We start from the raw sequence: 57,671 nt of genomic DNA on the forward strand, positions 1-57,671 counted from the left end.
CACTATTGAGGGTACGCAGTAATTTGCCCTCGCGACTCCAGAGTTTGATGGTGTTGTCATCACTCCCAGAAGCGATGGTCTGGCCATCGGGGTCAAACGCCAAGCTGCTGACCGGCTTTTGATGACCTTCCAGGGTATGCAGTAATTTTCCCTCGCGACTCCAGAGTCTGATGATCCCGTCCCAACTCCCAGAAGCGATGGTCTGGCCATCGGGGGAAAACGTCACACTGCTGACCCAATTTTGATGACCTACTAAACGGTTTTTTTCTTGAATATTTTCTCCCATTGCTTGCGGATAAACGGCTTGTTGTAATATCCCCACGGAGAAGATTCGCGTTTCCAGAGGAATTTTTTCAGCCCCTTGTTTCACCTTGACCCCAGCTTTTATGGCCTCAATTAAAGCATCGAGAGAATCTTGGTTTAAAAGATAATAAGCTTTAGACGATTGACTTAACGCCAGAATTTCCTGATGTTGGGCTTTTTCCGTTTCTTGTTGAGCCTTAAACGCAGACTGAATTGCCCATACGGTCAATCCTGCCAGTCCCACTACCCCAACAATCAACCCAGCAACCGCTCTTTTTAATAATTTTAATCGGGCTTGTTTTTCTTTTTCTCGTTCCGCTTTGGCTTCTTGCAATTGTGCCCGCAGAGAACTCCCCTCTTGTTGCCGAATTACTTCTACTAGGTAATCATGCACCAGTTGATAACGATTCTGGACTTTTTCCGGCAACAACATCACCAAACCCGACAAGACCAAAATCTCTAAAACTACATCTAACTGCTGATGAAGATTAATCGGGGATAAATTTGCTAATAAATCGGTTAAATTGGCCTGAATTTCCGATCTTGTTTTCAGGGGACGAGTATTGTTGTGTTCATCAGTCAGCAGGGATAGCACATATTGAGCCAGTTGGCGATTTTCCTCACTGCCACAATCATCAATAACATCTTGTAAATATTGCTCAACTAACTTAGCTTTCGGCTGTTCCCCTAGTTTGCCATATTCCTCTATGGTCTTAATCTGTTTCTCTTGCAATTCCGCCCCGACAATTTGCATCTCAATGGGTCGCACTTCCCCCAATTTCGCCAAATCTTCCACTAACTGTTTAATTAATTCATCCTCTAATTTAAACTGCGAGTTATGAGTCAGATTTTGCATCACCTCTTTGGCTTCATCACCGCCAAAATTGCCAATATAATAGAGAATCTCTTTATCCAGCACATCATTATTAATGGTACTGAAATCTAACCGGCGAGTTCCTTGCAAAATCAAATAGATATAATCTTCTCGCAAAGAAAAAACAACTTTTACATAAGCTTGCTTCAAGCATTCGCTAATCAACTCAAAAAACCGTTGTCTTTTTGCTTCATCTGTCACCACAAAGAAAAATTCTTCAAATTGGTCAAAAATCAGCACGGTAAATTGATAATTTTGGTCATTGTTTTTTAGCTGTGCGCGAATTTGATCTAAAACGGTATTTGCAGATCCTCCCAAACCCCCCTTATTAAGGGGGGCTTTATTTTCTTCTTCCCCCCTTAATAAGGGGGGACTCAGGGGGGTTCCTGCCTGTGGTGCTAAATCAGACCCCCCCAAACCCCCCTTACTAAGGGGGGCTTTTTCGGCTCCGGTTTCCCCCCTTAACAAGGGGGGACTCAGGGGGGTTCCTGCCTGGGGCGCTAAATCAGACCCCCCCAAACCCCCCTTATTAAGGGGGGCTTTATTTTCTTCTTCCCCCCTGAATAAGGGGGGACTCAGGGGGGATCCTGCCTGTGGTGCTAAATCAGACCCCCCCAAACCCCCCTTATTAAGGGGGGCTTTTTCGGCTCCGGTTTCCCCCCTGAATAAGGGGGGACTAAGGGGGGTTCCTGCCTGTGGTGCTAAATCAGACCCCCCCAAACCCCCCTTATTAAGGGGGGCTTTTTCGGCTCCGGTTTCCCCCCTGAATAAGGGGGGACTAAGGGGGGTTCCCAACCTTTCTAATAACTCCTCGTCCCAATTGGTATAAACCCGAAGATACACCACTACAATATCGCGATTATCAATCAACTTTCTCCGTTGCAAAGCGGGAACTAACCCCGCTTCCACTAGAGAACTTTTCCCCACTCCTGACTCACCATAAATGATGATTAACTTATTCTGTTTACTGCATAGTTTATCAACTAATTTTTCTATATCCCCTTGACGACCAAAAACCGAACTATCCTCGGTTTTACTTACTTTCAGTCGTCCAGCCCCTACAAATGCCGTCAACCCATATTGTTGTTTCCGTATTTGAATTTCAATTTTGATTTTATAGGCTTCTAAGTAATGGCCATGCTGAAAATATAAATCCCTTAACTCTTGTAATAGCTGGATAAAATAATCGGGCTGTCCATCAATTTCCAGGTTTAATGCTTCTTGACAATTTTGCCATGATTCATCATGGTTTGTTAACTGTTCTTGTCCTTGGGCTAACAGTAAATATATCGGGGCAAGCACCGGGGAATTGGGGGCAAGCACCGCGATCGCATTGGGGGCAAGCACGGGGGCATTGCCCCTACTTAATGCTAAATTGGCATTGTCGCAAGCAAGTTGCCATTTTTGTTCTGTTAAAGCTACCTGGGCTAAAAACCCATAAGCTTGGGCTAATTCTCGAAATTGATGGTATTTTTGATGTAGATCGATCGCTTTTCCTGCTAACTCTTTTAACCCTGACCATTGCTTTAATTTTAGCAATAATTCTCCCAAATTATTGATAAATTTTGCCGTTAAATCCGGTCTATCCTGGGTTGCTAAAATATCTATAAAGCTTGTTAAATGGTTTTTCGCTTGTTGTTGCGCTTCTGGGTCGGCTTTTTCCCCATAAGCTAACCCTAAATGAAACTCTAATACCGCTTGCTGAAGTGGCGAAACTTCGTTATCTTTATCTTGGTCTTGACAACATAACCACGATTCCTGAGTTGCTTGATAATACTTTAATGCCTCATCAATCTGATGCCGCTGATATTCATCTCTGCCCCTAATTAAATCCAAACATCCTTGGATATAAGGAGACATATTTTCCCCAAACCGGGCAAAGTCTGCTTTAGTTGCCTCAATTTCTTGCTGATAACTTTGACCTAATATTTCCGCATTAGAAATAAACTGACTGCCGCCACTTTGCAAAAAAATCTCAAAAAATTGCTCACTTTTCTGTTTTACAAATAATTGCAGCGCGTCCGGGGTAATGGGTAAGTAAATTGTGACGCCAAAGGTCTTAAAATCCATTGCCAATTCGGTAAACTGACCCAAGACAATATCATTGACCCATAAGACTAAGGGAAATTTAAAATCAGCGCGAAATCTCTCCCTCTGGTTGTTGGTGATTCTTAAAAGTTCGGGTAAATTTTCGACGGTTTCCAGTCCCACCACCATCATCGCTGATGGACTTTCTGATTGAATTTTCTGGGAAATTTTTTCATAAATATTTTTATCCCCCGGTGCTAAATCCAACCGGGTAATTTCACATTCACTCTGCAACTGTTGAATTAATTCTTCTCGCCCTTTGGCATAGTTACAGTGGGCAAAGGTTAAGGTAAATTCCCCTTGTCCAGCCGCGATCGACCATACCAGGTCTTCAATGGTATCGTAATTCATTATGCATGCAAGACTATTTTGAGAACAATTATATAAGAACAATTCCAAAAATGCTTGCGACAATTACGAGATTACAGCAATTTTCTCCGCGAGTAAACCACAAATACCTGTAGGGGCGAAGCATTCCGGCAGTAGGGGCGAATGGCCATTCGCCCCTACAATGCTGAAAATATTAATGTACGGGCGAAGCATTCCGGCAGTCAAATTAATAGTTTCAGCACCGAACTTCTGCCGGAATGCTTCGCCCCTACGGAATGCTTCGCCCTAGCGTGGTTCGGTAATCAGAAAACCGCTGTAATTTGGATTTATGTCAGGGCGAAGCATGACCGCAGTCAAATTAATCGTTTCAGCAATAAGTTATCTGCGGTCATGCTTCGCCCCTACAATATTTTCAGCAGTAGGGGCTTTTCCGTGGCGGTGGTTGCCCCTATCTGCGGTCATGCGAAAGCCCCTACGGTAGAACCGAATTCAGCAGAACCCAAGAGACTGCCCGGTTTGGTGCCTCTGCGGTCAAATTCAGCCGCGATCGCATTCAGGATTTGATTTGTTCTTGGACTGAAAGGCGATGCCGCAAAGCGGATCCCGAAACTTGACTCCTGTTGCGATTTGACACCAAATCCGGTTCTCCCGTAGGGGCGATTGGCGAATCGCCCCTGCGATCGTTCCCTCAAACGCTTGTGGATTCCCGCCTTCGCGGGAATGACAGATGGGTTGATAAACGGGTTTTGACAACCGGATTGGGCATTAAACGTGAAGCTTTGTAAAAATTTTCCCTCAACCCCTACCCAAAATGAACGAAATCGTTATAACTTAGTATAACTATTTAGCGATGAATATAAAAAAACATGGTTACATCTCCACCGCAACCCAAGATCGAAGAACTCAAGCCCGGAGTTAAAGCCCCGACGAAAGAAACTTTGCTGACGCCTCGGTTTTATATCACTGACTTCGAGGCGGTGGCTAATATGGATATTTCCAGTCAGGAAGAAGAACTCAAGGCCATGATCGCCGAAATGAAAGCGGATTACAACCGGAATCATTTCGTTCATTCTAAAGAATTTAAGAAATCTTGGGAGCATATTGACGAAACAACGCGCAATATTTTTATTGACTTTCTAGAACGGTCTTGCACCTCGGAGTTTTCTGGATTTATCTTATTTAAAGAATTGTCTCGTCGCCTCAAAGACCGCAGCCCGATCTTATCAGAAATCTTTGCGCTGATGGCCAGAGATGAAGCCCGTCATGCGGGATTTTTGAATAAGTCTATGTCGGATTTTGGCATCTCTTTAGATTTAGGCTATTTAACCAAAAACCGCACCTATACTTTCTTTAAACCTGAGTGGATTATCTATGCGGTTTACCTCTCAGAAAAAATTGGCTACTGGCGCTATATCACGGTCTATCGTCACTTAGAAAAACATCCAGAAAATAACTATTATCCTTTGTTTAATATGTTTGAAAGCTGGTGTCAAGATGAAAACCGCCACGGCGATATTTTCAAGGCATTACTGCGATCGCAGCCCAAAATGTGGGATCATTGGACTGGTCGCTGGTGGGCGCGTTTCTTCCTCTTAACCGTCTTTGCCACCCACACCTTAACCGTGCAAGAACGGTCAGATTTTTATGACTCAATTGGCATCAACGCGACCGAATACGATCGCCACGTCATTAGAAAAACCAACGAAACCTCTGGACGTGCTTTCCCGGTGATGTTGAATGTGGAACACCCCGAATTTTTCCCTGGTTTATATCGGTGTTCCGATCGCAACATGAAGATGAAAGAAATTGACGCCAGTAACGCGCCAAAATTCGTTAAATCCTTGCGGAAATTGCCCTTACAAATTGGCATTTTTGCTGATTTAGTCAAACTCTATTTTATTCCAGCAATTGACGCGGAAGCCACTAGAGGCACCGTTGCTTAAAATGCCGAAATAAATTATCCCAATTTCAAATAAGGAGAAACGCGATAAAAAGCGTTTCTCCTTTTTGTTATTAGTACCCAACATAACAAATCAGCGAACATTGTATAGAACTTACGCATGAACCCTATTCGTAGGGTGTGTTAGCGAAGCGTAACGCACCAATACGCGATATATAGATTCGTTGCGTAAGTTCTAATTGTAGTTATTTTTACTCAGCCCTGCACATCCAGCCCCGATCGCGTAAGTTATAATCATAAGATGCCCCAAAAAGTCAGATCGTAAAAATGTCATGCCCTGGAAAAGCCGGAATATATCTAGCTTATGTTTCTGACCATAAAGCAAAAAGCTCAAAAATGATGGAGTAAATCTGATGCTAACGATGACAAATCGCCCACAGCGCTTTCAAAGCTTTGAGGAATATCTATCAGCTAATAATGATTCAGAAACTTTTTGTGAACTATTTAACGGAGAATTGATCGAAATGCCCCCCGAATCAGGTTTTAATGTGCAAATTGCTACTTTTTTATTACTGAAATTTGCCGAAATTGTCGGTTATCGTCGAGTCCGGGTTCAAGGATTAGAATTAGAGGTGAGGGGGGAACCGAAAAATCGCTATCCTGATTTAACCATTATTAGAGAAGAACATATTCAACAATTATCAACTCGGAATACAATTCGCCTGTCAATGGCACCGCCTTTATTAGTAGTTGAAGTGGTCAGCCCCGGAGAGTTACAACGGGATAGAGATTATGTTGCCAAAAGAATTCAATATCAAGATTGTGGCATTCCTGAATATTGGATTGTTGACCCGCAAACTCAGACGATTTTGGTGTTGGTGCTGGAGGGAAATACTTATATAGAATTTGGCAGTTTTTCCGGGGATGATTTAGTGGTTTCTCCAGGATTTAGAGAGCTTAATTTAACGGTTGCCCAAGTGTTTGGGGCAAGTTAGGTTTTAAAATTTAAGTTTTAAACGGCGATCGCTTTGATAGAATAAAAGCAAGAAGTCTAATATTCAAGTTGCGATCGACGTTTCGCTCAAAATATGGTGGATATTAATCAATCTATTCTATACCGCGAATTTATTCCTTTAGCGGAAAATACCGGGTTAATTATCCCATTAAGCAAATGGATATTAGAGTCGGTTTGTCAACAAATTCGGCAATGGGAAAAATTGGGGTTAACTCCAGTAGCAATTTCGATTAATCTATCCAGTAAACAGTTTCAGCAAGCAAATTTAGCTGAGAATAGCTGAGAATATTTTAACTACTTTAAAAAAATATCAGGTCAGCATGGTTGCGAATTAATTCAAGACTATTTGATTAGTCGCCTGCTGCCTGCAACTGAATTTACGAATTGGTTTCTGAATTTTTCGGCAGCGAGTATCTGATAATTAATAGACTTAATTAATAGACTATACAATGATGAAAATCAGAATAATAAATAATTAATTAAATTAATTTTCAGTAAATTAATAGTATAAAAGCAAAAAAACCTGAAAACAGGCTTGATATAGACAGATTTTGTAAACAATTTGACCCGGAAATAGAAATAATCAAGAAGATAATACCTTAGTCAAGTCAGTCTGCCGCGCTTGGCATTATAAATTAAGCGATTAATAATGTCCTGATGTTCTTCACTCAAAGCATTTTGTAACAGGGCATTACCAGTCTGGAGGCGATCGCAGTGAGTCAATTTACCAGAACAGAGGCTTTGATCAGAGATTTCTTCTAAGCTAGTGGGGGCTTGATTGTTAAAATATGTCATCATCGGTTTTTGATCGCAACTCTACTATTTCCAGTATGAATCAAGATCGGCGAAGTTCCGGTGATTTCATGGGGCAGTCACAAGTGATCTATTGCCAGAAAATTTGCGATCGCGATCGCTGACACTTGGTTAAATTCCCTTCAAAATTCATTTATGCAAAACTCACCCATGAGCGATCGATGCTGGTTTTTGTAACATTTCTTAAAAATTTTACCTAAAAAAACCCCAATTTTCGTTTATCAGATAAATAAAATACCCCTGTAGGGGCGAAGCATGACCGCAGTAAATTTATGCTTTTAAACGATAAAATATATCCGGTCATGCTTCGCCCTTCCGCCGAATAATTGTCAACTGTAGGGGCGAAGCATGACCGCAGTAAATTTATGCTTTTAAGCGATAAAATATATACGGTCATGCTTCGCCCTCCGTGCATGACCGCAGTAAATTTATGCTTTTAAGCGATAAAGTATATACGGTTATGCTTCGCCCTCCCGCCTGTAGCCCAGATATTCGACGCGGGCAAGCCCTAACTTAGGAAAAGTGGTTTAGCCCATAGAAAATTGCTGTAGGTTTAAAGGTCATAGATCAGGGCTTCAATGGCACTAGGATTTTCTTCGCAGTAGCGATCGAATGGGGTTTTTTGCTTTTGCTCGCGACGGTGACAAGCAGCAGCTTGCAGTTCTTCCACAATATCCCAAGCCACGGCACTTTCACGAGAAGTCACACCTTTTTCTTGGCTAATTGCCCGGGCTTCTGCGATCGCGGCTTGAATATTGGCCTCTAGTCTTCTGGTTCTTTCTTGCTCAAAATTCCGTTCTAAGGGTTCATTGATCAGATTAACGCCGACTTCCTGGGGTTTTGTTGCGAGGACCTGAATCATAACCGACTTTTCTCCTAATAAAAAATAGCTCGGAGTGCGCGGATGAGTCCCATCAGGGAACACCTGTTTACTTCTTGGTTTTATTGTAGCTTACTGAAAAAAAATTCGGGAAATTTTTATAGTAATTTAATATTATACAATTTACAAAAATTCATCCAACAGCCCCTAACATTCTTCGGTTGGGCAAAAAAATTTACCCAACCTACCATATATGATGGTGAAATTTTGCCCACCCTACAATATAAATACTATTGTAGGTTGGGTTGAGGCCACGAAACCCAACATTATCTCTATTTTCTATTACTTTGAGTTGGGTTTCACTTTCGTTCAACCCAACCTACTAGGGCAGAGGTTATGATTATAAATGCGATTCCATCTTGGGATTAAATTCCAGTAGCTTAAACTTTGTGATATCGCAAACGGTAATCGAACAACCATCGTTAAATTTTACGGCAGTCAAATAATACCAGAACTGCTCGTGATGATTTTCCCAGTAGAATTCTTGCTCGATCGCTTCTCCCGTCTCAACGACCTCTACCAGCGAATCAAATAGGGTAGGAGTAAGTTGATTGAGCAAATGTTTCAGGGCAGACTGATTCATAAGCTTTGTTCGTTTTTGACCTAATAACTTAGCAAAGACCGAATTCACCACCAAACAGCGAAAATCGTTAATTTCTTCAGTTAGCGCATCCCTGACCGCTTCTATGGCAGCAATTCCATCTTTGGAACTGTTCAACAAACTGGCAAGTAAAGCGCGAGATTGGTAGAGAATTTATGCGGTTTTTTTATGGTGTTCGATTTCTTCTTTCAACTGTTTTTTTTGTTCTTGAATAGTTAGTTGAGTTTTAATTCTAGCCAGGATTTCTTCTGGTTCAAAAGGTTTCGTGATATAATCTGAACAACCTAAGTTAAAAGCTTTTACTTTATCTATCGGTTCGTCTAGCGCACTTAAGAAAATGATCGGAATTTCTGAGGTGACTTCATCAGCTTTTAGAGCCTTGCAAACTTCATAGCCATTCATATCGGGGATTTTAATATCCAGTAAAATGATATCGGTTGGATTGTGGCGGATGGAATTTAATGCCATCTTACCGTTGCTGAAACTGCGAACTTTATAACCATGTTTACTTAACAATTTTGTTAAATATTGTTGGATTGATATCATGTCTTCAACAATTAATATATTGCATCGGGAGGGGGGGGGGAGGAGTAACTTTTATCATCGTTATTTTCTGATATTTGTGATTTATATAAAGTGAATTTATTACCGTAATTTTCTATCCCTCGTCGCAGGTTAGTTTTGGTAATTTTGTGCCCAAAGATGTCGGAAAGATGCTGCCATAAAATGTAGGCTAAATCTTTCACATGACCGACGGTAAGATATAAGCTTTGGGCAAGGTTGCTATAGGTTTCTTTGTCCCAAGCTGCTTTGATGATTTCTTTTTCTGGGGGAGTCAGTTGTTTCCCTGTTTTGGATTCCAGGATCGCTTCGATAAATTTCAGTGCTTCTTCGCTAGTCATGGTTGACTTGGTAGTCTGATTCGTTTTTGGACTGGGCATTTGCATCTTATCAATCAACCATGTTTGCGATCAATAAGCTGGGATCATCAAAATTCATCAGCTAGGCGATCGCGCCCTTGTCCCAGGCAGCAAGTAAAATTCATGCGGATCTGGAATAGCTCCGCAAAAACACGGGATCCAGTTTGGGCTACCTGGCCGAATTGTGCGACTCAAGTTTTTTTGTCCTTCTGGGGTATCAGTGGACTGTCCCGCGATATGCACCTTAGAAGCGAGATCGCCTATCAGCTTGCGTTTGAACCCCTGATTTGCCGTGGCTGATGGGACGATCCGACTTTTCCGACTTTACAAATCCGACTTTCCCGACTGACAGAGGTTGAGGAGGGAAGGCATGATAGAGACATCAAAGAGCTAAAGAGATCGTGATACCAAACACAAGCTGCTTGAAGAGCTTTTAAAGCCCTGTGCCGGACACATACCGCGTTAAAAGTGGTAGATGTTCAGTCAAAAAAACAAAGAGTAAACCTAAAAAAAAGGAGGAAAAATCATGCGTGGTTATCGTTAATATGTAATTTAATATAACTCAAAGAATTCATCAGCATTCACTGAATGGCATTTTGCTGATGAAGTCTAAATTCGATAGTTTTATTTAATGTATTGAAAGAGGATATCGAGCATGACGATCCCGATATTTGTCTCTGGGATCTTCTCGTCAGGTATGAGAAAGAAAAAGTCTAGGGTGTGTCGATAAGCATTTCTCTTCTCACGGAAAACAATCTCTCCTGAGTTTAATCCCCTAAATTTATAGGGGTACGCGATTTTTGCTCGAAGTACATAATTAAATCCTCCCCGCCTACGATGTTTGATTGAGGTGGGGAGGATTTAATTATGACATTATCCAAACGGGGAATAGCTATGAATAATAATGAGTACCCAAGAGAAACTGTGAGGTGCGGGAGTTTATCCGACTTTTCCGACTTCATCTATCCGACTTTTCCGACTGACAGGGATAGGGTTTATAGGAAAAAAAACGAAGTGAAATAATCTCTAAAACGAGACTTTTCCCCTTTGTAGAATAACAACCAAGAGAGCGATCGCGCCTCATCTAAAATCAAAACCATTTTAACCGGAAAGCGATCGCCCTACTTATCCCAGAGAGCGATCGCCTTTCCTTTGGCGCAAGAGTCCTACTCCTCTACTCCCAAAGTCAAGGATGCGATCGCCTTACTTATCCCAGAGGGCGATCGCTTTTTTGTGGAGAGACAGGCAACGATCGCTTTGGGGAATTTGGCAGGGAGATCGCTTAAAAAGACCAAGGATTAATAATTACAACACCTGTCCCGGCAAAGTCTTTTTCATTGCGAGTGACAAGTGATAGAGAGTTATGAATTGCGATCGCGGCTAAAGTCCAATTCTTCGCTGACTTCAGCTAGTGGGGATTGACGGAAAAATTCTGAGAGTTTACTTGATTGATCTGGGTGGCTGTTGCGATCGGGTGCAGTCAGGCTTTGGGCAAGCAGTTGGATAATATACAGTTTATCATTGAGCGAAAGCTGTAACAGTTGTTGTTCTAGTTCTGGAATAGCCATGATGGAGTTTCACTGGAGGATAATTTTATTTTATTTTATTTTATTTAACTTTTTCCATTGTACCATAAATCTCTACGATGCCGTAAGCCAGAAAGCGATCGCCTTACTTGTTCCAGAGAGCGATCGCCTATTTAATTCTTCTGCTTGGAACCAATAACCGATCTACGGTCATGCTTCGCCCGAAAGGTTAAATCCTTCTAATCAAGAGATAGATTCAAACTAAATCCGGGTAATACATTTTCCCCGGATAATTCGGTGGGAAGATTTCGCAATTCTACATCTTTTCCTGGGCGATAAATTTCCACTTGTTGCTGCTGGGGGTTAATCAACCATGCCAATTGCACCCCGGCATCCATATATTCTTGCATTTTCGCACGCAACATTTGCAAATTATCGGTTGCTGACCTTAATTCAATCACAAAATCCGGGGCAATAGGAGGAAATTTGCGTCTTTGTTCCGGGGTTAATGCTGAGTATCTTTCCCGGCGAATCCAAGCGGCATCCGGGGAGCGATCGCCCCCATTTGGTAACTTAAATACAGTGGAAGAACTGAAAGTATAACCCAGGTTTGTTTGCCGATTCCAAATTCCCAAATCGATAATTAAATCTGCTTCTCGATTTCCGCTATCGCCTCCTACTGGTGGCATAATAATTAGTTCTCCTCTGGCAGTACGTTCAAAGTTCAAATCGCGGTTATTTTGACATAACTGGTAGAACTGTTCGTCACTCAGGTGAACGGTATCTAAATTTAATGTTAAGCTACTCATAACCTTACCCCTAGCCTGAATAATTATGGATATTATATTACAGCGGTTGTCAGGGGCGAAGCATTCCGGCAGTCTATTTAATATTTTCAGCAGTAGGGGCGAATGGCCATTCGCCCCTACACTGCCGGAATGCTTCGCCCTAAGAATATTTTAAGCAGTAAGAGCAAATTATGACTGTAGTAAGGGCGAAGGAAGCATGACCGTAGTAAGGGCGAAGCATTCCGGTAATTAATTTAATATTTTAAGCATCGTAGGGGCGAATGGCCATTCGCCCTTGTACGGGCGAATGGCCATTCGCCCCTACGGAATGCTTCGCCCCTACAATGTATGCTAGATCATATCATGTTACAAGGGGAAAAATGGAAAATTATCAATTATAATATTAATGATAAAATTTTAATGCCAAGTGGTGACAGGGGCTTGGGTTTCAACGAGTAATTTGCCTTGAGAAATAACATAAAGTACCGTAGATCGATCGCGCATTGCCTGAAACCGATTTTGGGCATTTAATACAATTAAATTAGCGGGTTTACCCACGGCAATGCCATACTGATTTTCTACTTGCAAAGTTTTCGCCCCATGAGCCGTAATCATGTCATAACAAGCATCAATTTCTGCCAGTCCGGTCATCAGGCAAACATGAATCGCCATATTCGCTACATCTAGCATATTTCCGGTGCCTAAAATATACCAAGGATCTTGAATACAATCATGTCCCAAGGAGACATTTAATCCCGCTTGCCACAGTTCTTTTACCCGTGTGACACCCCGCCGTTTGGGATAGGTATCGGTGCGACCTTGTAGGGTAATATTAATTAAAGGATTAGATACAAAATTGAGGCGCGATCGCTCCAACATTCCCAATAGCTTATAGGCATACGCATTATTATAAGAACCAAACGCCGTTGTATGACTGGCGGTGACTTTTTCCCCGAAACCCGTTTTAATCGCCCAAGCATTTACCACTTCCAAAAAACGCGACTGATCATCATCAATTTCATCACAGTGAATATCGATGAGTTTCTGATATTTTTCCGCTAAGGCAAAAATCTGCTGAATCGAATTTACCCCATCTTCTCTGGTTAATTCATAATGAGGAATTCCCCCCACTACATCAGCCCCCATTGCCAGGGCTTTTTCTAATAAAATGGCGTTTTCTGGCTGACTATAAATCCCATCTTGGGGAAATGCCACTACTTGCAAAGTAATCCAATCTTTGACTGTTTCTCTAACTTCTAATAAAGCTTGCAATGCGGTTAAACTGGGTTCGGAAACATCCGCATGACTGCGGACAAATAAGACTCCTTGGGCTGCTTGTTGCTTTAAAGCAGCGATCGCCCGTTTTTTGACATCGGCTAAAGTTAAATTTTGCTTGCGTTCTCCCCAAATTTGAATGCCTTCAAACAAAGTGCCGCTTTGATTAAATCGCGGTTCTCCCGCATTTAAAGCAGAGTCTAAGTGAATATGAGACTCGACAAATGGCGGACTGATTAAATTGCCGTTTAATTGAATTTCTTGCTTGACCTGCTGGGGCAATTGGTTTTTAATGGCAGTAATGCGGCTATTTTCAATTAAAATATCCACCAGTTGACCATTGATTAATCGGCCTTGACGAAGGATTAAAGCATCTGATATCATATCTTAAGTTATTTTAGGTTGCGATAATAATGGGATAATACCAAATTTTTCAAAATTTCCCAAAAGATTAGCGATCGCCTCCAATCCACCTTGAAAGAGTGCTTTAGGATTTGTTGCCGGATTACAGGATTACAGTAGACAATTCTGGCTTTCACTATAAAAAGCCTCCCCTTTTTTAAGGGGGGTTGGGGGGAGCGATATCGGTATGAAAGCATTCTTGTCTAGGGTTTTTTAAGTCATAAATATAATAACCGCGTAGGGGCGAAGCATTCCGATATAAAATTTTGGCTTTTAATTAATAAAATTATCTGCGGTCATGGGAAAGCCCCTACAAGCGATGAATTACAAATTGCCAATTCTACTAACTGGCCAATATCTTTTTGTTGCTTTACCAATAATATCCTCTTCTGGGACAAAACCCCAATAGTGACTATCGTAGGAATTATTCCGGTTATCGCCTAGGACAAAATAAGAATTTTCCGGTACGACTGCCTGCCCATAGTCGTAATTAGGGGATTCCTCAATGTAGTCTTCCTGTAAAATTTGATCGTTGATATAAACTTTTCCATCTTTGACTTCAACCTTGTCTCCGGGCAAGCCAATTACTCGTTTAATGAAAGGATCCTTAAAGTTTTCCTGCCTTAATGCTGCGGTAGGATTAAACACAATAATATCTCCCCGTTGCGGCTTTTTAAATCGATAGCTCCCTTTATTTATCAAAATGCGATCGTTGATTTCCAAGGTGGGCAGCATTGAGCCAGACGGTATATCACGAGCCTCAAAACCGGAGTTGAAAGATGACCCAGGCAATTGCAGCAATAAGACCACCAAAGTAATCCGTAAAATTAATTGGGGGGATTTGGGTCTGGTCGTCTTGGCAGACATATAAGCGTGGTAAACGCATGAACTCGGTAATACTATAGAACCGAGTAAATATCCAATTAAACCATATTTAATTGATAGGATACTCACGATGATTAGCAGGATAAAAAATAAACTTGCCCATTCCCATTCTCCCAGATAAGCATGACCTAATCCGGGAATAACTCTAGATAAAAATACCGCTAACCAGGGGTCTTTTTCACTTTTGCGGATTCTTTCAAAATCCGGGTGATTCGCTTTTATGGCGCAGCGATGAGCATCAAACAGATTGAAAATAACCAGGAGGAAAAACATGATGCCAAATTGAACTCCCGGCGGCTCTGCTAATCGGCCAGCTAATCCGAATAATATTATAAAAAATAATAAACATAAGGAGGAAATAATCAGGATTACGCCTCTGATTTTATGACCTGCATAGATTTGACCAATTCCAGGGAATAGGCTGGATAAGATGACTGCCAGCCAAGGTTCTTTGCCGGTGATAGATGATTGTTTTGTCATGGTTTTTCCTCAATAAATTCTCAGCCAATATTAACTACAGTTCATCAGCCGGTGATGGGCTTTCTATCTTCTCGTCTGATGCCCATAAATCTGCTGTCAAATCGTCGAAATTTGCTCCCGGATTACAAGGATCGCCTAAGAGGTCTAATAACCGTTGACGATGGTTGACCGCTTCAATTAAACTGGGCTGAATTTCAATGGCCACCCCATAGGATCTAATGGCGTCTTGATAGCGGTGTAATTTTTCAAAGACTTTGCCCCGTTCTACCCAAGCAGCGGTGTAATTGGGCTTAAGAGAAATGACTTTATCAAAGGCATTAATTGCCTGAGAATAAGCTCGCATTTTATCTAAGGTTTTGCCCCGTCTAAACCAGGGTTCATAATGGTTTTGCCAGATATTAATCGCTTGGTCATAAGCGGCTAAAGCATCAATATGACGCTGCATTTTGTTTAAAAATTCTCCGCGTTTTAACCACGCATCTAAGTTATCGGGCTTAATTTTAATCACCGTTTCATTGGCAATAATGGCATCATCATAAAGTTGCAACCGTTCTAACATATCCCGCCGTTTTAACCAGGCTTGATAGACTAATGGGTTGGATTCTGGGAGTAAGTTAATTACTTTATCAAAGGCGGCGATCGCATCTTTATATTGATGCAAAGATTCCAGGGCTAACCCCCGTTGATACCAAGCTTGGACTAATTTAGCATCAATTTGTAGGGCATTACTGTAAGCAATAATCGCTTCTTTATATTTGGTTAAACCATGTAATGCCATGCCCCGTCCTAACCAAGGCATTGCCCAAGTAGGATTAAATTTTGTGGCTTGATCGAAACAAGTTAAAGCATCAACATATTGACCCCCATCAGTTAATGCTAACCCGCGATTCATCCAAGCTTCGGGCCATTGGGGTTGCAATTCTAAAGCGCGATCAAAACAAGAAACTGCCGCTTTTGACCATTGATGTTTTAAAGCCATGCCTTTATAAAACCAAGCATCTGGATTGGTGGGCACGAGGTTGAGCACTCGGTCATAAGAAACCACCGCATCGGTATAACGTCCCAACTCGGCTAAACATACACCTCGGTTAAACCAAGCGGGGGCATTTTCTGGTTCTAATTCAATTACTTGGTCATAAGAAGCAATCGCGTTAGTGTGGTCTTGATATTTTTGTTGGGCAATCCCTAAATTAAACCAAGCGACGGCATTTTTCGGTTCTAATTTTAAGTGTTCTTGAAATGCCGCGATCGCCTCTCCATTTACCTCTAATTTCAGCAAAACCATCCCCAGATAATACCAAGCTGGGGCAAGTTGGGGATTATATTTCAGAGTTTGGCGATAGGCTTTTACTGCCCCTGGATATTGTTGCAATTCATCTAAACACCGGGCGCGATAATACCAGGCTTCGTGTTGCCGAGAATTGATTTCAATCCCTTGATCTAAAGACGCCAATGCTTCTTCATAACGGTGTAAGTTATACAGACAGCAACCCCGCCATGTCCAAGCCCAATTGTCTTCAGATTTAATGGCAATTACTTCATCAAAACAGGCCATTGCTTCTCGATAAGATTGCAGGGCAATTAAGGTTAGACCCCGCTTGATCCAAGCCGACCGAAATTTGGGCTTTCTTTCGATCGCCCGGTCATAGAATGCGATCGCACTTTGATATTTTTTTTGGGCATACATCTCATTACCGCGATCATAATCTGAGAAACCACCCAATAAATTGCTAATCCAATCCCAAAGAATTGTCGTGAGTTTTGGTTTTGTTGCCCGTCGCTTCGGTTTCGTCCGGGGAACCGCAGCGGTTACGGGTATCTGTGGATCCGCATCCGGCAATGGCATCGATGCAAATTCTGCCCCTGACGGCGGTTGGTCAGAAGTCGAATAAGGACTTGGGTTGGGACTTGGATACGGACTTGGATACGGACTTGGATACGGACTTGGATACGGACTTGGGTTGGGCGATCGCAAATTATCAGATTCAGTCATCTTAGATTCACTCATAGTATTAGTGAGTATTAGTGAAGCCAGCAATAAACCAGCAATAAAAACTATTGTCATCCTACTATAACTGCGAAAATCTGCGATCGCACAGAAACCGGGTTTCTCTCCTAAATCTTTGCAGTGGAGGCAAAAATTATCGCCGAAACCCGGTTTCTTGAGTCAATTTAAACAAATGCCCATAAGTATGAAGGGGAATTAATTGATAATTGGGATTTTGGTCTAAGACTTGATAAAGTTCGGCGGAAGGGCGAAAAACAAATAAATTCTGGGAATTAATCTCTTCGGTGAAAGAAGGTGAATCAAGCAGGGAAATATCTTGGTTTTGGATTAACAGAATTTTGGCCTCTGGTTTGAGTTTATAACTCAGAGAAGTTATGCGGCTGACTCGTTCTTGGGGACTTATGACTAATGGGTTTTCAATTTGATTAATAATTTGAGCCACTTCTGGGTTATAATAGCTACTATATTTATGCCACCATGTTTCCGCTTCAGCGCTAATGGTTGCGGAAATAATGCCTAACGTTATTAATGCGATAAAAATGCCTTGCCAGAGTTTTTGTTTTATATGACTAATAGAGATAAGCGGGTTATTTTTTTCCAGATTCAGGTGATAAGCTATGGCATAAGCAACGGCTAACTCAATGCCCACATAAGAGGGAATTAAATAACGGGCAATTCCCGATCGCTGTCCTCCAGAAATAATATCTGGCAACATCAATGGTAAAGCGGTGGAACCAATCAAGGTTAAAATAAATAACCAAACGGGTTTATCCGTATATCTAAAAACAAAATAAAGGGCATATCCCACTAAGATTAAAATCAGCGGCATTACATAAACCCAGGGTTTGTCAAAACTCAACACCCAATCTTGTCCCGCTTCTACGTCAAAAAGTCGCTGTTTGACGCTAATTTGTACATCAAAAAATACGGCGTTCAGGTTAATTAACCAGCGTTGCAGTAAAGTGGGCAGAGAAATATCTCGACCGACCCAGCCGCCAATTTTATTAGAATTTAAAAGATAAATTACTATCCAAGGAATCAGGGTGAGTATTCCTGCTATTAAGGCCAACAAATAGTGAATCGATTGAAAAAAATCTCGTCTGCGGTGGCAGAAAAACACATAGATGCCATGTCCGATTAAAACTAAAATTGAAATTAAATGCGAATAGAGATTTAGCGAGACTGTAACGGCATAAATTGCCCAATAAAAACCGGGTTTTTGCGATAAAAAAAAACCAGGTTTCTGCGGAAAATTATGATGAAATGCAGATATTTTGGTAAGAAACCCGGTTTCTGATATTTTGGCAAGAAACCCGGTTTCTGATACTTTTTTATTCTTCCCTGTTCCCTGTTCCCTGTTGCCTGTTGCCTGTTCCCTCTTTTCTCTTTCCTCTTTCCTCTCTCCTCTTCCCTGTTCCCTGGATATTGCTTTCAGCAAAGCAATACTAGAAAGTAAAATAGTCACGGTAAATAAACTATATTGTCTGGCTTCTTGGGCATAAATAATATGTAGGGGAGAAACGGCAACTAAACAAAGGGCGATCGCGCCTACTATTCTGGATTGAAATAACTCTAAACAAAGCCAGTACATACTAGGAAATACCAGTAAACTAATCGCAGCGGCTACCCCTCTGGTGACAGCCACAGAACTGCCAAACCACTGCATCGCTAATCGGGTAATTAAATAATAAATTGGTGTATGTTCCGCATTATGGGCTAAAGCATTAATAGTATCGCCCCAACCTCTTTCGGGATTCAGTCTTTGAAATTTATGTAATTCGTCAATGGTGATAATTTTTCCCGCTGGGGCAGTTTCGGCAAATTCTACTTTTTCATAGCCTGCCACTCTTAAGCTGGTGTGAACTTCATCAATCCAGTAAATTTTTTTGTCTATATTATAGAAGCGAAAAAATATCGCGATCGCCAAGATAACCGCCACTAAGAAATAGAACCATCTATAATAAGGATGACGTTGATTAATCACCGGAAACTCCTGATATAGTTTTCAGTAATTATACCATTAACCTTCTACTCCTCGTAGGGTGGGCAAGATTTGCCCACCCTACCTGGTGATATTACTTATCTAGGATATTAGGGGTTGTAGGGGCGAAGCATTCATGGCAGTTAATTCTCCGTTTTGACAGTTAACTTTTTACCATGAATGCTTCGCCCTTATACCTAAAAGGGCAAAGCATTCGCGCCTTTATATTAGGGTTCAAGCATCAAGATATCTGCGCGAATGCTTCGCCCCTACACCTACATGGGAATATTCTTCAAACATTCTCCACTGAGAACAACTAAACCATTAGCCTCAAAGACAGAACAACGGTCTAAATATTGCTCGATCGCCGGGTAAATTCCGGCAGATAATTGCGCGATCGCCTTTGTAGTTTCTTCATATTGATTCAGCCAAGAATTTGGGGCAAGATAACCGGGAGTAAAAGCACCCCGTTCTACTAACCAAAAATCAATATTATATTTTTCAATTAACCCTTGAACATCCGCTAAATTAGAACTATACTGAGATTGAATTAAATCTAACGTCCGTTGGCGAAATTGCTGATAATAGCCCCAATGATAGGGGACGGCATATTCTCGTCCGGTTAAAATAGACCGTTGGGCAAAAGAGGGCAAATTATTCGCTTCTTCGGATAAGGAAGCAATTAGACTATCTTTCGGTTGTTGTTGGAAAAACTGATAAATTTCCGGGTTTTCTCCCACCTGATAATAAGTCCAGGGGAAATTACTCATGGTTAACTGGGGATAAAAAATTAACCCAGTAAATAAAATCATCATTACTGGTAATAAAAATAGTCTTTTCCCGGGTTGGCTAATTGCCCAAGACCATAAGCTATCGAGAATTAAGGTGAGGGCGATCGCGGCTGATATTGCCAGAACTATTCTGAGGGTATGTTGGGTATAACGGCTGGGTAAATGTAACTTAAATAATAACAGATGCGCCGCAAAAAATAAAGTAAATGAGGCTAAAATTAATTGAGGCAATATTATTACCTTATGTTTAATTTTTTGACTCAAGGGAAAGTAGGCGTAAAATCGGATTAAGACGGGCAAAAGAAAACCAAATGCCATAAAAACTGGAGTCAAAATAGTGGCTAGTCCCATGCCACTCCGTCCATGAAACCAAAAATTCCAACTATCCTCAATAAAAAATTGACTTCTGCCTTTAAGCAAGAACTCTGGTAATATTTGCGCTTGAGAACGGGCAATGGTAGGGCCAAAATCAGAAGCAGATAGGCTATAATAAAGTAAGATAAAAAATGCTAACCCTAAGCAGATAACATGAAAGCGATCGACAAGAAACCGGGTTTCTTTTATGCTTTTAACAAATAACTCCTGATATCCACGAAAAAAACCCGGTTTCTGAGGATTTCCGAATTCGCGATCAGCAGAAAACTTAAGAAACCGGGTTTCTTTTATGCCTTTCACAAATAACTGCTGATACCCACGAAAGAAACCCGGTTTCTGGGTTGGTTTCTGAATTTGCCCGCACCTGAAAATAAAAATCACCGCCGCAATTAATACCCCTTGGGGATAAAACAAACCCAATAATAACAGCGAGATACCAGTTCCCAGTAAATGGTGACGAACCAAATAATATAACAGCGGTAAAAACAAGGGATAAATAAAAGCTTTAGGAGTGGCAGAAATCAACCCATCTTGCATCCATAAACTTTGGTTGAGTAATAAAGTAGAAAAAAAACCAGCCAAGGGAACTGGGAAAATTTCTAAACAAAGACAAAACCCATAAGCTGTGGAGATAAAACCCAAAAACATGGGCAATATTTTATGTAAAAATATCGGATAAATGCCCACCATTGCCATCAGTTGATAAAGAAAGGTGTAGCCTGCGGGGGCAACAGATTGGAAATAATCGGCAATCAAATCATGGGGGAATAATTCTGGATCCAAAAATCGTTGCATCCAAAATATATGCTGTCGGGCATCATCTTGGATAACATACTCGGAACTAAACGCTTGTTTCCAGGCTAAAAACCCATAAACTGCCGAAATCGTTAGACTCAGAGTAAACCAAAAAATTAGCGGTGATTTTGAGGTTTGACTAATCGGGGCAGTGAAAAACTTTTTATTTTTGCTAGTTAATGTCATAAATGTTTTAATAAGACCTATGCAACTATAACGGTTAACGGCTGACTGTCAACGGTCATTGATAAAACAACCAAGATAAAACAACCAACAACCAACCAACAGGGAACAGGGAACAGGCAACAGAGGAGCTTCAGGAGCTTCAGGAGCTTCAGGAGAGAGTGAATAGTGAATAGTGAATAGTGAATAGTGAATAGTGATATTTAGTTTCACTTTTCACTTTTCACTTTTCACTTTTCACTTTCCCCGTTCCACGCCACTTGCTAGACTTGGGGAGACCCCAAGATCGCAGTGGCTCCTGATAACTGTTCCCCTTTCCCCAACCAACAAAGAATCCCTACCCAACAACCAACTAACAACAAATAACTATGACCAACTCAATTCACCAAGAACCAGCCCTTCAACCATTAGATCGGTACAATCAAGCCCTGATGTCCCAAGTCCATCCTGCTGATTGGGTTAACCCCCAACCTGCTAACTGTTACGATTTAGTCGTGATTGGGGCGGGGACTGCCGGACTGGTGGTAGCTGCGGGGGCTGCGGGGTTGGGATTGGGCTTAAAAGTTGCCCTGATTGAAAAAAGCCTCATGGGGGGAGATTGCCTGAATGTGGGCTGTGTTCCTTCTAAATCTGTGATTCGGTCGGCGCGAGTGGCGGCGGATATGCGAGATACCGCCGCTTTTGGCATTCAACCCCCCGATTCAATTAACATCGATTTTGCAGTGGTGATGCAGCGGATGCGGGAAATTCGCGCCGGAATTAGCCATCACGATTCAGCGGAACGGTTTAAAAATTTGGGGGTTGATGTATTTTTGGGCAATGCCGCGTTTGTGAATAAAGAGGCGATCGCTGTCTCAAAAACTATCTCAGACTTATCGCCACAACCGGATTCTTTTCTCCGCTTTAAAAAAGCCGTCATTGCCACAGGTGCCAGGGCCTCTCGTCCTCAAATTCCAGGATTAGCAGAAGCGGGATATTTAACCAATGAAACTGTCTTTTCCCTGACAGAATGCCCCAAACGTTTAGCCGTGATTGGGGGAGGGCCGATTGGTTGCGAATTAGCCCAAGCATTTCATCGCCTTGGTAGCCAAGTTATTTTATTTCATAAACATGGACATTTGCTCGATCGCGAAGATGAGGATGCAGCGGAAATCATCCAACAACAATTATTCCGAGAAAATCTAAATTTAATCTTAAATTGCAACTTGGAAAAAGTGGAACTCAGCGATACTGGTAAAGTGATTTATTACCGACAAAATTCTCAGGAAAATAGGGATATAATTCAAACTGTAATTGTGGATGAAATTTTAGTGGGGGCAGGAAGAACTCCGAATATTGATGGCTTAAATTTAGACGCGGTTGGGGTAGAATACGATAACCATCGCGGTGTAGTAGTCAATGACTATTTACAAACCACTAATCCTCGGATTTATGCCGCTGGAGATATTTGTATGAACTGGAAATTTACTCATGCGGCAGATGCGGCAGCGCGAATCGTAATTAAAAATACTTTATTTTCTCCTTTTGGTCTGGGACAGAGTAAACTGAGTAATCTGGTCATGCCTTGGGTGACATATACCGACCCAGAAATTGCCCATGCGGGACTTTATGAACGAGAAGCCCAAGCCAAAGGATTAGAAACAAATACCATTAAAATTCCTTTTTCAACGGTTGATCGCGCCTTAACGGACGGTGAAACTGAAGGTTTTGTTAAAATTCTCCAGAAAAAAGGTTCTGACCAGATTTTAGGTGCTACAATTGTCGCTCGTCATGCTGGAGAAATGATTAGTGAAATTACCCTCGCGATCACCACCAAACAGGGATTAAATGCTCTTTCTGGAGTGATTCATCCCTATCCCACCCAAGCAGACGCGATTAAAAAAGCCGCTGATGCTTATCGCCGAACCTTACTCACTCCCCGGACAAAATCCTTGCTTAAACTATTAAGTAAGTTTAGTTAGAAGTTTAGTTATAATTTTAGCTAGAAAATAACAACAAGTCACCAACTATGTCCTATTTAGAAACCACTGCCCAATTCTACGCCGAAGCTGCGGAAACCCCTCAAGTTGGACTCTGCTGTGTCAGCACTCCCCCCCTGCAATTACCCGGATTAAACATCCCGGAAATCATGCAACAGATGAACTATGGCTGTGGGTCAACAGTGCATCCCACCGAATTATTTGGTCAGCCAACAGTTCTTTATATCGGCGTTGGTGGGGGGATCGAAGCCCTTCAGTTTGCTTATTTTTGTCGTCAACCGGGCAGCGTCATTGCCGTAGACCCGGTGGCAGAAATGCGCCAAGCAGCCAGCCGAAATTTACAGCTTGCTGCCCAGAAAAATGATTGGTTTAATCCCGATTTTGTGAATATTCTGGCTGGAGATGCATTTGCCCTCCCTGTACCGGATGCTTCTGTGGATATAGTCGCCCAAAATTGTCTATTTAATATCTTTGAAGCCGCCGATTTACAACAAGCTTTATCGGAGGCTTACCGCGTATTAAAGCCCGGTGGAAAATTGATTATGAGTGACCCGATCGCCTCCCGCCCCATTCCCGTACATCTACAAAAAGATGAACGATTAAGAGCACTTTGTCTATCCGGAGCACTAACTTATAAAGAATATATTCAGCACTTAATCGACGTAGGTTTTGGTCAGATTGAAATTCGCGCCCGTCGTCCTTATCGGCTGCTAGATACTCACAATTACGAACTCGATAAACCGTTATTATTAGAAAGTCTTGATTCCGTCTCTTTCAAAGTACCCATTCCCGAAGATGGGGCTTGTGTATTTACGGGCAAAACTGCCATTTATGCCGGCAGTGAATCACTTTTAGATGATCGCGCCGGACATTTGTTGCAGCGAGGAATTCCCTTGGCGGTATGTGATAAAACAGCGGCAAAATTTTCCCTGCAATTTCCTCAAGATGTGATGATTACCGACTCAACCTGGCATTATCAGGGCGGTGGATGCTGTTAAAAAAACCGAGGGTAAATCCACAAATATTCCACAAAGATAATGTTAAAAAATCTAAGTTTCCAGGGTATCTCCCCAACCTCCCTTAAAAAGGGGGGCTTGCCCTCGGTTGGAGGAATATCTTTACTGATATTCCTAACCATCAGTGCGATCGCCTGGTTTTTATTCACCTCTGCGGCATTGGCTGAAAATGCGGAAAATGCTAAAAATGCAGTTATTTTATCAGAATTTAACCCCAAACAATGGCTGCTGAATGCCTTACAATGGGTGGAAAGTTTAGGACTCGTTGGCGGTCTGGCTTTTATGGCTATTTATATAATAGCGACAGTGGCATTTTTGCCCGGTTCAATCCTCACTTTAGGGGCGGGAGTAGTCTTTGGCATTCTGTTGGGTTCTGTTTATGTATTTATTGGGGCAAACCTAGGGGCGATCGCGGCTTTTCTGGTTGGCCGATATTTGGCTAGAAATTGGGTTAGTCAAAAAATTGCCGGAAATGAAAAATTTGCCGCGATCGACCAAGCGATAGCCCAAGAAGGGTTTAAAATTGTTTTGTTAACCCGTCTTTCCCCAGTTTTTCCCTTTAATTTACTCAACTATGCCTTTGGGATTACAGGCGTTTCTTTGCCAGACTACATACTTGGTTCTATTGGCATGATTCCGGGGACAATTATGTATGTGTATCTTGGTGAAATAGCCGGGGATATTGCCAAAATTGGCAGCGAAAATCAGCCCACCAATAGCACAATTCAATGGGCGATTAGAATCATTGGTTTAATCGCCACTGTTGCCGTCACCGTTTACATTACTCGCATGGCCCGTCAAGCACTAGCAGAAAAAGTCAGCCAGTAAAAATAGCCAGTAAAAATTAGGGGCGATTCGCCCCTAAACAATTGTCTCTTACAGCAATTTTCTCCGCGAGTAAACCAGAAATATCTGTAGGGGCGAAACATTCCGGCAGACAAATTATTGCGGAAAATATTGCAACGGCGAAGCATTCCGGCAGATAAATTATTGCTTAGAATATTAAATGGACTGCCGGAATGCGCGGGCTACTAAGGAATGCGAAAGCCCCTACCGGAATGCGAAAGCCCCTACCGGAATGCGAAAGCCCTACCGTGGTTCAGTAGGGGCGAAACCGTTGTAAGATTTGGGAAATTGATATCTTTAACGAGACGGAATCATGGGTTCTTGGGCAATTTTTTCTAAGCCAATATTTTCTAACAATTGATTCCATTGGTTTTCCAAGTTCCGATCATTAGGATTATTTTGCCGCAAATCCGCCAAAGTGGTTAAAGCGTCTTGCCAAATTCCCGCTGCGGCATAGATATCAACTTTTTCACTGTCTGAAGCCGTGGCTAAATTATTTGAGATATCTTCAGTTAAAGAAACTCGTTGCACCCAGCCATCGACAAAAGGATCTAGAGAAGGATTTTTCGGATCGCAGAACAAAGAAAATTGCCAGTAGTAATTTTTCCCCGGTTCTAATTTTGGTGAAGTAACTTTATCAGGAATACTCAGTTCCAGTAACCCGGACATTTCCTTAATGCTAAAGATACTTTTGTAAATCTCTCTTTCATTTTCATCATATAAAACAAAGAGAGCTTCCTGAGCTTTGGTCGCTGGCAAATAGAAAAAGAAGGTGGGATACAACGAAGTAGTTAATGTCACTTGATTTTCGGGAACCAATACCGTCAGGGATTGATTCGGCGGTAAACAAGCGCCGCGAACTCCCGCAGATTCTCGGCGACCTGGATTTTCTCCTACAGGTGGAATCACCGCTTGAAGTTCTCGACCCGAAGTCATTTCTTGGGCTTGGACTAAGGGCAAAGACAAGGCAGGATGCAAGCACAGCAAGGAGAGGAAAAAAGTTTTCAGCAAAGTGGTTTTATTCAGTTTCCAGTTCATAGTAAATCAGTAAAAAGTTTGTGAAGGTTTGTGAAGGTTTGTGAAAGTTTGTAAAAGTTTAACGAGAATTGCTCCCCGGTATAAGCGATGCGGAAATTTCAAGGAATTTAAAGGGTAATTTATAACCAGGGAGTCGGTATTACTCAGGGTAGTTTTTTAATGGGACGAGAGTCTGGGTGTAACCACCTCAAGCATCTCGTCAAATTCAGGGCGATCGAGGGAAGAGCAGATTTTATACAAAAATATATAAAAAATATAAAAAATATAAAAACTGTTTTGGCCATCTCCCCTATTTAGATTGTAACAAATTGCAATCAGATTGAGGATTTTCGGCCAATAACTTTATAAACATCAACGGTCTTGGTCTTGCCTTTGAGGGCAATTAGCCCCCAGGACTCAACTTCAAACTCTCCATAGATATAGGAGAGGGTTTGACGGGCAATCATAACCCGGCAAGGAGTGTGAGGATCTTGACGATGTTTTTCGCAGCTTTCTAAGCGAGAAGCAATGTTAACCGTATCCCCAATAATGGCATATTCTAAGCGTTCTTTGCCTCCTAAACTGCCGACGGTGACAGGACCTGTAAAAATACCGGCACGAATTTGAATTTGCGGTAAACCCCGATCGCGCCAACTTTGATTAAGTTCTTTTAAACGATCGCCCATTGCCAAGGCACAATTGACGGCATTGCGGGCATCGGCGGCAATTTCCTCTTGGGTGTTACGGGGAATGGGGACACCAAAAACCGCCATAATAGCATCGCCAATAAACTTATTAATAATGCCATGATGATTAATCACCTCCTGAGTCATCGCACTCATATACTCATTCAGCCAACTCATTAGCAATTCCGAAGAATTTTGCTCAGAAATTGTGGTGAAATCTCTAATATCCGTAAATAACACTGTCACCGTTAGGGTTTGTCCCGGTAAAAAACCGGATTGCAGTAGGCGATCGCGGGAATTCCAAAGTTCTTGAGCAATTTCTGGGGAAGTTTGCTGACCGAGAAGTTTCATCACCATATTTTGTTGCTGGCGAACATATTGGAAGCGATAAGTAATCGTGGAACCGATCGCGAGAAAAAATCCCAAAGCTGGGGCAATGAATGGTGTCCATCCGCCAATCAAAAATAGGCCAAAGCTACTACTACATAAAATGGCAAAAGCTCCCCCTAATCTTAAGGCTAAAATTAATGGCTGATTCGTCATCCCAGCGATCGCGCCACCGATAAAAATCCAAACCACCAGCCAGAAAATTTCCGCCCATTCTGGCCAATACCAAAAGGTCGAGCGATCGTCCAAAGCTGCCCCTAAAAATTGACTAATCATTTGGGCATGGAGCATCACCCCAAACATTTTGGCTTTTTCCACTTCCCCGGCACTATAGGGAGTAAAAAAGTTATCTTTGAGACTTTCAGCCGTAGGCCCAATTAACACAATTTTATTTTTGACCAAATTGGGATCAATTTGTCCCTCAACCAGTTGCTGCAAAGTCACCGTTTCTGCTATTTTGCGATCGCGATAATTGAGTAAAATTTGATAACCTCCGGCATCGAGATTTTGATATCCCCCAGAGTCGCTCTTTAATTGTTTAAGTATTTTCTGGTTTAACTGATAATCATTGGCATCAGTTAATTCGGGAAAAATCTGTTTTTGTTCTGCTAAATATTTCAGGGCGAGTTGTAAAGAAAATGAAGGTAAAATTGTCTCCCCTTGACGGGCAAACATCAAATTTCGCCGCACAGTGCCATCAGGGTCTATTAGTACATCACTAAAACCCACCTGTTCTGGGGGCAAACTCGGTGGAGGGGGGATAGTGTCATCTTCGGTACTGCCAATAAAAGTAATGCCGATTAAGTTGGGTTGTTGCAACTGTTCGGCTAATTGCTCATAATCAGCCTTTTGTTTTTCTGGGCGATCGGCAACGGGAATATCCCGAACTATATCTAAACCGATCGCCGCTGGTTCAAATGTTTGTAATTTGGCTAAAACTTCCGCCAAGATGCGATCGCTTAGAGGCCAGGAAAACTGACGAATATCTGCCTCGGTAATTCCCACAATTAATAATCGTGGGTCTGGGTCATAATTTGGACGCCAACGCACCATATGGTCGTAAACCACCAGTTCTAAGGGTTGCAATGCCCCCAATCCTCGCACCCAGAGTAACAAACCGGCCAGAATCATTCCGGCGATCACGTATCCTCCGGCGAGAGTCCCCCCGATCAAAGTGAGTTGAGAGAAAAATTTAACATTCAAAGGGAAAATCTTCATTAGGAAATGAATTGTTTTCAGAATATCTCTGAATTTAGGGAAAAACCGGGACAGGAAGCTTTAACCCCAGGGCTGGGTTTTAGGATGCAATAAAATTATCAGGTCAAACTATTCACCGCGCAGGACTCCAATTGTTTGAGGAATGGTTCTGGGAGAACTAATATAACTGGTATTATTACAAATCAGTTGAGTCGATCCGCCCCCATCGAGCATAATCACCTCACTAGCGCCAAAATATCGCAGCACTTCTGCTGCCCGATATTGTGTCGCCGTTGGAGAAGTAAAAATTAGCAAAGTTTCCGATAATCCATCATTATTATTGTCTTTAACCCCGACAAAAGTTCGACCAGTTTCGGTATTCACTCCTTTATCCGCATCCGGCTTTAAACCCCCAATAATATTTGCCGCATCGGATGAATACAATTCTCTAATATCTAAAGCGGTAATCGAGGCGCGATCGCCATAGATTAACAACATCAATTGTTCATCAGGATATTCACTTTCTCCGGCATATCCTTCCGTTAAAATAGCTCCATTCGCTTTGACGGGAAAAGCTAAACCCGTGGAAGCTTGGTCATCATTTCTAAAAAACTGACCATTCGTAATACAGATAGCGTTTTGATTCGTGCTATAAAAAGCATCCCAAGCTTGTTGCAGGGTTTCCCGTGCTAACAGGGGTTCGTTCCCACCATAAGCTCCTTTTCCCATCCCCGCATCTGTAATATATCCATAAAGCAGTTGTACCGCAGCCCCTTGACTCAGGTCAATTTCTTGGACATAATCTTTTTCATACTGATGAAGTTTGATCCCAGGCTCAGAAAATACTACGGTAAAATCATTACTGGTATCTAGGGCTTCGGTTAACTTAGCCACTTCTGCTTCATTGGTTTGGGTGGAAGCAGAGAGCATATTTTCAGATTTTCCCCAGCATCCCGGTAGCATCACTAACAGGAAGAAAAGTAAAAAAATCTGTCGTTTTTTCATGGCTGATTATCCTTGTTGAATGTTTGGGTGAATCATAAGCATATAGGTTGGTTTCAGTCACGCTGAGGTTCCTGATTGATTCAGCCACCTTTCCTTAGAAAATTTGGATCAAATCAATTTTCTATTCTATCAAAGATCGGGCGATCGCTAACGAGGGTTTTTTCATCATCGCGTCAGGGTTAAGCACTGAACCATCAAGCATCAACATTTTAATAATATTTTAGTCACCAATATTTTAGTCACCCTGGGGGGTGATTGATGTCAATATTAAAGATTCCGCAGATATTCTATGATTAATAAACGCAGATAGTTCAGTCTTTCTACATAACGTTTAATTTCGGGATAATCCGACGGACTTAAAAAATACCAATCAAAAAAATAGGGAATATCAAAAATATTTAACTTTTCTAATTGAGCGACTATTTCTGGCGGATTGGATAAGCGATCGCAGACAATCACTTGAGCGGCATATCCTTGAATATCCGTAGTAAACACCTCTATCACCCCCAATATCGTAAACTCTTGGGACTCTTCCCATAAAGCTAGTTGATGCCTTTCTGCTTGAGTTTTTGGATAATCCAAAATTATTTTTTTTTGATGTTTATGAGATATTTTTTTATTTTATTTTCAATGTTTTTTGGATTAGTTTTAGTTAAATTGTGCCTAGGATGCATGGTAATTATTAGTTCTCTCCGTAACTGACAATTTTGCCATTTCTTTCTATAATAAACTCAATCCCCTTATGCCATCTACAGGATCCATCAGGCAGAACTTTCTTGGTTGCCCCTTTTTCCTAAATTGACTGGCTTTTCTCAAATATCTCAAATAATCACCTGTAAACCCATGTCTATCGGCATGATCCACAATGCTATTGGCTAAAGTGGGATAGGTTGCTTTATCCCATTGTTACATGAGATTTTTGATTTCAGCTATCTCGATATCTGTGTATCCTTGAAACAATATTTGTTCATAAGGATCTGTTGTTTGACCTTGGTTGATATCCTACTCCTTTGCTTCATTATCGGCGGATATTTGCATACTATTATAGAACAGCCAGGGGCTTAAACTCGTGGCTAAAAAAATCAATTCCCCAAAGGGACTACTCAATTAAGGTTCAACTCACTATCCTATCCGCTATTTTTACCGCTATTTTTACCGCTATTTTTACCGCTATTTTTACCGCTATTTCATCCTTTGCCAATCCGTTGGTGGTGCGTTACGTTCCACTTCGTTCCACTAACGCACCCTACCATTCTGCTAATCCGCTATTTTTACCGCTATTTTTACCGCTATTTTTACCGCTATTTCATCCTTTGCCAATCCGTTGGTGGTGCGTTACGTTCCACTTCGTTCCACTAACGCACCCTACCATTCTGCCAATCCGCTATTTTTACCGCTATTTTTACCGCTATTTTTACCGCTATTTTTACCGCTATTTTTACCGCTGGTGGTGCGTTACGTTCCACTTCGTTCCACTAACGCACCCTACCATTCTGCCAATCCGCTATTTTTACCGCTATTTTTACCACTGCCAATATAAGGGCGAAGCATTCGCGGATAAATATTGACTATTCAGCCACAAATGAGCGCAGCAAATGCTTATAAACTACAATTGATAGCCGTCTTTATCTAAACTTAATTCAGCTAAATTACGCCTTTTTTTCCTCCTCTAAAGGCAAAAAGAATATCGTAATCATCCCCGGAATCGTCAGCAAACACACAATCACAAAAAACATGGGATAACTCACCAAAGATTGAAGCTTACCGCTGACCATTCCCGGCACCATCATGCCTAATGCCATAATTCCCGTAGAAATCGCATAATGGGAAGTTTTATATTCTCCTTTCGAGACATACATTAAATAAATCATAAAGGAAGTAAAGCCTAAACCATAGCCGAATTGTTCCAAAGATACCAGAGGATAAACAAACTGAATCGGCGGCTGATAATAAGCCATATACACATAAAATAAATCGGGTAAATTCAAGGCTAATGCCAACGGAAAAATAGTCTTTTTTAAGCCATATTTAGCTACAATTGCTCCGCCAACAATTCCGCCAATAATTAACGAAATTGTCCCTACGGTGCCATAAACCAAGCCCACGTCAGCGGTACTGAGTCCTAATCCTCCTTCGGTTGTGGTATCTAATAAAAATGGACTGGCCAACTTCAACAGCATGGCTTCGCCAAAGCGATAGAATAAGATAAACGCGACAATGACTAAAATTTTCGGTTGTTGAAAGTATGAATTAATAATATCCACAAAAGGAATTTGCTCGGTTTTTTCTAGTTTTCTGTCTTGGCTATCACTATCTGGAAAGGGTAAAATGAAGCGATGGTAAACAAACAAAAGGGCAAAAATTACCGCACTAATGGCTAGAGCGAACGACCAACTTAAGGGAATATTGCCGATATTTTCTTCCATCAATCCGGCAAATACTACCAGCACTCCGGTGCCAAAAATAACCGCCATGCGATAAAAAACTGAACGAATTCCCGCATATAGGGCTTGTTGTTCTGGACTTAATGCCAGCATATAAAATCCATCGGTGGCAATATCATGGGTGGCGGAGATAAATGCCCCAATGGTAAAGATGCCTAAAGAAATGAAAAAGAAATTAGAAAGTTGTAGGGAAAAAGCGGCGCTTCCCAAACAAACCATCATGGCAACTTGAGTGTAAATCACCCAATTTCTTTTGGTTGAGTAGATATCCACAAAAGGCCCCCAGAGCATTTTGATCACCCAAGGGAGATATAGTAAACTCGTCCAAAGGGCGATTTGAGTATTGTCAATCCCCATTTTTTTATACATAATTACCGAAACACTATTAATGATGACATAAGGTAGTCCTTCGGCAAAGTAGAGGGTGGGGATATACCACCAAGGATTGTTAGATGGTATTTTTTCTGAGGTTATGTTGTCTGAGTTCATGTGATTTGTTTGAGGTTGATTAACAGTGATAAATTACGGCTTGAAAAAAAAGACGACATCATGGCTAGATGTGGTAAATTTAGCCGAATTTTCACATGATATCCTAAGTCTAGGCTATCTTGGCAAAGATTCCGCAAAATTGCCAGTAGTCAGGCCATTAGCGGTCAGCCATCAGCGATCGCCCCTGAACCCTGACTTTTGATCGGCGATCCTACTCATAAAGATCCATTGGTCTATAATTAAGCTTTTTGAATCAATGGGCAATTGAAAAAACGACCCTCAGACCTGTAAAATTAACTACTTAGTTTATTTTTGAGTAAAACCGTGAATCAAGCATTGAATAAATCACCAAAAATTATGGTTTTTTGTGATTTTGATGGCACCATCACCGAAGAAGAAACCGCTGTGGCCATGATGACTCAATTTGCCCCAGAAATCTCCGCCAAAATTTTGCCCAAAATTTTTGATCGCACCTTGCCCCTGAAAGTAGGAATTCCCCAAGTCTGGGAATCGATTCCAGCCTCCTGCTATCCAGAAATGTTAGAAGTTTCTCGGAGTAAAAAAATTCGCTCAGGCTTCGTGGAATTATTAGATCTTTTGGCCAATCTGAATATTCCCCTGGTGGTGGTTTCTGGGGGTCTCCGTTTTATGGTAGAAACTGTGTTAGGTGATTTAGTCGATCGCGTTGAGGCGATTTATGCTTTAGACGTTGACCCCAGTGGGGAATATTTACACCTAAGTTCTGGCTTTATCGGTGAAATTGAATTACTGGATAAAGTCAAAGTAATTGCCCAATATCATCCTGACATAGCGATCGCGATCGGCGATTCGGTCACGGATTTAAACATGGCCATGCAAGCGGATTTAGTCTTTGCCCAAAGTCGTCTAATTCAGTATTTAGAAGACCAGCAAAAGTCTTACATTCCCTGGGAGAATTTTTTTGATGTCCGGGATTATTTAGCCAATTATTTACCGACCGCAATTTCATCCGGTCATGCTTCTCCCCTTCGCCCTGCTGTAAAATAATCCTATTCAGGATTATCATTATCATATTATCACCAAATATACAGAGGAATAACCATGAAAAGTTTGTGGAACGATCTAGAAGCGGCTGAATATCAAGGAGACTTAGCCCAACGGGTTTATACGTCCCGTTTATTAGGGCGCGATCGCACCTTAGTATTGCATGGTGGAGGCAACACCTCAGTCAAAATTCGGGAAAAAAATATCCTCGGAGAAGAGGAAGATATCCTCTATGTCAAAGGCAGTGGCTGGGATTTAGCCACCATTGAAGCAGCGGGTTTTTCCCCAGTAAAAATGCGGCATTTATTAGCACTGGCAAAACTAGAATATTTGTCAGATCCGCAAATGGTCAACGAACTAAAAACTCAGATGACTCGCGCTTCTGCCCCATCCCCCTCTGTAGAAACTATTCTCCATGCTATTCTGCCTTATAAATATGTAGATCATACCCATGCAGACGCGGTAATTGCTGTCACCAACACACCCAACGGATTAGATCGAGTGCAAGAAATTTATGGGGATAAAATAGTCATCATTCCTTACGTGATGCCCGGATTTGATTTAGCCCGGTTTTGCGCCGAAAACTTTCCTGCTGAAGCCGGAAAAAATACCATCGGAATGCTATTAATGAATCATGGAATGTTTTCCTTTGGGGAAACCGCCCAAGAATCCTACGAACGGATGATTCAATTAGTCTCAATGGCGGAAGATTATTTAAAAGCTTATAGCGCTTGGGAAAATCCTTTGCCCCCAGTGGTCAAAAGCGATCTACCTGTCAGCAAAACTTTAGCCAAATTGCGCCGTGAAGTCTCAGAAGTGGCCGGATTTCCCATGATTATCACCCAAGATCGAAGCGATCGCGCCTTGGCTTTTGTGCAGCGAAAAGACTTAGGGCAAATTTCCCAACAAGGCCCAGCAACTCCCGATCATGTAATTAGAACAAAACAGTTGCCAATGGTTGGGACTGATATCAACGCCTATGTAGCCGCATACAAAACTTATTTTGCCCAATATAGCGCCACCGCCAAACAACCCAAAACCATGCTTGACCCCGCCCCTCGCGTCATTCTTGACCCAGAATTAGGAATGCTCACCTTGGGCAAAACCGCCAAAGATGCCGCGATCGCCGCCGACATTTACCATCACACAATGGATGTTATCGCCGCAGCCACCAAACTCGGCGGCTACCAAGCCCTCCCCAGCCAAGATATTTTTGATGTGGAATATTGGGATTTAGAACAAGCCAAACTCCGCAGCGGCGGCAAAGCGCCCATGTTTACCGGAGAAATTGCCCTGGTTACAGGCGCCGCGTCGGGAATTGGTAAAGCTTGTGTCGCCTCTTTACTGCAACGGGGGGCAGCGGTAGTTGGCTTAGATATTAACCCAGCAATTCAAGAACTTCATAAACGCCCGGACTTTTGCGGCATTCCCTGTGATGTCACCGACGAAAAAGCGATTACCGAGGCGATCGAAAAAGCAGTTCGGGCATTTGGCGGCATCGATATTTTAATCCTCAATGCGGGAATTTTTCCTGGGGGTTGCCGGATTGACTCCCTGGCAACGGAACAGTGGCGAAAAGTAATGACCATCAACCTCGATGCCAACCTGACCTTAATGCGCGAATGCCACCCATTTCTAAAATTAGCACCCAACGGCGGGCGAGTCGTGGTGATTGGTTCTAAAAATGTCAGTGCTCCTGGGCCGGGGGCGGCGGCTTATTCTGCATCTAAAGCCGCCTTAAACCAATTAGCGCGAGTGGCGGCCTTAGAATGGGGTGCGGATAATATTCGGATTAATTCCATTCACCCCAATGCCGTATTTGATACCGGACTTTGGACGGAAGAGGTGTTAAAATCTCGTGCTGAATATTATGGTTTAACGGTACAAGAATATAAGACTAATAATGTCTTAAAAGTAGAAGTAACCAGCCATGATGTTGCCGAATTAGCGGCTGAAATGTGTGGGTCATTGTTTGCCAAAACTACAGCGGCTCATATCCCGGTTGATGGGGGCAATGAGCGGGTGATTTAGGCGCAAGAAACCAAAAAAAACCAGTTTCTGGCAAGGCGATCGCCCCCAAAACCTCACCAACAAGAAATCGGGTTTCTGGGATAAAAAGAAACCCGGTTTCTGGCTTCTCACCTGTTTCATATCATGTCCGCATAATCACTTAAAATAGAGAAACCCAGTAATATCAAGTCCGTGTATTCGCTGATTATTCACGTAGGGGCGTTCTCGCATTCGCCCCTACTGTCCCGAACCGCTTCCTTCCTTCGGAGCATGCGCCCTTGGAGCGCTATATGCGGGAATCCATCTTAATGAGAGAGGATTGTTTTTATAACCGATCAACCGGACTTGATATCATATACCAATTTCCCATCAGTCGTAAGCAAAGGGCAATGCCTTGTCCCTAATCGAATCGCCTACTCACCCCGTCCCACCATTTCCCCATTCTGACCCCAAAATTATCATCGGATTCAAACTATTATGAATTGGCGGCCAAGGACTATTTTAAAAATAAAATACATAAAAGTTTTCCCATTAATAAAATTCATCATTTTAGGCAAATCGACACCGTAGCCGTTGCCTTGCTCACCAACATACAGTAAAATATTGCTTGTAGTTTGTTGCCTCTTGCTTAATTAATTAACCTCTGTCTTTCAGCAAACTGAAAGAAACTAGAAATTATGACTCAAACCCATCGCCGCTATCACATTACAACCTTCGGCTGTCAAATGAACAAAGCTGACTCCGAGCGCATGGCTGGTATCTTAGAAGATATGGGCCTAGAGTTCGTTGAAGACCCCAACCAAGCGGACTTAATTCTCTACAATACCTGTACGATTCGGGATAACGCCGAACAGAAAGTTTATTCTTATTTAGGCCGACAAGCCAAGCGCAAGCAAGAACAACCGGATTTAACCTTAATTGTGGCCGGTTGTGTCGCCCAACAGGAAGGGGAAGCGCTGATGCGTCGGGTGCCAGAATTAGACTTGGTAATGGGGCCGCAACACGCGAACCGGCTGCAAGATTTGCTGGAAGATGTGTTTGCGGGCAATCAGGTGGTGGCCACGGAACCAATTCACATTATGGAAGATATCACTAAACCTCGCCGGGATAGTCGGGTGACGGCTTGGGTAAATGTGATTTATGGCTGCAATGAACGCTGCACTTATTGTGTGGTGCCGTCAGTGCGTGGGGTGGAACAGTCCCGCACCCCAGAAGCGATTCGCGCTGAAATGGAGGAATTAGGCCGCCAAGGTTATAAAGAAGTGACATTATTGGGGCAAAATATTGATGCTTACGGCAGAGATTTGCCGGGAACAAAACCCAATGGTTCTCATTTACATACCTTTACAGATTTGCTCTATTTTGTCCATGATGTGCCGGGAATTGAGCGGATTAGATTTGCTACCAGTCACCCGCGTTATTTTACCGAACGGTTAATTCGGGCTTGTGCAGAGTTGCCGAAAGTTTGTGAACATTTTCACATTCCTTTTCAGTCGGGAGATAATGATGTTCTTAAGGCAATGGCGCGGGGTTATACTCACGAGAAATATCGCCAAATTATTGATAAGATTCGCTATTATATCCCCGATGCGGCGATTAGTGCGGATGCGATCGTCGGTTTTCCTGGGGAGACTGAGGAACAGTTTGAAAATACTCTGAAATTAGTCGAAGATATTGGCTTTGACCAGTTAAATACTGCTGCCTATTCTCCCCGTCCAGGAACTCCCGCAGCCCTGTGGGAAAATCAATTAAGTGAAGAGGTGAAAAGCGATCGCCTCCAACGGTTGAATCACTTAGTGGGAACAAAAGCCGCAGAGCGATCGCAGCGATATATGGGACGCATTGAAGAAGTGCTCGTAGAAGACATAAATCCCAAACAACCCACTCAAGTCATGGGACGGACTCGTAGCAACCGGCTGACATTTTTTGACGGCGATATCAATCAACTCAAAGGTCATTTAATTAAAGTAAAAATTACGGAAGTGCGTCCCTTTAGTTTAACGGGTCAGCCAATTTAATTTTGTTAGTTGTTAGTTGTTAGTCGTTAGTCGTTAGTTGTTAGTTGTTAGTTGTTTGTTACTGGTTTTGCTATATAACTACCAACGAGCAACCAACAACTAACAACTAACAACTAATAACTATTCACTACAATATTCTGCGGTATTTTGCACCGATTTAATCGTCACTTCAGCCCCTTGTTTGACAATAAATTCACTAGCACCCACCTCGCTATCAACGCGACCCCAATCATAAGTATAGCCTAATCTTGTCCAAGGAAAACCATTTTCCTTATAAGAGGATGACATCAGATTTTCTATCCATTGTTTATGTTCTGGATCTACGGTTTCCGTAAACCCCAAATTACATTGGGTATCATCAATTTCTGGGTCGGGACAAGGGCGAAACATATCCGCAGGTTTTACCCACATTTCTACAAACTTAGTTTTACCATTATTTGCCGGTAAGCCTAAATATTGTTCTAATCTCAGGGTTAAATCACTGGGTGACATATTTAACTCTTGACAAAATTGCTGGACTTGGGGAACTGCCGTGACCCAAATTTCCCGGCTTAAAGTCATCGATGAATCGACTTTATTATCATAGCCATCCCATGATGTCCATGTAAGCACCAGAATTTTTTCTTCTTCTTCCTTAGCTTTCTTAACTAGCTTCGTATTTTCCGCTGATATCGGCCATAAATCTGTCAAAACTTCTGTTTTTTCCGCATTTTTGGCATCTTGAATTGCTTTTGAATAAGAACGTTTTAAAATAGTGTCAAATAACTCAGAATTTTTTTCCGCAGCGGCTTGTCTTTCCTGATTTTTATCATGTAAAACTTGCTCCTTGGGAGTAATCGGTTTGTTGCTTCCCAGCAAATATCCGAGCCAAAAGCTGAATAATATCCCCATAATTATTAAAAGCTGAATCGGTAACTTTTTATTCATATATTTGTCCAGGTGAATTAAGTAGTAAATTTTCTTTGTTTGGTGTTGATGTGTAAGGGTTAAGATTAGGGGTGATGCTATAAGCGATCGCTACAATTGTTGTACGAGTTGCTTTTGATACTCTTCTTCCGTCATCAAATCCCGCGTAGTTTCTACTCGGTCTATAAATAGCATTCCCTCAAGATGATCGAACTCATGTTGAAAAATTCTGGCCACAAATCCGGTTAATTCTTGTTTTTGTGGTTGGCCGTATTGGTCAATGTATGCGATTTCAGTGGTTTGATATCTGGGGACTAAGCCGCGAATTCCCGGAATACTCAAACAGCCTTCCCAACCTTTGACAATTTCAGCAGAATGGTCAATGATTTGAGGATTAATCATGGGCGTGGGTTCCATCAGCGGGGCGCTGGGATAACGCAGGGTAGGCCGCGATGCTACAATGATAATGCGGTGGGATTCAGACACTTGTGGTGCGGCGATTCCGACACCATTGGCGGGGGTCATCGTGGCAATTAAATCATCAATTAAATTTTGAATTTTGGCATCGTTAATTTGATTAATCGGTTGGGCAATTTGCCGCAAAATGGGATTACCTAATTGGGCGATAGTCAGCACTTGAGTCATAAGCTTGGTTGTTGGTTGGTTGTTGTTGGTTGTTGGTTGGTTGGGGAACGGGGAACAGTTAAAAGTGAAAAGTCGTAGGGGCTTTCTGGCCATTCGCCCGTACAAGTGAAAAGTCGTAGGGGCTTTCTGGCCATTCGCCCGTACAAGTGAAAAGTCGTAGGGGCTTTCTGGCCATTCGCCCGTACAAAAGAAGTATCACTATTCACTATTCACTATTCACTATTCACTATTCCCTATTCCCTATTCCCTATTCCCTGTTCCCTGTTCCCTGTTCCCTGTTCCCTGTTCACTATTCACTCTCTCCTGAAACTCCTCTGCCCCTCATCCCCTCATCTCCTCTGCTCCTCTGCCCCTCCGCTCCCCCGCACAAGAGATCCCCTACACCCTACACCCCACAGGGGCTTAATTGCTTTCCGAAGGAAGATTTCCGGGGGCAACATCTAGAGTGATGGTTTTGCCGTTGCGGTTGATTTCAATGGTTAATAAATCTCCTACTTCCGTTTGTTGAACAATTTCTTGGACGGTTTCTGATTTGGTGATTTCGCGATCGCCGATTTTTTGAATCACATCGCCGAGACGCATTCCGGCAGCGGCAGCGGGGGAATTGGGTACTACGCGCATGATTAAGACTCCTTGATCCACGGCGATCGCCATGTCACTGCTAGAATCTTGGTTGATATCTTCCTTGAGTTCCTTATTTAGGGTCATCATTTCAATTCCCAAAAACGGATGCTGGGCTTGACCCGTAGCAATAATTTGTTGGGCAATTTTCCGCGCTGCATTAATGGGAATAGCAAAACCCAGCCCTTGGGCTCCACTAATAATGGCCGTATTCATGCCAATCACTTGCCCTTGGGCATCAAGTAATGGGCCGCCAGAGTTGCCCGGATTAATCGCCGCATCGGTTTGAATAAAGCCGACGCGCTTATCTGGGACTCCCACTTCCCGACTCGATCGCCCGATCGCACTAATAATTCCGGCGGTTACAGTGTTATCCAGACCCAGAGGATTGCCGATCGCGATCGCCCATTCTCCGGGGTGCAAATGTTCCGAATCCCCCAAAGTCACCTTTGGCAAGTTAGTCTCTTCAATTTTCACCACCGCCACATCCGTCACCGCATCTTGCCCCAGGACTTTTCCATCAAAAATGCGGCCATCTTTGAGAATCACCTGCACCGTATCGGTGCCATTCACCACATGGGCATTAGTGAGAATTTGGCCATCATCACTAATAATAAAACCAGAGCCAGTACCCCGCTCAACTCGCTCTTGAGGTTCCGTAGGTATCCCAAAAAACCGACCAAAAAACGGATCGTTAAATGGTGCCGGGACTTGACTGCTGACCGTTCGCGCTGCATTAATTCGCACCACCGCCGCACCCACCCGATCCACTGCTTGCACAATAAAATTGGGTTCTATCGGATTAGCCAATAAATTTCCCTGTTCTGAGGATTCAGTTCTAGTGGATAAAGAAAACGGACGATTTGTTTCGGGAATCGTGGTTTCCTTGGATTCCCAGAAAAACCGGGAACTGGATAACGTTTGGTGAACCCCAAAACCCCCTCCTAACCCCATCAACAGCAGCAGGAGATATAGTGCTGATTGTTTCCACGAAAATTTGCCCCACAAGTTACGTTTTCCCGAACTATCCATGAAAATCCTAGCCAAATTTAAACAAAGGTGGTTTACTATTCGCCCCCAGACAATTTGATTTGCATCAGCGATCGCCATTCTCAATTAAGTTTACCGAACAAGCCGCCCTCCGCCTCTTCTCTGAGCCTAATTGTCTGAGCCTAATTGTTTTAGGCCGATTCAGAGCAAATTTGTAAAACTAGATTTCAATTATATAGTAGAAAAAATTTATACTTAAGTATGAGGGGGCAGATACCTAAGAGTGTTGCTAAGTCAGGATTACCTGATGAAACCGCTGAAAAATCAATGATGGCAAGTCCCCGGATAGATTAGAGCCATCTAATTGCCTTTGTGGGCTTTTGGTTATAGCCACTGCGATCGCCCCTGCCTTGATACTGATTTGTCACCCAGGGCATCCAGTCAGAATCCAGATCCGCTTGGGGTGCCAGCCCATTCGCTCATATTCATCTATCAGCGAGATTTTGTGTGGGGGATAAAATAATCCTTGAAGACTTGGATACTTGTCTTCTGTAATCTTAATTTTACGATATCGATTATTTCCAGACTTCTGTCAAGTCTAAAATAAAACCAGGTAAAACTTCCGCTCCTGACACACTATTCGGACAATCCAATACTTTCACCGCTTGATTGGGTTGATAAACTTCCACTTTTTTATGTTTGCGGTCAATCAAAAACCCTAAACGAGTTCCATTATCCAAATATTCTTGCATTTTCTCTTGCGGTGGCTTTAAATTATCAGCCGCAGAACGTAATTCCAGCACAAAATCGGGACATAAAGGGGCAAAACCTTCTTGTTGTTCTGCGGTTAGACTGTCCCATCTTTCCTGACTAACCCACGCAGCATCAGGAAAGCGATTTGCCCCATTTGGGAGATGAAATCCTGTGGAAGAATTAAACGCTTGACCTAATTTAGTTTGGCGATTCCACAGCCAAAGCTGTCCTTCAATATCTAAATTAAGATTGCCTGTAATACTTCCTGTTGGGGGCATAATCATCAGTTCTCCAGTCGCGGTTCTTTCTAACCGTAAATCTCGGTTAACTCTGGCTAATTGCTCAAATTGTTCTTGGGTTAATTGGAATTGATGGGGAATTCTTAAAGTAGCCATATTAGGAAGGATAAGAGAGAAAAGAGGGAATAGGGAATATAAAATAATAGGGAATATAAAATAGGGAATATAAAATAAAAAATTAAGTGATGATTATTTAACTGTTATAGGTAATTTGGCATTAGTAAATCAACCTTATTAATGCAAAATTACCTACAGATAGATCGAGGTTAATCTATCTTTTTCTCATGTTTGACGGAAATTACCGTATGGACATTACCACGGGGATTAAAATCGCCTTTGATGGTAATTTCTAACGGGTCACAAGCATCGACAAAATCATCGAGAATTTGATTGACGGATTCTTCGTGAGAAATATAGCGATCGCGGTATTGATTGATATACAACTTAATTGCCTTCAGTTCTACCACCTTTTGATCGGGAATGTAAGTAATATAAATAGTGGCAAAATCTGGATATCCTGAAAAAGGACATTTACAAGTAAACTCTGGTAAAGTTACTTGAATTTCATATCTTCGACCCACGCGAGGATTGGGGAAAGTAATCAATTGTCCTTCAAGAATCTCTCGTTCCCCGTACTTCATCTGGGGGTTGAAAAAATTTGCTTGACTCTCACCATTTTGAGATTGTGCTACTAACTCAGTTTCCATTTGCGAATGACTAATGCTCATCAATAACTCACCAATAAATGCTACATAATAGACAAAAGTGCCAACTTTCTTCGTTTATACCTGAGTATATACCTGAGTATATACCTGAGTAAAATTGGGGCAGGCATCGCCCTGAGAAATTGGCCTAACCATCCCGGTGCGTCACAGGTGCCACAACAAAACCGCATCAAAACGGCATTTTGTGGCAATTGCTTGACGAATCAGCCCTAGGATTGCTCTAATCGGAGACAAGAACGGACTCAGGGGGTATCGGTGACATCCTTAACACCAGTAATCTATCGTAATACTTCCATCTGCCATCTGGAGAAATAACCAGGTTACAATGGGGTACAGGAGGTCAGCAACTATAAAATTGACCCCTCAAATTTGGCTTTAATTCTGTCCTTAAACATACTCAGTCCTATGAAAAATGCTACTATTCCGGCTAACTCTACGCCACCAACCACTCAAACCTACTCTCCTTCTGTACCCATTTCTCTATATCGAGAAGTGATGGCAGAGTTGCAAACCACCCAAGCCCATTTAAACGCCCTGAAGCAAGAAAATCGCGAGTTAAACCAGGAAAATCAGCAACTCCGCCAAGAAATTGAAAATATTATTAATTCGGTGATGCATTTGCAGCAGGTGACAGGCATTTCTCCTCAAAGCATCAGTGCCAGTTTTGCGACTGCCACTTCAATGCCCCCAAGCATTTCTCCTGCTACCCCCCCAGAAGGCGATCGCCTCCCGTCGGCGGCTACCAACCCCATGAAAGCCAATATGAGCGCCAATAGTGCAGCGGCTGCCGTTGCTTCCTCGGCAATTCCCTTTGTCTCTCCATTTGCCACAGGTCAACCGGGCGGACTCAGCGATCGCCCAGAAGCCTTATTTACCGAACAGCCAGAACCCCGTCCGCGCCGAGTTGCCCGTTCCCCCAAGTCTTCAGAAGTCGGTGGACTGTGGCTATTTGTCTGCATCTTCTTGATTGTGGTTTCTGCGTTTGGGGTTGGCTTCTTCCTGATCCGCCCACTCATGCAACCGAATCAAGAGTGATTTGTGATTGGTCAAAAGGCTATTTGTTTGCCTCCGTCTGTACGGGGGCTGACCGTTGTTGGTTATTAGTTATTAATTATTAATTATTAATTATTAATTATTAATTATTAGTTCTTAGTTATTAGTTCTTACTGTTCGCCAACAACCAACAAAGAATCCCTACCCAACAACCAACAACCAACAAAGAATCCCTACCCAACAACCAACAACCAACAAAGAATCCCTACCCAAAGAATCCCTACCCAAAGAATCCCTACCCAAAGAATCCCTACCCAACAATCAACAACAATCAACAACAATCAACAACAATCATTTCATAATTGGACTACCATGATGATGGATCAAATACCATTTGCCCCCCATATATTCAAAAATATTAGTGGCCATAGATTGGGCTGCTAATTTCCGGCCTCGCACCACCTGAAATAAATTTTCAATCAGGACGATATAACCGAAATTTCCATTGAGTTCTACACTAATAATCTCGGTTTCAATTTCCAGATAATTGGTATTTTTAAATATTTGTGCCCAAGAGTTGCGAATATTCTCCCAACCTCGCAGGGCATTCCTCCCTGGGTGAATGCAAATCGTAGTTGCCCCGTGGGAGCAAATTTCCGCAAGAGTTTCCAGATTCTTTTTCTCAAAACACCGATAAAATGCCTCGTTTGCCGCCAAAAGTTCTTGCTGGTTACTCATAGTTAACTCTCCATAAGGACTGACGCTGATACATGAGAAGGAGCCATCAATGCCCGATAAATTGATTCATTGCTCAATTGCCCTTCAATTGCCGTTCACTTATCTAGGCTCGCGAAATTTGGTTTATAATCATCAGATATAATCATCAGATATAATCATCAGATATAATCATCAGATATAATCACCAGATATAATCACCAGATATAATCATCATATCTTGGCTGTGTAATTGTCGCCAAATCAAGCCCTAGCTGTTCACGTCTTTCCGTTTATGCAGAATTTTCATCCGATCGCGTCTAAATACGAAACCCTCAAAGCCCGTTTGTTAGAAATTAATGATATTACCTCAGCCGCAGGGCTGTTGTACTGGGATCAGGCGACTTATATGCCCCCTGGAGGGGCCACGGCTAGAGGTCGGCAAATAGCGACTTTGCGACAAATTGCTCATCAAAAGTTCACGGATCCTGCTTTGGGAGAACTCCTGGAAGATTTAAAATCTTATGAGGAGAGTCTGGAGTATGATTCAGACGCTGCGAGTTTAATTCGTGTCACCCGTCGCAAGTACCAGAAGGCAATACAAGTCCCGGAAGAATTTATGGCGCGAATGTCAAAACACCATTCCGCTACTTACGCAGTTTGGGCAAAAGCGCGGGCTGAAAATGATTTTCGGGCAGTTCAACCTTATTTAGAAAAAAATTTAGAGTTAAGCCAAGAAATGGCTAGTTTTTTCCCCGGTTATGAACATATTGCTGACCCGTTGATTGATTTTTATGATTATGGGATGACGGTGGCTCAATTACGTCCCCTGTTTACGGATTTAAAGTCAAAGTTAATCCATTTGGTGGAGGCGATCGCCTCTCAACCTCCCATAGACAATTCTTTTTTGCATCAGCATTTTCCTGAACATCAGCAACTTAATTTTACTCGGAAAGTTGTAACCAGTTTGGGTTATGATTTTAACCGAGGTCGTCAAGACAAAACTCTACATCCGTTTATGACCAAATTTTCCCTTGGGGATGTGCGGATCACTACTAGGGTGTATGAAAATGACTTTAGTCAAGCCCTATTTAGTAGTATCCATGAAACGGGTCATGCGCTTTATGAACAAGGAATTTGCCCCAGTTATGAAGGCAGTCCTCTCGCGAATGGCACCTCTGCGGGAATTCACGAAAGTCAGTCTCGGTTGTGGGAAAATACGATCGGTCGCAGTCGCGGTTTTTGGGGTTATTTCTATCCCCAATTACAAGGAGTTTTTCTCAACCAATTGAAGCATATCAGTGTCGATCAATTTTATCGCGGGATTAATAAAGTTGAGCGATCGCTGATTAGAACTGATGCCGATGAAGTGACTTATAATCTTCATGTGGCGATCCGCTTTGAATTGGAATTAGACTTATTAGCAGGTAAATTAACCATACAAGATTTACCCGAAGCTTGGAATCAACGCTATGAGTCTGATTTAGGGATTCGCCCCCAAGGCGATCGCGACGGAGTAATGCAAGATGTTCATTGGTATAGCGGTTTAATTGGTGGGCAATTTCAAGGGTACACTTTGGGCAATGCGATCGCCGCCCAAATTTATCAAACAGCCATCCGCCGCAACCCGGCAATCACAGTAGATATTGAACAAGGAAAATTCGATACTTTACATCAGTGGCTCAAAGAGAATATCTATCAACATGGTAGTAAATATACCCCCAATGAATTGCTGGAAAGAGTCACAGGTCAACCGCTGACCATTGAACCTTTTATTACATATATTTACCAAAAATATCATGGTCTATATGATTTAAACTCCTTTAACCTTGGTAAAGATATAGGGCAGGAAATTAATCATTAAGTAATGTGGTTCATGCTTTGGAAAAATCCAAGTATCTGTTTAGTAACCTATACGGGCAAGAATTATGACTTAATTGCCATGAATTCTGCCAAGTGATTAGCCGCACCTATCAAGAAATTGTTGGCACCTCCGATAGGGTCGGTCAATATGAATCTTACCAACGATTCACCATACCGGATTTGTATCATGTAATCGACGGCATCGATTTATTTTCTCCTAAATTTAATGTGGTGCCCCAGGGGTGAATGAAACCGTTTACTTTCCCTACACCCGCAGTGAAGATCGGGTAAAGTAATTTTTGTCCAACCCGCTTTGTTTGAAGCCTTCTGTTTAACTATTCTCGAAGCGATGATTTCTGGTTTCTGGAATTATACCTCTAAAGAAAACTGGGAAGATTTATTGCGGTATCTTGAGGTACTGTTTTATTTGATTTATAAGCAACGAGCCAAAAATCTTTTGCAAGAGCATTTGCAACGGTAAATCACTGACACAAATTGACAATTAGTAATTATCAATTCGTGATAGTCAATTATTTTACCCTAAACCCTACACCCTACAACACTCGTAAAAATATCTGGCTGAGGAAAAAAAATTCAAAAACTATCCGGATCTAATGCAACCCTGCCAGTAATCTACCATTACTCTTGAAGTTTTTTCAAGCTCCTTGAGTCAATCAACTACCTAGATATTTATTTCCACGAGTCTGGATTAACCAGGCTCGTTTTTTTGATCGTTTTAACCATAAAATAGTCAGGGAGGATTTATTCTCCCTGACTATTTTATGGAGCGAAATAATTTAGAGCAAAATTCAGATATAGCGGTTATTATTGTTCGGGAAGTACAGAGGTTGTCTGGATTCCCGCGCGGGAATGACAGGGTTTTTTTGTACTTCATAAATCTGACAAGTGCTGTATTATATGCGATCGGGATCTAAACCGAGTTCGCGCAATTTAGCCGCGAATTTTTCCGCCCGTTGGCGTTCTTGTTCCGCCCGTTGGCGTTCTTGTTCCGCCCGTTGGCGTTCTTGTTCCGCTTGTTCACTACTCCATAATAAGAGATTTCCGTCTCGATCCCACCATCTCAACCAGTTGATAGTTTGTCCCAGTCTTTCTCCGTGCCAAATTCCCAAAAATAACTCTAATTCGGGAATCCAATAGCGCCCATTTTCCAGCGCCGATATTAGATGATATTTTTCATTCTGCAAACAGCGGACTTCTAAACTGGTTTCATAAGGATCGTAGGTGATATAAGTGGGGACTTTAAGGATTTGCTCGTAAAAATAGAGCTTGCCATAGGGTGGAGTCGATCGCACCGAAAGTTCTCCACATTCATTATCTGAAAGAAATTCCATCACCACAGCCACCGGATCCCCTTCTAAATTAGGGGTATAACTGCGACGAATCACTCCAGCTTCTACGGGTTTAACTTGGGGAACATAGAGCCAGTCGGGGGCTTTAACAATGATTTTTTTGTTAATCGTGGCAACTAATCCAAAGTTAGAACCAATTAGCATTTGAGGTTGGATTAATCCTGCGGATCCCAAAGCATCAGTTAATGCTGCCGCGAGGATTGGTTGTTGAATATTCTCCACAGGATCGTCTGGTAAAATAAAGTCTGCCGGAAGTGCATTCCAAGTAACAGTTGGTTCTGTTTTTTGTTTGACAGGTTGAATTTGTAGAACCATTTTTGCTTATCCATCTTACGGCTTATATTATACTACAGTGGTTTTCAGGTTGGTAAACCACAAATATCCGTAAGGGCGAAGCATTCTGGTACAAAATTTTTTATTTTGTTCCAGAGATTATATGCGGTCATGCTTTGCCCCTACAAATATATGTGGTTTTCTCAGTAGAAAAACGCTGTAATATAGGATTTACGCATTCCCTTTATATATGGAAATTTGCGTAAGTCATATTGTAATTATAAATCATTTTTTTATGATATATATTTTTTCACATAAAAATATACATAATTTTCCTTGGATATTACGTTAATAACCCCCAAAAAAACATTAAAAATGCCACTTGGCTTGTGAGCCTGGGAAAGCCTTGTCGATTATTAATTTAGATTATTGTATGATTATTGACAAATCTTTGTGAATAAACGCGAAAGCGGTAATTGATTTTTAATTGATTTTTAATTGATTTTAGAGGGTATGTTTCTGGCCAACAGACTTTGGTATCCGATATCTAGATGGTTTATTTTATTGAATATAAAAAATGATAATTTTTTATGGAGACAAAAAAACATGGATTAATGCTGGTTGATTATTGAGTATTTTACTGTTTTTTAAATTAAAAAAAAATTTTTTAAGATAAATTTCAATTTTCATTACTATTTTTTGAGCCAATGATTAGATTAATCGTTGCGGCTAAAACCTCAGATTTTTTGGAGCCAATTAAAATTTTTGAACCATTGATAAGTTCGATTTGCACCCCGCGATTGCCACTAACATTATATGCCGTTCCTTTTGCTCCCAAGCGCACTCCCCAACCGCCATATTCTTGCAAAGGTTTATATTTAATCGCGGTACAATTTTGCATATTTTTAAAGTAAATTTTAATTGGAAAAAATAATAAAGGATAAAAGCTGATTACCAAGCCATCGCTTCTAATTTCAGTGACTAATTTTGTGACATAAAATACCCACGGTAAGCCGATGCCAAAAATTAGCCCAAATAGGATTAAAATAATATGGAGAACCCAATGGTCTTGCCAGTCAGAATCTAAGAAAAAAGGACTCAGTGCAGCCCAAAGCGCCGTTACGGATGTGCCAGTGAGTACGATCCAAATCCAAGGCTGACGGAATTGTTGCACTTCGCGAAATAATAAGGTGGCGCAATCCTTCTCTGTGATGCTCATTTCTTCGGCCATTGATGGCCATTCGAGTTTGTCCACGACTTTCTCCTCTACTCCCTGATCGAGTTGTTTTCAAGTTTTTAAGATGATGGTGGATACTCAGTTGGTTTGAGTCTTTCTAAAATCCGCTCAAAATCTCAGCAAAATCTCAGCAAAATCTGAAACCGGAAATTAGGTGACTGGGTATCTATGGTATTTATACCCTCAAGTCTATAGTATGCCCAATAGTATGCCCAAGATGTGCTCGACCGATCGCCCCTGAAAAGACCAGCGATCGCCCCTCCAGAGGATCAATTCTGCCCCCAGATAAGGGCGATCACCCCTCAAAATGTGGCGATCGGCAGATAATCAGGGGCATTTTTTGTTAAAATTTTATAGATTAGTCAACAAAAATTAACATTTTGGTCGAGAATGGGGGTCTGGTTGATAAAATCAACCCCATTAGGTAGTCTCAGCACCAGCCCCCCTTAATTTAAAACTTCAAAGATTAGATATGGCAAAACAGCGCGTGCTCTCCGGAGTTCAACCGACCGGAAATTTACATCTGGGTAACTATTTAGGAGCAATTCGCAATTGGGTTGAACAACAAAGCCAGTATGACAATTTCTTCTGTGTGGTGGATTTACACGCCATCACCGTACCCCATAATCCAGCAACTCTGGCAGAAGACACTTACACCATTGCTGCCCTGTATTTGGCTTGTGGCATTGATTTGGAGTATTCCACCATTTTTGTCCAGTCCCATGTATCTGCCCATAGCGAACTGGCATGGCTACTGAACTGTATCACCCCACTCAACTGGCTGCAAGACATGATCCAGTTTAAAGAGAAAGCATTGCGTCAAGGGGAAAATGTCAGTGCTGGTTTATTGAATTACCCGGTACTTATGGCCGCAGATATTTTATTGTATCAAGCGGATCGGGTGCCGGTGGGAGAAGACCAAAAGCAACATTTAGAACTCACTCGTGATATTGCGGTGCGGGTGAATCACCAATTTGGCAAGAAAAAAGAGCCTGTGCTGAAACTACCAACCCCCCTGATCCAAAAAGAAGGGGCAAGGGTGATGAGTTTGACTGATGGCAGGAGTAAAATGTCTAAGTCCGATCCGTCGGAAATGAGTCGGATTAATGTGCTGGATTCTCCAGAGGCGATCGCGAAAAAAATCAAGCGCTGTAAAACGGACATGGTAAAAGGGTTGTGGTTTGACGATCCCGAACGTCCCGAATGCAATAACCTGCTGACGATTTATTCTCTGTTGAGCGGCAAAACTAAGGAAGAAGTGGCCGCCGAATGTCAGGATATGGGCTGGGGTCAATTTAAACCGTTGCTCACAGAAACGACCATTGCTGCCCTACAACCGATTCAAGAAAAATATCACGCGGTCATGGATGACCGGGGTTATTTAGAATCGGTGTTACGAGAAGGCAGAGAAAAGGCAAGCGCGATCGCCAATCAAACTCTCCACCAAGTAAAAACTGCTCTGGGTTATTCCCATCCCCTGTAACTCCATTTTCAGTGGGAAACTGAGAAGAAAAGATATTAAACTAAAATAGAAGCCGGTGAAGTTTCAAGGTGAAGTTTCAACTGGCTTCTATTTTAGTTTTTCCTGGAAAAATTGTAACCCTTAAAACCCTTAAATCTTAATTATTATGACTGCACAAACCCCTGCCAATCTGTCCCAATCAGAACCAGCCGTCTCTCGGTTTGCGGCGGCAATTAAAGCCGGTGAATTTTTAATCACCGCAGAAGTAATGCCCCCGAAAGGAGGCGATCCGAAAGATATGTTAGAAATGGCTCAAGGTCTAAAAAATCGGGTTCATGCGGTGAATATCACTGACGGCAGTCGGGCAGTGGTGCGGATGTCTCCGGTGGTGGCATCGGCAATTTTATGGCAAAATGGCATTGAACCGATTTGTCAAATTGCCTGTCGCGATCGCAACCGAATTGGCTTACAAGCAGACCTGATGGGCGCCCATGCCCTCGGAATTCGCAACATTCTAGCACTCACTGGCGACCCCGTAAACGCAGGGGATCATCCAGACGCCAAAAGTGTGTTTGATTTAGAATCCGTGCGCCTATTAAAGCTGATTAATTCCCTCAATCAAGGCTTTGACTGGAACTATAATCCTTTAACCAACGGTCCGACCAATTTATTTGCCGGTGCCGCCGTCGATCCCCAGAGTAAAAGTTGGTCTGGTTTACAAAGTCGCTTTGAGAAAAAAGTTGAAGCCGGGGCGCAATTTTTCCAAAGTCAATTAATTTGTGATTTTGACCGACTGGACAAATTTATGCTTGAAATTGCTGCCGGAAGCAATAAACCAATTTTAGCCGGAATCTTCCTGTTAAAATCTGCCAAAAATGCGGCATTTATTAATCGTTGTGTCCCCGGAGTGAACATTCCTGATTCTATTATTAGTCGGTTGGCGAATGCCAAAAATCAACTGCGCGAAGGGATGTTAATTGCCGCCGAACAAGTGAAAATGGCCAGCCAAATTTGTCACGGAGTGCATCTGATGGCGGTAAAACGGGAGGATTTAATTCCAGAAATTCTCGATTTGGCGGGAATTTCACCGCTGTAGTGATAATAAGGCAGTCTTTCTAGGTAAGATAAATCTTATTTGCCATTGCACTAATCCGCCGTGGCTGAAGACCTGATCTGTTATGTAACCTTTTAACCACAAGGAACAGAAAATGACTATTGCCACAGAGAATGCTGCAACCATTGCCATTGTTATGCTGGCTTTCGGCATATTGGCTTGGGGATATAATCGAGCGAAACCGTTTGGCAAACTGGGCATCTTAGCTTGGCTGCAATCCGTTGTGCTGATGGCTCCCTGGTTGCTATTCTTTGGTTTATTTGCGATCGGGATTTATCTAAACCTGGCGGGAATTTTATTTTTAATTGTTGCATCGGCAGGTTTATATATTTACCTGGGAAAACAATTACGGGCCGCAGGTCAAGATGAAATCTTGCAACAACGAGCCGCCAAATTGCTTGCGGAAAAGCAACAAGAAGAAGAGCAAATGCGAGAACAAAAAGCGGATAAGTTCTCTTCTTTGCCAGATTCAGCTTTGGCCGATTCAGCAAATGCCCGCACTCCAGAAATGATGCGAATGCCTCTGGAAGATTTAAAACAAATCCAGGGCATTTTTGGCATTGATACCTTTTTTGCCACGGAAACCATTCCTTATCAAGAAGGAGTGATTTTTAAAGGCAATTTACGGGGAGAACTGGAGGCATCATACCAACATTTATCGGCATCATTGCAGGAACGGATGGGCGATCGCTACCGACTATTTTTTATTGCTAACCCAGAAGAAAAGCCGGTAGTGATTATCTTACCCAAGTCCAGCGAACCACAACCGGCGACCATTGCCCAAAAAGTTCTCTCGGTTGTTCTATTCATAGCCACCATTGCCACCACCTTAGAAACTGGCGGTTTATTTTTCGGGTTCGACTTTTTTAATAACCCCAGTCGATTCACCGAAATATTGCCGATCACATTAGGAATTTGGCTAATTTTACTCACCCATGAAATCGCCCACCAAGTGTTAGCCAAACGCCACAATGTGCGGTTATCTTGGCCGTTTTTCATTCCTACTTGGCAAATTGGCTCATTTGGTGCCTTCAACCGATTTGAGTCACTTTTACCCAACCGTCAGGTACTTTTTGATGTGGCATTTGCTGGCCCTGCGGCTGGTGGGCTGGTTTCTCTGGCGATGTTACTCATCGGTTTAATTCTCTCCCATGAAGGCAGTTTCTTTGAAATTCCTTCTGACTTTTTCCAAGGTTCAATATTAGTCGGCACCTTATCAAAAGTTGTCCTAGGAAATGCTTTACAACAGCCCGTTGTAGATGTTCATCCCCTGATGATTATGGGCTGGTTAGGCTTAGTGATTAACGCGATTAATTTAATGCCTGCGGGTCAGTTAGATGGGGGGCGAATTATGCAGGCAATTTATGGGCGAAAAATTGCGGGTCGGGCTACTTTGGCCACGATTTTGGTCTTGGGGCTTGCCTCATTTGTGAATCCTTTGGCGCTTTATTGGGCCGTGGTGATTCTAATTTTACAACGCAGTTTAGAACGTCCTTGTCTGAATGATTTGAAGGAAACCGATGATGCTCGCGCTGCATTAGGTTTGCTGGCGTTATTTCTGATGTTGGCCACCTTATTGCCTTTAACTCCCGGTTTAGCCGGTCGTCTGGGAATTGGTAGTTAAAAATTAGATGACTACCGAGAAACCGGGTTTCTTTCATGCTAAACCCGGTTTCTTTGGTTTATTTACTCGCCGTTCTTAAGTTAAACTGGTAATGTAAGAAATAAAGCGATCGTGAGGCGGCAATGGCTACACTTCAGATTGAAAATTTACCTGATGAACTATACTATCAAATTCAAGGTCTGGCCTCTGAAAAAAATTTTACTGTTAATGAGGCAGTCATTCATTTATTGCAGCAATCATTTCAGTCCGACAAGTTAATGGGCGATCGAGGAAAAGAGAGCCAACATATCTCAGAAATTTTACAAAATATTCGGAGTCGTCCCCGAGTTAACCCCAGGGATTTTGGACTCATGGATAGCACAGTTTTAATTCGCGAGGATCGCCAACGATGAGCAGTGTTATCAGATGCGTCATCGATGCAAATATTTGCATTAAACAATTCATTGCCGATCCATTGACGGCCAAAGTTAATCAACTTTTTGATCATCTTGAAAATCCATCGGTTGAGTTTTTTGTCCCCGATCTATTTTATATTGAGTGTGCCAATGTTCTTTGGAAATATGCCAGAGCTAAACTCTATACGGCTGAACAATTGCAGGCCGATTTAAGTGATTTGAAAGCTTTACCATTTAAAGTCATTTCTACCAAGGATTTAATGACTAAAGCGGTTCAAATTGGTTTGGACTATGGGAGCACAGCTTATGATGGCTGCTATGTGGCACTTTCACAACAAGTTAAAGCACCGTTGCTAACATTGGATGAGCGGTTAGTAAATTCCTTAATCGGCAGTAGTTTTGATGTAAGACTATTTACCAATTTCACAGTGCCAAAGACTTAGAAACCGGGTTTCTTAATGCCATCTTTGTCACCCAACCAAGAAACCGGGTTTCTAACCCGGTTTCTTTGGTTTATTTCCTCGCCGTTCTTAAGTTAAACTGGTAATGTAAGAAATAAATTTATTCTGGGATTGCAATGGCTACACTTCAGATTGAAAATTTACCCAGCGACTTCAAAAGAAATCTATCTGAGTTATTATCTCGTGTAGAACTTGGAGAAGAAATTATTATTTTAAATCAAGGGGTGGCGATCGCCAAATTAGTTTCCGTTCGTCCCTCATCCAATCGGCGAGCCAGTTTAGGGCAAGATCGAGGGAAATTTATCGTCCCAGAGGACTTTAATGAACCTTTGCTACCAGAGATTTTGGCAGCATTTGAGGGAGACGAAGGATGAAAATTTTATTGGATACTCAGTGCTGGTTATGGTGGTTTGCCCAACCTGAAAGATTAAACGAGCAAGCAATCGCACTGATTGCCGATGACAGCAATGAATTGTGGTTTTCGGTTGCAAGTATCTGGGAAATAGCTATCAAAGTGGCCAATGGAAAATTGCCGCTACCAGAACCGATTAATACCTACATTAATAGCCGCATAGCGTTGTTAGATATGCGAATACTAGAAATTAAAGCAGGTCATGGGTTACGATCCGCAGCTTTACCATTACATCATAAAGATCCCTTCGATCGCATCTTAATTGCTCAATCTCACATGGAGGATATGACCCTTTTGAGTGCCGATATAATGTTCAGAAAATACAGTGATATTTCTCTTGTTTGGGCTGCCAGTTAGCTCAGTTACTCAGAAACCAAAGAAACCGGGTTTCTTTAGACCATCTCTGTCACCCAACCTTCATGCGGATAGAAACCCGGTTTCTTGGTTTCTTTGCTTGGTTGGTTGATTGAGGGCAACAGAGAAACCGGGTTTCTTTAGACCATCTCTGTCACCCAACCTTTATGCTCATAGAAACCCGGTTTCTTGATTGGTAGGGTGCGTGTTTGCGGCGACAAACTTGAGATTTTTACCGAGATTTATAAATCCGCCGTAACGCACCAATATTTACCAAAAAAGGTGCGTTACGTCGGGAATGGAGATGGTTAATTGGAGGCATAAATTCACCCCCGACTAACGCACCCTACCAAAGACTACTAAGAAAAATTTATTAATCTTCTAGAAATCTTCTAGATATTTAACTTCGCGCTTTCTATTGCCAGCAGGAGACAGTCTGGCCAGTTCCGCTGCTTCCGAACCGTGTGGGTTATCTGAGTAACCAAACGAGAACCACAAGTCATGCCCTGCCTTAATCAATGTGTCAATCGACTTGCTGCCACGACCACTCAAGTGTTCTTTCAGTCTACGACGGATATTGTTTGATCGTCCAATATAGGCAACCATATCCCATGCGGTTTCATCATAGATTGCGTAAATCCCTCCCGCATCTGGTGCTGAATCGACATTGGAACTTGTGAATTGTCGTACTTCACCTTCTCTCATTTTTTCTCCTCATTCTTATCGAGTGAAAGGAACAGGCGCTAGTTGAAACACACTTATGGTGTGTAGCCTAATTTTTTCATCATTTCTTAGAAATAAAAGCTTTGTCTACCACAAAAATGTTCAATTTTGATCCGATATTTTAGTTTGAATTACTTCGTGTCATAGAGTTTTGTTGAGAAATGTTCAAAAAGGTATGAAATTGTTCCTAAATGTGAGCTATAATAGACAAAATTCTGCGATCGCCTTGAGTATATGAATCTTAAAGAAATGTTACATTTCGCCGATCGGATAGTCTTCGATCGCACCGGCAAACACCTCGACGACCTACAAGAAGCGGTACTGCGAGGCACGGTACAACGGAAGACATACAAAGAAATAGCCAAAAATTTTAATTGTTCGGAAAGCAGCGTTCGGAAAGTTGGCTCAGAGCTATGGCAGATACTTTCAGAGGAGTTAGACGAAGATATTAATAAATCAAATGTCCGATCGACCATACAGAGGTGGCAAATTTCTCATGTTACAAATTTTGCACAGGACGTTGTAGCAATTAGTAGTTTTAACACCTGCGGAGAAGCCAGACAACCACCAGATACACCCAACCAAAACCCACAAAATCAAGCAACATCTAACCCCCAACAAAGCCCAAGTTTCCATCACGATTTAAGTGAAATGCCCAAGTTAGGCAACTTCTACAATCGTACTGCTGAACTGGAACTACTCAAAAAGGAAATCCTCACAGAAAAAGCACAACTTTTAACCATTACTGGCATGATAGGGATGGGCAAAACCGCCCTGGGGATAAAACTTGTAGAAGAAATTAAACATCAATTTGAATATGTGATTTGGCGTAGCCTGGAAAGTTGCCCGACCCTTGCCCAATTGCCAAATAATTTAACCGAAATTTTTACCGAGGGGGATAATCAAACTTCACCGCTACCCCTGATGAACCTGATGAAATATTTACAAAATCATCGCTGTTTAATTATTTTAGATGATATCCATTACCTGTTTATGCGGGGAGAATTGGCCGGTCAGTATCAACCAAACTATGAGGATTATCGCAGTTTCTTTAAACAAATTAAAGAGCGATCGCATCAAAGTTGTTTTCTGCTAATTGGTTGGGAATACCCGCGAGAAATTGCTCAAATTAAACACCCAAATACCCCTAACCCCCGTCTTCACGGGGGCAGGCTTAATCTTGCAGGGTTAGACACTGCATCCGCTCACCAAATTATCGCCGAACAAGGATTAGAACCCGAAGCAAACGGCTCCCGATTCATTGACTATTATCAAGGCAACCCGTTATGGTTAAAAACTGTGGCGAATTTTATGGTTGAATTAGGCTTAACTGTGACTGAGGTGTTACAAAATCAGCCTTTATTATTTCCCCAAGATTTGAAAGATATTTTACAGCAACCGTTGGCTTACCTATCGGAACCAGAAAAGCAACTTTTATCCCTATTAGCTAAAAAAGATGAGGCGATCACCCTGGTCAAACTATTAGAAATTGCCCCGATGCCATCTTCCGATTTACTGGATATCCTACAATCTCTTTGCCGTCGTTCTTGGGTGGAAAAAACCGATCATCTTTATCGGATGTCACCTGTATTGAGACAGTACCTAGGATGATCGCTTCTACCCAGAAACCGGATTTATTGCCTAAATCTCTGTCACCCAACCTAGAAACCGGGTTTCTTAAAGAAACCCGGTTTCTAGCCCGGTTTTTATATTTGACTATCTACTAATTAATTTGCCATAATTGCGCTCGTTTTTGCTCAAATACCCGATTGAGAGTTACATTTTTTTCGCTTTGCAAGTGATTTATTAAAGCATCAGAAGCCGCAAACACAAATACGGTCTGCTTCAGGGACTGCACCGCTAAATTTGACCAATCTCCCTCGGATACTAATTGCAGTGTTACCTCTGGATTCAACAGATAACTCAACGAAAGAATATTCGTTTCCGAAGTATCGCTAATCACCAGGGGATGACTCCCTTGATTAATCACCTCAGCTATTCTTGGATAATATTTAGTTTCTGCCAGATTTTTATTCCACCAAGACTCAGCCTGAGAACTCACACTATTAGAAATAACTCCAGCGGAAATCAGTAAAACTGCTACAAACTGCCAGACTCTTTGCTGCCAAACTTTGGTAAATTGAGTCAGTTTAACCGCAAACAGATAAGCCATTGATAATTCCAGGGCTAAAGCACACGGAATTAAATAGCGAGTTCTGACCGATCGCTGTCCTCCGGTGATTAAATCTGGCAGTCCCAAAGTTAACGCGGTGATGCCAAATAAGGTAAAAACAAACCACCAAACTCGTTTGGTTGTCTGGCGATAAATAAAATAGAAAGAATAAGCCCCTAATAAGACTAAGATAATATTAGTTGTTCCCAAGTCCGCATCGTGAAAAAACCGATT

55 protein-coding genes (2 of these 55 running past the window's edge) are annotated in these 57,671 nt (G+C 42.1%); 27 read left to right on the forward strand and 28 right to left on the reverse strand.

All coding sequences use genetic code 11. The features are described from left to right. Positions 1–3,616, reverse strand: partial view of a hypothetical protein gene (locus ABWT76_RS21730; protein WP_354634942.1) — the 5' portion only. Its footprint begins 1,574 nt before the window's first position; the window shows 3,616 of its 5,190 coding nt (coding positions 1–3,616); the start codon lies at positions 3,614–3,616; its stop codon lies off the left edge, out of view. 141 nt (positions 3,617–3,757) lie between these two features. On the opposite strand from ABWT76_RS21730, the gene ABWT76_RS21735 reads away from it, so the two are divergent. The 4 genes from ABWT76_RS21735 (at position 3,758) to ABWT76_RS21750 (ending at position 6,793) form a co-directional block, all read left to right on the forward strand. Next, positions 3,758–4,159, forward strand: a complete 402-nt coding sequence (locus ABWT76_RS21735; protein ID WP_354634943.1) for a hypothetical protein — start codon at positions 3,758–3,760, stop codon at positions 4,157–4,159. Positions 4,160–4,461: 302 nt separating this feature from the next. Beyond that, positions 4,462–5,538, forward strand: coding sequence for a magnesium-protoporphyrin IX monomethyl ester (oxidative) cyclase (acsF, locus tag ABWT76_RS21740; protein ID WP_190877380.1), 1,077 nt, complete (start codon positions 4,462–4,464; stop codon positions 5,536–5,538). Between the two features lie 379 nt (positions 5,539–5,917). After that, positions 5,918–6,490 carry a Uma2 family endonuclease gene (locus ABWT76_RS21745; protein ID WP_190877379.1) on the forward strand — a complete coding sequence of 191 codons (573 nt, stop codon included), beginning with the start codon at positions 5,918–5,920 and terminating at the stop codon, positions 6,488–6,490. Between the two features lie 93 nt (positions 6,491–6,583). Continuing rightward, positions 6,584–6,793, forward strand: a complete 210-nt coding sequence (locus ABWT76_RS21750; protein WP_054465421.1) for an EAL domain-containing protein — start codon at positions 6,584–6,586, stop codon at positions 6,791–6,793. Between the two features lie 320 nt (positions 6,794–7,113). On the opposite strand, the gene ABWT76_RS21755 is transcribed toward ABWT76_RS21750, so the two are convergent. Continuing rightward, complete coding sequence (locus ABWT76_RS21755; protein ID WP_242049821.1) at positions 7,114–7,308, reverse strand: hypothetical protein; 195 nt, start codon at positions 7,306–7,308, stop codon at positions 7,114–7,116. On the opposite strand from ABWT76_RS21755, the gene ABWT76_RS21760 reads away from it, so the two are divergent. Beyond that, complete coding sequence (locus ABWT76_RS21760; RefSeq protein ID WP_277926687.1) at positions 7,299–7,427, forward strand: hypothetical protein; 129 nt, start codon at positions 7,299–7,301, stop codon at positions 7,425–7,427. The two genes, ABWT76_RS21755 and ABWT76_RS21760, sit on opposite strands and share 10 nt — an antisense overlap. A 449-nt stretch (positions 7,428–7,876) precedes the next feature. Here ABWT76_RS21760 and ABWT76_RS21765 read toward each other — a convergent pair whose 3' ends face one another. From ABWT76_RS21765 to ABWT76_RS21780, 4 genes are all read right to left on the reverse strand, one after another. Continuing rightward, positions 7,877–8,185 carry a Calvin cycle protein CP12 gene (locus tag ABWT76_RS21765; RefSeq protein ID WP_190877377.1) on the reverse strand — a complete coding sequence of 103 codons (309 nt, stop codon included), beginning with the start codon at positions 8,183–8,185 and terminating at the stop codon, positions 7,877–7,879. 358 nt (positions 8,186–8,543) lie between these two features. Beyond that, positions 8,544–8,921, reverse strand: coding sequence for a hypothetical protein (locus ABWT76_RS21770; protein WP_190877375.1), 378 nt, complete (start codon positions 8,919–8,921; stop codon positions 8,544–8,546). Between the two features lie 36 nt (positions 8,922–8,957). Then, positions 8,958–9,350 carry a response regulator gene (locus ABWT76_RS21775; protein WP_354634944.1) on the reverse strand — a complete coding sequence of 131 codons (393 nt, stop codon included), beginning with the start codon at positions 9,348–9,350 and terminating at the stop codon, positions 8,958–8,960. Positions 9,351–9,361: 11 nt separating this feature from the next. After that, entirely contained in the window at positions 9,362–9,745 is a 384-nt protein-coding gene (locus ABWT76_RS21780) for a hypothetical protein (protein WP_354634945.1), read from the reverse strand. Positions 9,746–10,876: 1,131 nt separating this feature from the next. Between ABWT76_RS21780 and ABWT76_RS21785 the strand changes: the two genes are divergently transcribed. Continuing rightward, positions 10,877–11,026: a hypothetical protein gene (locus tag ABWT76_RS21785; RefSeq protein ID WP_354634946.1), complete on the forward strand. Its 150-nt coding sequence runs from the start codon at positions 10,877–10,879 to the stop codon at positions 11,024–11,026. Between the two features lie 59 nt (positions 11,027–11,085). Here ABWT76_RS21785 and ABWT76_RS21790 read toward each other — a convergent pair whose 3' ends face one another. Beyond that, positions 11,086–11,292: a hypothetical protein gene (locus ABWT76_RS21790; RefSeq protein WP_354634947.1), complete on the reverse strand. Its 207-nt coding sequence runs from the start codon at positions 11,290–11,292 to the stop codon at positions 11,086–11,088. Between ABWT76_RS21790 and ABWT76_RS21795 the strand changes: the two genes are divergently transcribed. Continuing rightward, complete coding sequence (locus tag ABWT76_RS21795; protein ID WP_354634948.1) at positions 11,291–11,449, forward strand: hypothetical protein; 159 nt, start codon at positions 11,291–11,293, stop codon at positions 11,447–11,449. The genes ABWT76_RS21790 and ABWT76_RS21795 overlap by 2 nt on opposite strands. Positions 11,450–11,489: 40 nt before the next feature. Here the strand turns inward: ABWT76_RS21795 and ABWT76_RS21800 are convergent, their stop codons facing one another. The 4 genes from ABWT76_RS21800 to ABWT76_RS21815 all read right to left on the reverse strand — a co-directional run bounded on the left by ABWT76_RS21800 (position 11,490) and on the right by ABWT76_RS21815 (position 16,926). Continuing rightward, complete coding sequence (locus ABWT76_RS21800) at positions 11,490–12,059, reverse strand: Uma2 family endonuclease (RefSeq protein WP_190877358.1); 570 nt, start codon at positions 12,057–12,059, stop codon at positions 11,490–11,492. Between the two features lie 396 nt (positions 12,060–12,455). Next, a complete protein-coding gene (gene codA / locus ABWT76_RS21805) occupies positions 12,456–13,697 on the reverse strand; it encodes a cytosine deaminase (protein WP_054465414.1) in 1,242 nt (413 codons plus the stop codon). A gap of 342 nt (positions 13,698–14,039) precedes the next feature. Continuing rightward, positions 14,040–14,582, reverse strand: coding sequence for a signal peptidase I (lepB, locus tag ABWT76_RS30710; RefSeq protein WP_375341529.1), 543 nt, complete (start codon positions 14,580–14,582; stop codon positions 14,040–14,042). Between the two features lie 532 nt (positions 14,583–15,114). Then, a complete protein-coding gene (locus tag ABWT76_RS21815; RefSeq protein ID WP_054465412.1) occupies positions 15,115–16,926 on the reverse strand; it encodes a tetratricopeptide repeat protein in 1,812 nt (603 codons plus the stop codon). Here ABWT76_RS21815 and ABWT76_RS21820 point away from each other — a divergent pair. Then, the gene (locus ABWT76_RS21820) at positions 16,920–17,078 is read left to right on the forward strand and encodes a hypothetical protein (RefSeq protein ID WP_156331596.1); all 159 of its coding nucleotides are present in this window, start codon (positions 16,920–16,922) and stop codon (positions 17,076–17,078) included. The two genes, ABWT76_RS21815 and ABWT76_RS21820, sit on opposite strands and share 7 nt — an antisense overlap. Before the next feature lie 143 nt (positions 17,079–17,221). On the opposite strand, the gene ABWT76_RS21825 is transcribed toward ABWT76_RS21820, so the two are convergent. Next, entirely contained in the window at positions 17,222–19,072 is a 1,851-nt protein-coding gene (locus tag ABWT76_RS21825) for a glycosyltransferase family 39 protein (protein WP_190877352.1), read from the reverse strand. A 272-nt stretch (positions 19,073–19,344) separates the two neighbouring features. Continuing rightward, positions 19,345–21,216 (reverse strand): hypothetical protein, encoded by a 1,872-nt coding sequence (locus ABWT76_RS21830; RefSeq protein WP_354634950.1) that lies wholly within the window; start codon positions 21,214–21,216, stop codon positions 19,345–19,347. A gap of 365 nt (positions 21,217–21,581) precedes the next feature. On the opposite strand from ABWT76_RS21830, the gene ABWT76_RS21835 reads away from it, so the two are divergent. The 3 genes from ABWT76_RS21835 to ABWT76_RS21845 all read left to right on the forward strand — a co-directional run bounded on the left by ABWT76_RS21835 (position 21,582) and on the right by ABWT76_RS21845 (position 25,036). Beyond that, positions 21,582–23,174, forward strand: a complete 1,593-nt coding sequence (locus ABWT76_RS21835) for a mercuric reductase (protein ID WP_054465409.1) — start codon at positions 21,582–21,584, stop codon at positions 23,172–23,174. Positions 23,175–23,221: 47 nt separating this feature from the next. Then, positions 23,222–24,190: an arsenosugar biosynthesis arsenite methyltransferase ArsM gene (gene arsM, locus ABWT76_RS21840; RefSeq protein ID WP_054465408.1), complete on the forward strand. Its 969-nt coding sequence runs from the start codon at positions 23,222–23,224 to the stop codon at positions 24,188–24,190. Between the two features lie 213 nt (positions 24,191–24,403). Then, positions 24,404–25,036 carry a TVP38/TMEM64 family protein gene (locus ABWT76_RS21845; RefSeq protein ID WP_369817687.1) on the forward strand — a complete coding sequence of 211 codons (633 nt, stop codon included), beginning with the start codon at positions 24,404–24,406 and terminating at the stop codon, positions 25,034–25,036. A gap of 315 nt (positions 25,037–25,351) precedes the next feature. On the opposite strand, the gene ABWT76_RS21850 is transcribed toward ABWT76_RS21845, so the two are convergent. The 5 genes from ABWT76_RS21850 to ABWT76_RS21870 form a co-directional block, all read right to left on the reverse strand. Continuing rightward, positions 25,352–26,092: a DUF928 domain-containing protein gene (locus ABWT76_RS21850; RefSeq protein ID WP_054465406.1), complete on the reverse strand. Its 741-nt coding sequence runs from the start codon at positions 26,090–26,092 to the stop codon at positions 25,352–25,354. Between the two features lie 314 nt (positions 26,093–26,406). Beyond that, on the reverse strand, positions 26,407–28,347 hold the full coding sequence (locus tag ABWT76_RS21855; RefSeq protein WP_242053122.1) for a CHASE2 domain-containing protein: 1,941 nt from the start codon (positions 28,345–28,347) through the stop codon (positions 26,407–26,409). A 123-nt stretch (positions 28,348–28,470) separates the two neighbouring features. Beyond that, on the reverse strand, positions 28,471–29,346 hold the full coding sequence (locus ABWT76_RS21860) for a phosphodiester glycosidase family protein (protein ID WP_054465404.1): 876 nt from the start codon (positions 29,344–29,346) through the stop codon (positions 28,471–28,473). Between the two features lie 267 nt (positions 29,347–29,613). Next, positions 29,614–29,928 carry a hypothetical protein gene (locus ABWT76_RS21865; RefSeq protein WP_199317258.1) on the reverse strand — a complete coding sequence of 105 codons (315 nt, stop codon included), beginning with the start codon at positions 29,926–29,928 and terminating at the stop codon, positions 29,614–29,616. Positions 29,929–30,995: 1,067 nt separating this feature from the next. Further along, positions 30,996–32,279, reverse strand: a complete 1,284-nt coding sequence (locus ABWT76_RS21870; protein ID WP_354634951.1) for an MFS transporter — start codon at positions 32,277–32,279, stop codon at positions 30,996–30,998. A gap of 40 nt (positions 32,280–32,319) precedes the next feature. On the opposite strand from ABWT76_RS21870, the gene ABWT76_RS21875 reads away from it, so the two are divergent. The 4 genes from ABWT76_RS21875 (at position 32,320) to miaB (ending at position 37,330) form a co-directional block, all read left to right on the forward strand. After that, positions 32,320–32,481 (forward strand): hypothetical protein, encoded by a 162-nt coding sequence (locus ABWT76_RS21875; protein ID WP_190883110.1) that lies wholly within the window; start codon positions 32,320–32,322, stop codon positions 32,479–32,481. 122 nt (positions 32,482–32,603) lie between these two features. Further along, positions 32,604–33,305: an HAD-IB family phosphatase gene (locus tag ABWT76_RS21880; RefSeq protein WP_354634952.1), complete on the forward strand. Its 702-nt coding sequence runs from the start codon at positions 32,604–32,606 to the stop codon at positions 33,303–33,305. Between the two features lie 54 nt (positions 33,306–33,359). Beyond that, entirely contained in the window at positions 33,360–35,333 is a 1,974-nt protein-coding gene (locus tag ABWT76_RS21885) for a bifunctional aldolase/short-chain dehydrogenase (RefSeq protein ID WP_354634953.1), read from the forward strand. Between the two features lie 656 nt (positions 35,334–35,989). Beyond that, positions 35,990–37,330 (forward strand): tRNA (N6-isopentenyl adenosine(37)-C2)-methylthiotransferase MiaB, encoded by a 1,341-nt coding sequence (gene miaB, locus ABWT76_RS21890; protein ID WP_054465400.1) that lies wholly within the window; start codon positions 35,990–35,992, stop codon positions 37,328–37,330. A 120-nt stretch (positions 37,331–37,450) separates the two neighbouring features. On the opposite strand, the gene ABWT76_RS21895 is transcribed toward miaB, so the two are convergent. The 5 genes from ABWT76_RS21895 to queF form a co-directional block, all read right to left on the reverse strand. Further along, entirely contained in the window at positions 37,451–38,257 is an 807-nt protein-coding gene (locus ABWT76_RS21895; RefSeq protein WP_054465399.1) for a hypothetical protein, read from the reverse strand. Between the two features lie 90 nt (positions 38,258–38,347). Then, on the reverse strand, positions 38,348–38,881 hold the full coding sequence (gene def / locus ABWT76_RS21900; protein ID WP_054465398.1) for a peptide deformylase: 534 nt from the start codon (positions 38,879–38,881) through the stop codon (positions 38,348–38,350). Positions 38,882–39,283: 402 nt separating this feature from the next. After that, positions 39,284–40,534, reverse strand: a complete 1,251-nt coding sequence (locus tag ABWT76_RS21905) for an HhoA/HhoB/HtrA family serine endopeptidase (RefSeq protein ID WP_190877341.1) — start codon at positions 40,532–40,534, stop codon at positions 39,284–39,286. A gap of 533 nt (positions 40,535–41,067) precedes the next feature. Next, positions 41,068–41,640 carry a Uma2 family endonuclease gene (locus tag ABWT76_RS21910; RefSeq protein ID WP_354634955.1) on the reverse strand — a complete coding sequence of 191 codons (573 nt, stop codon included), beginning with the start codon at positions 41,638–41,640 and terminating at the stop codon, positions 41,068–41,070. A 170-nt stretch (positions 41,641–41,810) separates the two neighbouring features. Further along, a complete protein-coding gene (queF, locus tag ABWT76_RS21915; protein WP_197285241.1) occupies positions 41,811–42,185 on the reverse strand; it encodes a preQ(1) synthase in 375 nt (124 codons plus the stop codon). A gap of 489 nt (positions 42,186–42,674) precedes the next feature. On the opposite strand from queF, the gene ABWT76_RS21920 reads away from it, so the two are divergent. After that, positions 42,675–43,304: a cell division protein ZapB gene (locus ABWT76_RS21920; protein ID WP_054465396.1), complete on the forward strand. Its 630-nt coding sequence runs from the start codon at positions 42,675–42,677 to the stop codon at positions 43,302–43,304. Between the two features lie 309 nt (positions 43,305–43,613). Here ABWT76_RS21920 and ABWT76_RS21925 read toward each other — a convergent pair whose 3' ends face one another. Beyond that, positions 43,614–44,000, reverse strand: coding sequence for a nuclear transport factor 2 family protein (locus ABWT76_RS21925; protein ID WP_054465395.1), 387 nt, complete (start codon positions 43,998–44,000; stop codon positions 43,614–43,616). A 271-nt stretch (positions 44,001–44,271) separates the two neighbouring features. Between ABWT76_RS21925 and ABWT76_RS21930 the strand changes: the two genes are divergently transcribed. From ABWT76_RS21930 to ABWT76_RS21940, 3 genes are all read left to right on the forward strand, one after another. Beyond that, on the forward strand, positions 44,272–45,840 hold the full coding sequence (locus tag ABWT76_RS21930) for a carboxypeptidase M32 (protein ID WP_054465394.1): 1,569 nt from the start codon (positions 44,272–44,274) through the stop codon (positions 45,838–45,840). A gap of 92 nt (positions 45,841–45,932) precedes the next feature. After that, positions 45,933–46,085, forward strand: a complete 153-nt coding sequence (locus ABWT76_RS21935) for a hypothetical protein (RefSeq protein WP_354634956.1) — start codon at positions 45,933–45,935, stop codon at positions 46,083–46,085. A gap of 67 nt (positions 46,086–46,152) precedes the next feature. Next, positions 46,153–46,320, forward strand: coding sequence for a hypothetical protein (locus tag ABWT76_RS21940; RefSeq protein WP_354634957.1), 168 nt, complete (start codon positions 46,153–46,155; stop codon positions 46,318–46,320). 433 nt (positions 46,321–46,753) lie between these two features. Here the strand turns inward: ABWT76_RS21940 and ABWT76_RS21945 are convergent, their stop codons facing one another. Further along, entirely contained in the window at positions 46,754–47,524 is a 771-nt protein-coding gene (locus ABWT76_RS21945) for a Uma2 family endonuclease (protein WP_054465393.1), read from the reverse strand. Between the two features lie 637 nt (positions 47,525–48,161). Next, positions 48,162–48,737 carry a DUF6141 family protein gene (locus tag ABWT76_RS21950; RefSeq protein WP_354634958.1) on the reverse strand — a complete coding sequence of 192 codons (576 nt, stop codon included), beginning with the start codon at positions 48,735–48,737 and terminating at the stop codon, positions 48,162–48,164. Positions 48,738–49,191: 454 nt separating this feature from the next. Between ABWT76_RS21950 and trpS the strand changes: the two genes are divergently transcribed. From trpS to ABWT76_RS21985, 7 genes are all read left to right on the forward strand, one after another. After that, a complete protein-coding gene (trpS, locus tag ABWT76_RS21955; protein WP_054465391.1) occupies positions 49,192–50,202 on the forward strand; it encodes a tryptophan--tRNA ligase in 1,011 nt (336 codons plus the stop codon). A 145-nt stretch (positions 50,203–50,347) separates the two neighbouring features. Continuing rightward, positions 50,348–51,277 (forward strand): methylenetetrahydrofolate reductase, encoded by a 930-nt coding sequence (locus ABWT76_RS21960; protein ID WP_190877337.1) that lies wholly within the window; start codon positions 50,348–50,350, stop codon positions 51,275–51,277. Between the two features lie 112 nt (positions 51,278–51,389). Further along, positions 51,390–52,919, forward strand: coding sequence for a site-2 protease family protein (locus ABWT76_RS21965; protein ID WP_190877335.1), 1,530 nt, complete (start codon positions 51,390–51,392; stop codon positions 52,917–52,919). 122 nt (positions 52,920–53,041) lie between these two features. After that, on the forward strand, positions 53,042–53,311 hold the full coding sequence (locus ABWT76_RS21970; protein ID WP_054465388.1) for a hypothetical protein: 270 nt from the start codon (positions 53,042–53,044) through the stop codon (positions 53,309–53,311). After that, positions 53,308–53,757, forward strand: coding sequence for a type II toxin-antitoxin system VapC family toxin (locus ABWT76_RS21975; RefSeq protein ID WP_354634960.1), 450 nt, complete (start codon positions 53,308–53,310; stop codon positions 53,755–53,757). Before ABWT76_RS21970 ends, ABWT76_RS21975 begins: the two co-directional genes overlap by 4 nt. Positions 53,758–53,891: 134 nt before the next feature. Continuing rightward, positions 53,892–54,149 carry a type II toxin-antitoxin system Phd/YefM family antitoxin gene (locus tag ABWT76_RS21980; RefSeq protein WP_054465386.1) on the forward strand — a complete coding sequence of 86 codons (258 nt, stop codon included), beginning with the start codon at positions 53,892–53,894 and terminating at the stop codon, positions 54,147–54,149. After that, entirely contained in the window at positions 54,146–54,544 is a 399-nt protein-coding gene (locus ABWT76_RS21985) for a type II toxin-antitoxin system VapC family toxin (RefSeq protein ID WP_054465384.1), read from the forward strand. Before ABWT76_RS21980 ends, ABWT76_RS21985 begins: the two co-directional genes overlap by 4 nt. Before the next feature lie 378 nt (positions 54,545–54,922). On the opposite strand, the gene ABWT76_RS21990 is transcribed toward ABWT76_RS21985, so the two are convergent. Then, positions 54,923–55,246 (reverse strand): GIY-YIG nuclease family protein, encoded by a 324-nt coding sequence (locus tag ABWT76_RS21990; RefSeq protein ID WP_354634961.1) that lies wholly within the window; start codon positions 55,244–55,246, stop codon positions 54,923–54,925. Between the two features lie 252 nt (positions 55,247–55,498). Here ABWT76_RS21990 and ABWT76_RS21995 point away from each other — a divergent pair, with 252 nt between their 5' ends. Then, on the forward strand, positions 55,499–56,875 hold the full coding sequence (locus ABWT76_RS21995) for an NB-ARC domain-containing protein (protein ID WP_354634962.1): 1,377 nt from the start codon (positions 55,499–55,501) through the stop codon (positions 56,873–56,875). 112 nt (positions 56,876–56,987) lie between these two features. Here ABWT76_RS21995 and ABWT76_RS22000 read toward each other — a convergent pair whose 3' ends face one another. Continuing rightward, positions 56,988–57,671, reverse strand: the 3' end of a protein-coding gene (locus ABWT76_RS22000) for a glycosyltransferase family 39 protein (RefSeq protein WP_354634963.1). The gene runs 918 nt beyond the window's last position; 684 of the gene's 1,602 nt are visible here — the last part of the coding sequence; its start codon lies off the right edge, out of view — the gene reads right to left on this strand; its stop codon occupies positions 56,988–56,990.

The organism is Planktothricoides raciborskii GIHE-MW2 (genome assembly GCF_040564635.1).
GTDB classification, from domain to species: domain Bacteria; phylum Cyanobacteriota; class Cyanobacteriia; order Cyanobacteriales; family Laspinemataceae; genus Planktothricoides; species Planktothricoides raciborskii.

What these genes read in the sequence shown, in the direction of transcription:
- ABWT76_RS21790 (WP_354634947.1), bottom strand. Translation starts at nt 11,292, where the DNA reads ATGGCTATTCCAGAACTAGAACAACAACTGTTACAGCTTTCGCTCAAT.
- ABWT76_RS21925 (WP_054465395.1), bottom strand. Translation starts at nt 44,000, where the DNA reads ATGAGTAACCAGCAAGAACTTTTGGCGGCAAACGAGGCATTTTATCGG.
- ABWT76_RS21820 (WP_156331596.1), top strand. Translation starts at nt 16,920, where the DNA reads ATGGCATCGATGCAAATTCTGCCCCTGACGGCGGTTGGTCAGAAGTCG.
- ABWT76_RS21885 (WP_354634953.1), top strand. Translation starts at nt 33,360, where the DNA reads ATGAAAAGTTTGTGGAACGATCTAGAAGCGGCTGAATATCAAGGAGAC.
- ABWT76_RS21975 (WP_354634960.1), top strand. Translation starts at nt 53,308, where the DNA reads ATGAGCAGTGTTATCAGATGCGTCATCGATGCAAATATTTGCATTAAA.
- ABWT76_RS21905 (WP_190877341.1), bottom strand. Translation starts at nt 40,534, where the DNA reads ATGGATAGTTCGGGAAAACGTAACTTGTGGGGCAAATTTTCGTGGAAA.
- ABWT76_RS21995 (WP_354634962.1), top strand. Translation starts at nt 55,499, where the DNA reads ATGAATCTTAAAGAAATGTTACATTTCGCCGATCGGATAGTCTTCGAT.
- ABWT76_RS21920 (WP_054465396.1), top strand. Translation starts at nt 42,675, where the DNA reads ATGAAAAATGCTACTATTCCGGCTAACTCTACGCCACCAACCACTCAA.
- ABWT76_RS21985 (WP_054465384.1), top strand. Translation starts at nt 54,146, where the DNA reads ATGAAAATTTTATTGGATACTCAGTGCTGGTTATGGTGGTTTGCCCAA.
- ABWT76_RS21800 (WP_190877358.1), bottom strand. Translation starts at nt 12,059, where the DNA reads ATGAGTAGCTTAACATTAAATTTAGATACCGTTCACCTGAGTGACGAA.
- ABWT76_RS21945 (WP_054465393.1), bottom strand. Translation starts at nt 47,524, where the DNA reads ATGGTTCTACAAATTCAACCTGTCAAACAAAAAACAGAACCAACTGTT.
- ABWT76_RS21895 (WP_054465399.1), bottom strand. Translation starts at nt 38,257, where the DNA reads ATGAATAAAAAGTTACCGATTCAGCTTTTAATAATTATGGGGATATTA.
- trpS (WP_054465391.1), top strand. Translation starts at nt 49,192, where the DNA reads ATGGCAAAACAGCGCGTGCTCTCCGGAGTTCAACCGACCGGAAATTTA.
- ABWT76_RS21815 (WP_054465412.1), bottom strand. Translation starts at nt 16,926, where the DNA reads ATGCCATTGCCGGATGCGGATCCACAGATACCCGTAACCGCTGCGGTT.
- ABWT76_RS21970 (WP_054465388.1), top strand. Translation starts at nt 53,042, where the DNA reads ATGGCTACACTTCAGATTGAAAATTTACCTGATGAACTATACTATCAA.
- ABWT76_RS21965 (WP_190877335.1), top strand. Translation starts at nt 51,390, where the DNA reads ATGACTATTGCCACAGAGAATGCTGCAACCATTGCCATTGTTATGCTG.
- ABWT76_RS21780 (WP_354634945.1), bottom strand. Translation starts at nt 9,745, where the DNA reads ATGCCCAGTCCAAAAACGAATCAGACTACCAAGTCAACCATGACTAGC.
- ABWT76_RS21930 (WP_054465394.1), top strand. Translation starts at nt 44,272, where the DNA reads ATGCAGAATTTTCATCCGATCGCGTCTAAATACGAAACCCTCAAAGCC.
- codA (WP_054465414.1), bottom strand. Translation starts at nt 13,697, where the DNA reads ATGATATCAGATGCTTTAATCCTTCGTCAAGGCCGATTAATCAATGGT.
- acsF (WP_190877380.1), top strand. Translation starts at nt 4,462, where the DNA reads ATGGTTACATCTCCACCGCAACCCAAGATCGAAGAACTCAAGCCCGGA.
- ABWT76_RS21760 (WP_277926687.1), top strand. Translation starts at nt 7,299, where the DNA reads ATGTCATCATCGGTTTTTGATCGCAACTCTACTATTTCCAGTATGAAT.
- miaB (WP_054465400.1), top strand. Translation starts at nt 35,990, where the DNA reads ATGACTCAAACCCATCGCCGCTATCACATTACAACCTTCGGCTGTCAA.
- ABWT76_RS21870 (WP_354634951.1), bottom strand. Translation starts at nt 32,279, where the DNA reads ATGAACTCAGACAACATAACCTCAGAAAAAATACCATCTAACAATCCT.
- def (WP_054465398.1), bottom strand. Translation starts at nt 38,881, where the DNA reads ATGACTCAAGTGCTGACTATCGCCCAATTAGGTAATCCCATTTTGCGG.
- ABWT76_RS21775 (WP_354634944.1), bottom strand. Translation starts at nt 9,350, where the DNA reads ATGATATCAATCCAACAATATTTAACAAAATTGTTAAGTAAACATGGT.
- lepB (WP_375341529.1), bottom strand. Translation starts at nt 14,582, where the DNA reads ATGTCTGCCAAGACGACCAGACCCAAATCCCCCCAATTAATTTTACGG.
- ABWT76_RS21755 (WP_242049821.1), bottom strand. Translation starts at nt 7,308, where the DNA reads ATGATGACATATTTTAACAATCAAGCCCCCACTAGCTTAGAAGAAATC.
- ABWT76_RS21735 (WP_354634943.1), top strand. Translation starts at nt 3,758, where the DNA reads ATGGCCATTCGCCCCTACAATGCTGAAAATATTAATGTACGGGCGAAG.
- arsM (WP_054465408.1), top strand. Translation starts at nt 23,222, where the DNA reads ATGTCCTATTTAGAAACCACTGCCCAATTCTACGCCGAAGCTGCGGAA.
- ABWT76_RS21835 (WP_054465409.1), top strand. Translation starts at nt 21,582, where the DNA reads ATGACCAACTCAATTCACCAAGAACCAGCCCTTCAACCATTAGATCGG.
- ABWT76_RS21745 (WP_190877379.1), top strand. Translation starts at nt 5,918, where the DNA reads ATGACAAATCGCCCACAGCGCTTTCAAAGCTTTGAGGAATATCTATCA.
- ABWT76_RS21980 (WP_054465386.1), top strand. Translation starts at nt 53,892, where the DNA reads ATGGCTACACTTCAGATTGAAAATTTACCCAGCGACTTCAAAAGAAAT.
- ABWT76_RS21860 (WP_054465404.1), bottom strand. Translation starts at nt 29,346, where the DNA reads ATGAAAAAACGACAGATTTTTTTACTTTTCTTCCTGTTAGTGATGCTA.
- ABWT76_RS21830 (WP_354634950.1), bottom strand. Translation starts at nt 21,216, where the DNA reads ATGACATTAACTAGCAAAAATAAAAAGTTTTTCACTGCCCCGATTAGT.
- ABWT76_RS21990 (WP_354634961.1), bottom strand. Translation starts at nt 55,246, where the DNA reads ATGAGAGAAGGTGAAGTACGACAATTCACAAGTTCCAATGTCGATTCA.
- queF (WP_197285241.1), bottom strand. Translation starts at nt 42,185, where the DNA reads ATGAAGTACGGGGAACGAGAGATTCTTGAAGGACAATTGATTACTTTC.
- ABWT76_RS21750 (WP_054465421.1), top strand. Translation starts at nt 6,584, where the DNA reads ATGGTGGATATTAATCAATCTATTCTATACCGCGAATTTATTCCTTTA.
- ABWT76_RS21960 (WP_190877337.1), top strand. Translation starts at nt 50,348, where the DNA reads ATGACTGCACAAACCCCTGCCAATCTGTCCCAATCAGAACCAGCCGTC.
- ABWT76_RS21795 (WP_354634948.1), top strand. Translation starts at nt 11,291, where the DNA reads ATGATGGAGTTTCACTGGAGGATAATTTTATTTTATTTTATTTTATTT.
- ABWT76_RS21910 (WP_354634955.1), bottom strand. Translation starts at nt 41,640, where the DNA reads ATGGCTACTTTAAGAATTCCCCATCAATTCCAATTAACCCAAGAACAA.
- ABWT76_RS21765 (WP_190877377.1), bottom strand. Translation starts at nt 8,185, where the DNA reads ATGATTCAGGTCCTCGCAACAAAACCCCAGGAAGTCGGCGTTAATCTG.
- ABWT76_RS21850 (WP_054465406.1), bottom strand. Translation starts at nt 26,092, where the DNA reads ATGAACTGGAAACTGAATAAAACCACTTTGCTGAAAACTTTTTTCCTC.